This is a genomic window from Asticcacaulis sp. SL142 (assembly GCF_026625745.1).
GTDB lineage: Bacteria > Pseudomonadota > Alphaproteobacteria > Caulobacterales > Caulobacteraceae > Asticcacaulis.
The window spans coordinates 1,705,506-1,763,176 of the sequence record NZ_CP113061.1 but is presented as its reverse complement, the minus strand read 5'-3'; the positions used below and the strand labels follow the sequence as shown (position 1 = coordinate 1,763,176).

Here is a 57,671-nt window from a genome sequence, read left to right as displayed (position 1 = left end):
CGATCGGGTCTTCGCCCAGATAATATTTAATGATCTTAGGCACATAGGCATAGATTGCCTTATCGTCGGCAATGCCGGTGCCGGGCGCATTGGCAAGCGACACATGCCCCATCCGATAGCAACGCATCAGCCCCGGCACACCTAAGAGCGACTCCGGCCGGAAGGTTTCCGGGTCCATGAATTCATCATCGATTCGGCGATAGATGACATCGACTTTTTTCAGGCCGCGCGTGGTGCGCATCCAGACATAATCGTCCTTGACGATCAGGTCGGAGCCCTGCGCCAAAGGCACACCCATTTGTTGGGCAAGATAAGCGTGCTCGAAATAGGCGCTGTTATAAATGCCGGGGGTGAGGACGATGATGTTGGGGTCTTCGACGTCTTCGGGGGCAATGAATTTCAGCGTCCGGTACAGGTGATCGCCGTAATCGGAGACCGGGCGCACCTTCATCGACTGAAATATATGCGGCAGGATGCGCTTCAGCACCGCCCGGTTTTCGAGCACGTAGGAAATCCCCGACGGGCAGCGCAGATTGTCCTCCAGCACATAAAACTCACCATCGCCTGCGCGCACAAAATCGGTGCCGGAAATGTGCGTCCACACGCCCTTGGGTGGCTTTAAGCCCTCACACGGTTTGAGGTAGCAGGATGATGAGAAAATCAGCTCACGCGGGACAATGCCGTCCTTGAGGATCTTCTGGTCGTTATAGATGTCCTGAATAAACAGGTTAAGCGCATAGATGCGCTGCTTGATGCCGCGCTCCAGCCGGTCCCAATCGGAGGCGGCCACCATACGCGGGATGATGTCAAACGGCAGGATCTTTTCCGTGCCCTTCTTGTCGCCATAGACGTTGAAGGTATTGCCGGACTGATAAAGAATATCCTCGGCCCATTTTTGTTTGCGCTTAAGTTCTGCCTTGCTCAAGGCGTCGATCTGCTTGACCAGAGGGGACGCGGCATCATGCGCCACGCCGTCCCCTTTGAACAGTTCGTCATAGAACCCACCGGTCTGATACGCCTCTAAAGCCATGTTAAATCCCCTGCTGGCTTTTGAAAGTTAAGTGTCTTTTAGTCGCGCATCTGATTCCAAAAACCGCGTCACACTTTTTGGAATGCGCTTTTTAGGTCTGAAACACCTCGTTCATCGTCACCTGAACCCGAAGTCTTTCTTTGCCGCCGCCGCGATAGATAGTGCCCGATGTGGGCGTTGCGTCGAGGTAGTTACGGCCGCAGGCGACGCGGATATGATCCTGCGTCACCATGATGCCGTTGGTCGGGTCGAACCCGCGCCAGCCAATGTAGGGAATATAGACTTCGGCCCAGGCGTGGGAGGCATCGGACTGAATCTTATTCTCATAGTTGGCGCCGGTGTAGATATAGCCCATCCGGTAGCGCGCCGGCACGCCCAAAAGCCGCGCCAGACAGATGAACAGATTGGCGAAATCCTGACAGACCCCTTTGCGCGACGCATAGACATCAAACGGCGTCGTCGACAGCGAGGTCGAGCCCGGAATATAGCTGAAATCGCGGTAGATGGTCTGATTGATATCGTTCAGAGTTTCCATCAGGTTACGGCCATTGCGCTCAGAAAAGCTCTGGGCATAGATCATCAGCTCTGAAATCTGGGTTTCAGGCATTTCCAGCAGAAGCAGATAAGGCTCCATCATCTGGTTCTGCCACGGCATCCACGAAATCGGGATGGTCGCCTGACGGCGGGCATGGCGGTAATCATCCGGCGGCGAGGCGTAGATTTTGACCAGAGAGCGCGCGCTGACCGTAAGGGATTTATAGGGCTTGATGATCGAATAGTGGATGTTCTGATTGCCGAACACATCCTCAAAGCGCACGTCCTCGCCTTCGACCGACAGGCTCAAGGTCGAATGGATGACTTCCTGCGTCTGATCTTCGACCGGCAGCAGGCGGAAAATATGGGTCGAATGTTCGACCAGCTTTTCATAAGCATACTCAGTTGAGTGAACCAGATCATAAAGCCGGTACAGCAGCGGGCTGCCGTCCGGCGTCTGAGTGATCGAGCGGGTATTGATAACGTATTTTGAGACATTGCCCATCTGCTGAAGCGACTGGGCGATCGACAATTGTTGTGACTGGGCCTGAGCCTCATTGAAACCGCGGCTACGCAAAGCGGCGGTGGCAGTGGGGGCGACCTGCTGGCTTGCGGGCGGCGTCTTGGGTTTAACCGCGTCCTTATTGGTCCAGACCATAGAGCCGCGCCGGGCGATGATTAACTGGCCGCCCTGCATCTTCGTCCACTCGCCCGTCTGAAACGGGGAGGACGAAAACACCAGAGCGGTACGAAAGGTATCGCGCGGGTTGGAAATAGCAAAGGAGGCGGCATCTGAGGTGAAGGCTTCGTCCTCATGCGGCGGCTTAAGGCGGCTATAGTACAGTTCCGACTGAGAGTTGGAACCATAAAACACGCACAGGGTCACGCCGTCGGATATGGCCATGTCGGCCGAGCCCAGATCGTCAAGCTGCCCGAACCAGCCCGCCAAAACCTTATGATCGACCTCAGCCAGTGTGCGCGCCCCGGCGTCCTGTATCCGGCCGAGCAGAAACACCAGTGCCAGCTCAGAATCGGTGCGGCCCAGCGGCTCAAGGAAAATGGATTTGTTATGATGCAGCTTAGACAAGGCGTTTTTGTCAAGATTGCCATTGTGCATGAACACCCAGTCTTGCCCCGCAAAAGACCGCGTGAATGGCTGGGTCTCAAGGTGGGTATAGCCAGACGCTGCCCCGCGCACCTTGCAGAAGAATATGGTCGAACGGAAGCCTTCCCAGTCGCTCATGGCGTCTTTGAGGGAGGTGGTATCGCGGGCGGCGGGGTCTTTGGCGACCATGGCCGCACGGGTATCGGCCGGATACCAGGCCAGGCCCCAGCCGTGGGTGTGGTCACCTTTTTGCGGGCCGGCGCGAAATTTCAGGTCTATGGTCGGTGACGATAAGCCATCGAAACTAAAGGCCAAAATGTCGGATGAGATGTCACTTAACAATTTTTATCCTCGTGCCGCAATGCAACTAGACTTTTTTGCGATGCGGTTGTCTAGTCCCTGATGAGCGTATGGGTACAATTTTTTTTCGGATTCGTAACGGGCCTGTTACAGATTCGTGACGCGAAAACAGTTTAAAGGTTAAATCTATGGGAATCCTGACGGCTCTGCATCACGTCACCGATTATCGCTATGATCGGCCCATTAGTCTGGGGATGCAAACGATCAGATTGCGACCCGCCCCGCACGCCAAGGCCAATGTCCAGTCCTATGCCTTAAAGATCGAGCCCGCCAATCACTTCATCAACTGGCAGCAGGACCCATTCGGAAATTATCTGGCGCGGATCGTGTTTCCTGAAAAGACCAGCCATTTCCGGGTCGAGGTCGATCTGGTGTCGGAAATCAAGGTCTTCAATCCGTTCGATTTTTTCCTTGAGCCGTCGGCAGAGAAAATCCCGTTCATCTATGATCCGGCCCTGAAAGAAGAACTGGCACCGTACCTTGAGATCAAGGATTCCGATCCGCTGCTAATGAGCTATGTGGACGGCATTTCGGATGATCCCATGCCGACCATCGACTATCTGGTGGCGCTCAATCAAAAACTGAACGGCGATCTGGGCTACACTATCCGCATGGAACCGGGCGTGCAGTCGAGCGCGGAAACCCTGAGCCTCAAAAGCGGGTCGTGCCGCGATATGGCCTGGCTGATGTGCCAGATCCTGCGCCATAAGGGGCTGGCGACACGCTTTGCGTCCGGCTACCTGATCCAGTTGAAAGCTGATGTGAAATCGCTGGACGGGCCATCGGGCACGGATCACGACTTTACCGACCTTCATGCGTGGTGTGAGGTCTATCTGCCGGGGGCGGGCTGGATCGGGCTTGATCCGACGTCTGGCCTGTTTACCGGCGAAGGCCACATTCCCTTGTGCTGCACGCCGAACCCGTCATCGGCGGCCCCCATATCGGGCAGCCTTGAGTTCGCGCAATCGACCCTGCACCATGAGATGACGATTGAGCGCATCTATGAAAGCCGCCGCGTCACCAAGCCCTACAGCGACGGCGAATGGAAGCGCATCGATGCGCTCGGCACCAAGGTCGATGAGGCGCTGAATAAGCAAGACGTGCGCCTGACCATGGGCGGGGAGCCGACCTTTGTCAGCTTAGATGACCGCACCGGCGATGAGTGGCATTTTACGGCCCTGTCGGATGCTAAGAAAAAACTCGGCTATGACCTGTTTCAGCGTCTGGCGGCCAAGTTTGCGGTTGGGGCTCTGGCGCAACATGCGCAGGGCAAGTGGTATCCGGGCGAAATCCTGCCGCGCTGGGCGATGAATATGTTCTGGCGGTTGGACAAGACGCCGATATGGCTGGATCAGTCGCTACTGGCCGATCCTGACAAGGCCGCAAAGCTTAAACCCGACATAGCCGGGGAGTTCCTGAACACCCTGACCCGTGTGCTGGGGGTGCCGCAGAACCGCGTTATTCCGGCCTATGAGGACATTCCCTACCTGTTGTGGAAAGAGCAGCGCATCCCGCTTGAGGGCGAAATGCTCAAGGCCGATGTGTTTGAGGCGACCGAGCGCAAACGGCTTCAGGCGCAACTGGATACCAATGTAGGTTTTCCGACCGGCTATGTCCTGCCGCTTCTGTTTTCGGCCAAGACTGATGGCTGGCTGTCGAACGCATGGAAGTTCCGCACCGATAAGATGATGCTGATCCCCGGTGACTCGCCGGTCGGTTTACGGTTGCCGCTGTCGGCCTTGCCGGTGGTCGAGCCCAAGCTGGTGGCCGAACATGTTTTTCCGCCGCGCTCACCCTATGCCGAAGACGGGGCGCTTATGGATGCGGCAGCGAAGCTGGCCACATATATAAGAAAACTCGACAGCGCCGCCACTCCCACCGCTTCGCGGTCCCCCCTCCCCGTAAACGGGGCGGGAGATTCTGCCAACGGCCTGATCCGCAGCGCCATTTGCGCCGAGGTGCGTCAGGGCAAGCTTTATCTGTTCTTGCCGCCGCTCAGCTATATCGAGCACTATCTCGACCTGATCTCAGCCATCGAAGCGGTCGCCACCCACCTGAAAACGCCGGTCATTATCGAAGGCTACGCCCCGCCGCGCGATCACCGCGTCGAGTCGATGAGCGTCACGCCTGACCCCGGCGTAATCGAGGTCAATATCCAGCCCGCCCGCAACTGGGAGGAACTGAAGTTCATAACGAACACGGTCTATGAAGAGGCGCAATCCGCCCGCCTGATTGCCGATAAGTTCATGATCGACGGCAAGCGCGTTGGCACCGGCGGCGGCAACCACATCGTCATGGGGGCACAAAGGCCCGACGACAGCCCGTTTTTACGCCGCCCCGATGTGCTGCGTTCGATGATCGCCTTCTGGCAGAACCACCCGTCGCTTTCCTACCTGTTTTCGGGCCTATATATCGGCCCAACCTCTCAGGCCCCACGTATCGACGAAGCCCGTCACGATTCGCTCTATGAGCTGGAAATCGCTTTCAACAGCATCCCCGATGGGCCTGATGCGGGCGATGTGCCGCCGTGGCTGGTGGATCGGTTGTTGCGCAATTTACTGGTCGATTTGACCGGCAATACCCACCGCGCCGAGTTCTGCATCGATAAGCTCTATAGCCCCGACAGCGATCGTGGCCGTCTGGGCCTGCTGGAGATGCGCGGCTTTGAAATGTCGCCGCATCCGCAGATGAACCTCATTCAGACGCTGCTGATCCGGGCCTTGGTCGCCCTGTTCTGGAAGAAGCCCTATACCTCTAAGCTGGTGCGCTGGGGGACGATGCTGCATGACAAATATATGATGGAACACTATGTCCGCGAAGACCTGAGTGAGGTATTGGAGCACCTAAACCAAGGCGGGTTTAAGTTCAGCCCTGACTGGTTTGTGCCGTTCTTTGACTTCCGCTTCCCGCAGGTCGGCCATGTGCAGATCGGCGATGTGACACTGGAACTTAGAAACGCGCTGGAGCCGTGGCCGGTGATGGGCGAAGAACCCTCCGGCGGCGGTACCTCACGCGGGGTCGATTCGTCGGTTGAGCGGTTGCAGATCGCTCTCAAAGGGGCGGTGTCGTCTCAGCATGTCGTGACCTGCAATGGCAAAAGGTTGCCGCTTAATCCGACCCGCGACCACCATACGCAGGTCGCCGGGGTGCGCTATAAGGCCTGGGCGCCCTATAGTGCGCTGCATCCCAATCTGCCGATTAATACGCCGCTCAATTTCGATGTCATTGATACGCGGCTGGAGCGCTCCATCGGCGGCTGCCGCTACCATGTCATCCATCCGGGCGGGCGCAATTATGAGACCTTGCCGCTCAATGAAAACGAGGCCGAGGGGCGCAGGTTGTCGCGCTTTGAGGCTCCGACCCACACGCCGGGGCGCCTGCGGCCACCGCCGTTAATCATCAATCCCGACTATCCGGTCACGCTTGATCTACGCTGGCCGTCATAGGTTTTTTGGGGTAAGGCGGAAAAAGCTTCGCGTGTCAGGCGGGATGGGTGGTAATGCCCGTCAGGGACGGTATAATCGCGCGCAATGATACGGCGCTATCAGATTGAGGTATGGGGTGAGAACCAGAAAATCGAGGACATCAAAGGCCATCTGGGGCCGGTTATTACTCGTGCCTTTGGTTCTGATTCTGGCTTTGGCCGTAGTTGGCGGGGTTATGTTCCTGACCGGCAAAACGTCTCCCAGCGGTGAAAACGAGTGGGTGACCTATGCCCGTGCGCAGGTTATGGGCGATCCGCAGGCTCAGTACATCAAAGCTATTGTTGCCGATACCGGCAAAGACCGCAACGAAGCCGAAGCCATAGAGTGGTATTCAAAGGCCGCCGAGCAAGGCCATGTGTCGGCCATGATGGGGCTGGCGGATATCTATGATAAGAAAACTGACACCAGCAGCCGCACCTTAGCGGCGCACTGGTATGCTGAGGCTGCGCGAAACGGCGACGGGCGGGCCCAGTATCAACTGGCGCAATATCATATTAAATCCTGGGGCGGGCTGACACCCGATCCGGCCAAAATCGCGCACCTGCTGCAACAATCGGCTGATGCCGGTTACGGCCCGTCGCTGACCCGGTACGGCGTCGAACTGAGGGCGCAGGGTAAGCTGGATGAGGCCTTGCCGTGGTTTCGCAAAGGTGCGGCGCGCGGGGATCTTGAGGCGCTTTATAATCTGGGTGAAATCTATGCCGATCCGCAAAATGGTGAACTGACCGATGTGATCCGCGCCGTGACCTATTTTGAGGAGGCTGCCAATCTGGGCCATGTTCCGTCACAGTTGAAATACGCCTATCTATGTCTGGCGGGGCAGGGCTTGCCGCGTGATCCGGCGGAGGCTTACAAATGGGCGGAAATCGCCAGCCAGACTGCGAATAGTGCGCAAAAAGAGGCGGCTTTAGAGGTGCGCGAATACCTGCGTACAAAAATCGCTCCGGATGAACAACATAGCGGCGAAATGCGAGCGCAAGACTGGCTCAAAACGCGTAGCTAAGGTCGCCTGATTTACACAAAATTAGAGTTAATCCGCCATCGTGGCGCGCAAGTTTAGCGCTTCAGGGGTATGGACATGGCGGTATTTGGTCTGGCGAAGAAACAACAGGCGCAGGCATCAAGCGAATTTGAGATGTTGTCGGCGACGCTGGAGGCCCTGACATCCCCGATATTTGTCAATGCCCTGACGCCCGGTGAAGAAGGTTTGGTCTATCTCAATACCGCCTTTGCGCACGGCATCCGCGCCCGTCATAAATCCGACTATTTGGGCAAGTCCGTGTCGTCGTTCTTCGCCGCCCAGCAGCCCGAAGGCCGCACCGCCATTGAAATGGCCAAAAATACCGAAGCCACCATTGCCCGCGATGGCAAATGGACCGGGCCAACCAACTATGTGCGCGAAGACGGCACGATTTTTGAGGTCACCGCCACAGTCACCCTGATGACGCTCGGCGGTAAGCCCTATGCGGTGGCCCAGCTTCAGGACATGAACGCCGCCGAACAGATCAGCCGTCATCGGGCCGAATTCCGCGATCTGGCCGATAGCCTGCACGGCGATGTCGGGGCCAGTGTCGAGGCGATTTCGCGCGCCACTGACGATCTGTCCGGCATTGTCGCCACCCTGATGCATTCGGCCGAAGAAACCTCCCGCCAATCGCAAAGCGTGGTCTCGATCAACGGGCAAACGAATAATAATGTGAACACCGTATCGGATGCGACGCAGGATCTGGCGTCCTCAATCGGGGCTATCGGCGAGCAGGTCGGACGCTCCACCGCCATCGCCCGCGATGCCGTCCAACAGGCCGCCAATACGCAGGAAACCGTCAACCGGCTGGTGGCCGCCGCGGAGCGCATCGGCGATGTCATCAAGCTGATCCAGACCATCGCGTCCCAGACCAACCTTCTGGCGCTTAATGCCACGATTGAGGCGGCGCGTGCCGGAGAAGCGGGTCGCGGCTTTGCGGTAGTGGCCTCGGAAGTGAAGTCTCTGGCGCAACAAACCGCCAAGGCGACCGAGGAAATCTCAGCCCAGATCAGCGATATTCAGGCCGCGACCGGCCAGACGGAATCCGCCATCCGCGCCATTGCCGAAACCATTGAGCAGATCAACGAAATCTCTAGTGTGATTGCCGATACGGTCGATATGCAGTCCGGGGCGACCCAGCGTATCTCCCAGAACGTGGCTCTGGCCGCGCAAGGCACCGGTGAAGTCAGCCAGTCCCTGCAAACCGTGGCTGATGTGGCCAAAGAGACGACGATGACCGTGGGGCAGGTGCGCAGCCGTATCGAGACGGTTTCCGATGAGGCGCTGAACCTGCACGATAAGGTGCGCGCCTTTGTGGAGCGTCTGCGCAAAGAGGCGTAATTCTATTCCTTAAATTCGACGCATTCTGTTACAACTCTGCCGATACAATCATCGAGGGAGAGGGACTATGCGTACACTCATCATAACCGCGTCACTGATGGCCCCAGTGCTGCTTTTGGCGGGCACGGTGGTCGCCCAGACGACGCCTGCGGCCAATGCCTATCCGTATGACAAGGCACCGTGGTGGATGAAGGAAAGCGTCATCACCCAGACCGGCTTTGTGCGCACTGAAATCGAGGCCAACCGCGCCAACTTCTCGGCCCAGTTCCAGACGGTCGGCAGGACCGCCGAAGACGCGCAAAATAAAGCCATTGCCCAGACCAAGGCGCTCAATGAAGCGCTCAAAAAACTGGGGGCCGATAAGGTGCAGATTTCGACCTCCTTTGCCATGCGCGCCCTTTATGAGCAGTATAAGGATAAGGACGGCAACCGGATCGAAAACCAGCGCGGCGACAAGATCGACGCCTATCAGGTCAATCTGGGCCTGACCTTGCAGGTGCGCGATATGGCGGTGCTGGAACGGGCCTATGCGCTGGTTTTGGCGGCCAATCCGACCTCGACGGCGCCCATTTATTTTAATCTGGAGCCGTCGAATGAGACCAAGTCATGGCTCTATTCCGAAGCGGTGAAGGACGCGGCCCGCCGGGCTAAGTCTGCGGCGGCGGATGCGGGGGGCATGCTGGGTAAGGTCAAGGTGATTGATCCGACCGGAAGGGCGTGTGAAACGGATATATTGGCGCGGGTGGCACCTAATTACTTTGATGATACTCAGGCGATTACGGTTTCTGGGGCGCTAAAAAGGGATCGGGTTGAGTATAATTCGCCGCCCGCGATAAGGGCCGAACCCGCACCGGTGTCACCTGTAGAAGCCCTGGAAGCCAAGGCCGCGCAAAATCCGTTCCTTCAGGCCCCGCCGCTTAGCGAACTGACGGCCAAGGCCTGCGTGGTTTACGGGTTGAATTAAGAAAGAGCCCCCACCACCCCTTTTCTTATACTCCCCCACTGCACTTTGCCTTAGGTTTAGCGGGACTTTGTCATGTGGGGGAGGTGACGCGCCGTAGGCGTGACGGTGGGGGGCTTAAAAGAGTTTTCGAGTGAAGCAGCCCCCCTCTGCCTCGGACAAGCCTCGGCATCTCCCCCATATGATATATTGCAACAGTAACTGAAACCGGGTGCGATGGGGGAGTATAAGTATAGCGATACAGGTGCAGCCGCGCCAAGTTTCGGGTCAAGGGGGCTTGCCCCCTTGTGATCAACTTTCGGAGAGAATACCGCGCAAGGCGTGACCTTTCGCACTGCAGCAGGTAGTTTGCCGCCAGAGTATAAAGGTGCCCGATATGAAGATGGATAAGGTTGAGAAGCTGTCGGCTCATTATGAGCAGGTGGTGCTGGTGCTGCAAGGCGGGGGGGCGCTGGGGTCGTATCAGGCCGGGGCCTATCAGGTGCTGCACGCCCATGGCATTGAGCCCAACTGGATTGCGGGGGTGTCAATCGGGGCGATCAATGCGGCGATCATTGCCGGCAATGCGCCGGATGAGCGCATGGCAAAGCTGACCTCGTTCTGGGAGCAGATATCGACCGCCTTTCCTACCGATGGCTTAAGCAATCTCAATCCGTGGTTCAACACCCAGTTCCGCCAGATGAGCGGACTGTGGAGCATGTTTCAGGGCGTGCCGGGTTTCTTTCGGCCCAGCGCGCAGACGATGTTTTCGACGCCGTGGTTGTTGCCGTCGGAAACCAGCTTTTATGATGTATCGCCGCTGCGGGATACGTTATTGAGTCATATCGATTTCAAGCGGCTTAATGACGGCGATATCCGACTGAGTTTGGGCGCGGTGCATGTCACCAGCGGTAATTTCGTCTATTTCGATAATCGTGAACGCACCATCACGCCTGAGCATATTATGGCCTCGGGCGCTCTGCCGCCCGGTTTCCCGGCGGTGATGATCGATGGTGAAGCCTACTGGGACGGCGGGGTGGTATCGAACACGCCGCTCAGTTATGTGCTGCACGGCGGGGTCGGCGACATGCACGAAGACACGCTGGTGTTCCAGATCGACCTGTTCAACGCCCAAGGGGCGATGCCGGAAACGCTGGATGAGGTCTATGCCCGCATCAAAGACATCACCTACTCCAGCCGGACACGGTTGAACACCGACGCTTTCCTGCAAAAATATGTGCTGCGCCAGGCGATCCGCACCCTGTATGAGCATATCCCCGATGACCTTAAGGCGTGCGCGGAAGTGCAGGCCCTGAAAGATCTGGCGTCCGAAGACCGGGTAACGATCGTCCACCTGATCCACCGCGGCACCCAGTGCCAGACCCAGTCGAAAGACTATGAGTTTTCGCGCGTGACCATGCTGGAAAACTGGGCGTCCGGCGTGGCCGATGCGCAAACCGCCATGCGGCATGAGGAATGGCGCACCCCGCCGACGGAAAAAGACGGGCTGATGGTCTATGACTTCACGCGCGGGGCCAAGCGCAAAGCCAAGTCGGGTAAGGCCGTCAAGGCTGAGGTGTAACGGCGTTACTCAAGGCTTTATTTTTCTCCCATAGGGTGTATGGTTGTGTGCTGTCATTTTTCGGGAGGGGATTATGAATAAGGCTTTAGCGGAGTTTGTCGGCACATTTGTGCTGGTGGTGTTCGGATGTGGGGCGGTGGTCTTTTCATCAGACGTGGTTGGCGTTCTGGGCATCGCGATCGCCTTTGGTCTGGCGATTGTGGCCATGGCTTACGGCATCGGCAGCGTGTCGGGCTGTCATATCAATCCGGCGGTGTCGCTGGGGGCGCTGATCGCGGGCCGGATGACGCCGCGCGATTTTGGCATCTATGTCATTGCTCAGTGCCTTGGGGCCATAGCCGGGGCGGCGTTTCTGGTGGCGGTGGTCTCGGGTAAGATGGGCGGCTATGATGTCGCGGTTGACGGCCTTGGGCAAAACGGCTGGGGCGAAGGTTACGGCGGCGGTTATGGCATGGCGGCCGCGTTTTTGTTTGAAGTCGTGGCGACCTTTATCTTTCTGGTGGTGATTTTGGGCTCAACGCATGCCTCAAGCCCTGCCGGTTTTGCGGGGTTGGCCATCGGCCTGACCTTGGCGGCCATTCACATAATCGGTATTCCGGTCACCGGCGTTTCGGTCAATCCGGCCCGCAGTTTGGGGCCTGCCCTGTTTGTTGGCGGACAGGCCCTGGCGCAACTGTGGCTGTTTATCGTGGCCCCGCTGATCGGGGCGGCGCTAGCCGGTGGCCTTTACCGCTTCGGATGGTTGCAGCCTAAACTTTGAGGCGCTGGCCAATCAGGTGATCGGCGGACCACTTGCCGCCGCCGTGGATGATCAGGCCGGTCAGGATAATCGCCCAGAACAGGTGCTGATCGTGCGCAAGGTAAGTGAACTGGATCACCGCCGTCATGACCAGAAGCGGGATGGCGGCCAATCGTGTGCCCAGGCCCAGCCACAAAAGCACCGGGCAGATCAGCTCAAATGCGGTGGCGGAAAACGCCGCAAATTCCGGCGGCAGAACCGGCACCTGATACTCATCGGCAAACAATAGGATGGTGGTGTCGAAATCGGCGATCTTGGTCAGGCCGGAGACGAAAAACACCCAGCCGATCCACAGCCGCGCCATCAGCCACCACGGCGCTGATAAAACTTCGGGCAAGGTGTATAGACGGGCCAGTCGATAGACGTCATATCTTACGGCAGATGAGGGATTCGAGCGCGCAGGCGTTTGGGTTAGCATCGGGGCGGTTCCTTTTTGGGTTGCTGCCATACTATTCGCTGCGCAAAGGGATACGGTTACACGGTGTCTGATACGCCCACACGCACTGGTCATGAAGCCCGTCTGCATCCGCTGTTTGTGGCAGCGTGTGGTGGCGACCGCCGGTGCTATGTAGCGTTGCTTTCTGCCATATCCGACATCGCTCAGGGCTATGTCCGGCGCAAGCTGAGCGCCGATGGCGATGACGTGGTGCAGGAAATCCTGATCTCGGTCCATAAGGGGCTGCACACCTATGATGTGAAACGCCCCTGCATGCCGTGGCTGGCGGCGATCATGCACTACCGGCTCAATGACGCTTTGCGTCGGCGGTACCGCGATCAGCGCATGCCCAAGGTGGCTATTGAGGACGTTGAGGCCTATCTCTGTGCGCCTGTAACCGAAAGCATCGACTTAGACGAACACATAGTTGCAGCCATTGCGGAACTTCCCGAAGGCCAGCAAAAGGTGATCACCGGCATGTATATCAAGGACATGTCGGTGGCCGAAGTCAGTAAGGCATTGGGTATGAGTATTTCCGCCGTCAAGGTTACGGCCCATCGGGCCTATAAACGCCTCAGAGATAAGCTAAAGGAGGGCGGATCATGAGCATCGAGACCCTCATTACGCAACTCTCCGGCAAAGACCGGCCCGTTCGTTATGTGCCGTTTCTTCGGGTATGCGCCGAATGGATGGCGGTGACGGCAATCAGCTTTGGCGTGCTGACGCTGATCTATGGGCTGCGGGCGGATCTGGGTGCGCGGATAGGGGAGCCGCTGTTTTTGGCCGAACTTCTCATGAACCTTAGCCTTGTGATTGCCGCCGGTGTGACCGCGACGGCCGCCGCCTATCCGGATCGGGCGGGCATTAAGGGATGGCGCTATCTGTTTATCCTGCCGCTTGGGCTCTATGCGGTGGTGTTTACGGCGGCGGCCTCCGGCACGCCTGATCTGGCGGGGGCTGTGTTCCATAAACACGGCTTTCACTGCCTGTTGTGCATCGTTATTTTTGCGATTATTCCGGCGGCGTGGATGCTGTTTAGGTTGCGCAGGCTTATGGTGGTTAAGCCCATGCAGGCGGCGGGCCTGAGCCTGATTATGGCACTGGCCGCGGGGGGCTTAGGCATCCGGCTGGTCGATGCGGAGCCTCTGTCGGTCGGTCTGCTGATCTGGCATTACCTGCCCATCCTGATGCTGTCGGGCCTTGCATTGTTACTGGGTCGAAAAATATTTCGGTGATAGTGTAACCGCGGGCAAAGGCGGGGCGAATGCAATTGAGACCGGGCATTTCGGAATTATCCGGCCGGTGTTCTCCGACAGAAGGAAACCAACCATGAATAAGCTGCTTATCACTGCCGCCATTGCCTCGGCCCTGGCCGGTGCTGTTGCCACCGCCCCATCCTTTGCGGGCGACGACATGAAGAAAGACAAGGCCGACAAGGAAAAATGCTACGGCGTCGCCAAGGCCGGCAAGAATTCGTGCGCCTCGGCTGACGGTTCGCACTCCTGCGCCGGTCACGCCACCAAGGACAATGACCCGAATGAGTGGGTCTATGTCAAAGCTGGCGAGTGCGTGAAAATGGGCGGCTCCCTGACCCCGCCGAAGAAGATGTAAGAGTGCGGGCCTTCTCCGTGTTCCCTTCGGAGAAGGCCGCTTAATTCATGATGTCATCATCTCATCTCGGTTATGGCTTAGGCCTGCGCAGTCCCCACTATGGACACTTCCTGAACGCGCGGCCAAGGTCGGTCGACTGGATTGAAATCATTTCCGACAACTATATCCGTGCCCACGGCGGTTATAATGACATGCTGTGCGACCTGCGCGCCGATTATCCCATCGTCATGCACGGGGTCGGCCTGTCGATCGGCACAACCGATCCGCTGGATGCAGATTATCTGAGCGCACTGAAAGCTCTAGCCGATAAGCTTGACGCCGCCTGGGTGTCTGACCACCTGTGTTTTACAGGCATTAATGGTGAAAACAGCCACGACCTTTTGCCTATACCCTATACCGAAGAAGCGCTTAAACACCTCATCCCGCGTATCCATCAGGTGCAGGCCGCGCTGGGGCGCGAACTGGTGCTGGAAAATGCGTCAACATATGTCGAGTTTGACGGGGCGACCTTAAGCGAGGCTGAGTTTTTCGCCGAACTTCATGCGCGCACCGGCTGCGGGATTTTGCTCGATATCAACAATGTCCATGTCTCCAGCTTCAACCACGGCTGGGATGCGCGCGCATATATTGATGCGGTGCCATCAACGGCGATCAAGCAATACCATCTGGCCGGGCATGCCGATCACGGCGATTACCTGTTTGACACCCATAATGCGCCGGTCGCGGATCCTGTGTGGGCGCTGTATGACTATGCCCGGTCGGTGCACGGTGAGCGGGCAACCATGATCGAATGGGACGCCGATATTCCGGCGTTTGAGGTGCTGGAGGCCGAACTGGATAAGGTACGCGCCCGATGACCTACCGCCACCAGCTTGAGCAGCTTTATGAGGCGGCGACCGGACGCGGGCCGGCGGATATGTGCCTGTTTAAAGCCTCACGCGGCAATATACTGCCCCCGCAGCGAAGGCTAAACATCTATGCTGACGGCTATATTGAGAGGCTTCGGGCGGCGGTCGCCGCCGATTATCCGGCGCTATCGGCCTTCATGGGGGCGGATGCGTTTGGTGCACTGGTCGCCGCGTATGTCGAGGCCACGCCGTCGCGCCATTGGGATTTGAATCTCTATCCCATAGGCTTGGCCAACATTATGGAACCCGGCCCGGCCAGAGATCTGGCGACACTGGAAGCGGCGATTGTTGCTGTGTTTTGGGCGCCGGACTCTGCGCCCCTAACGGCGGCAGATTTGACCGGTGTGGATGAGGCGGCCTTTGCTCAAATGGGCTTTAAGCTGCGCACAGCCTCGCGTCATTTGCGGTTTGACGCCGCGCCCAACGCCTATCTGACGGCGCATAGGGCGGGCAGTCCGGCCCTGATGGATGAGGGGCCTGAATACCTGCTGATCGTCCGCCATGACCACGAAGTCCACCGCCACGCCCTAGAGCCACTGGAATATGATGTGCTAATGTGCCTGTCGCAAGGGCAAAGCCTGACGGATGCGATTGTCACCGAAGCCGCCGCCGCGCGCTTGCCGCATTGGCTGGGCCGGTGGCTGACGCAAGGGTTTTTCAGTAATTCTTAAAGCTACAGCTCGACCTTGGCGACCTTGTCCTTAAAATCTTCCTTGGGGTCAGATCCAAGTAGAAGTTTCAGACCGGCCATCAGACTTGAGGCATCGACCCAGATTTCGGCTTCACGCGCATCGAAACGCAGCAATTGCAGCTTCGGATCATCCTTACCGGTAAACCAGGCGGCGATGAACGGGTTCCAAAGCCGTTCAATCACGGCACGGTCATTATGCGGGCTCAAGGCGCCATAAACCGTCGCAAAGACATTATGGCCTTTGTCAGCAAAGGTAAAACGCGCGGTCTCATCTGGCGTCAGGGCCTTGGCCAGTTCGGTGTCCTTAGAGGTAAAAATCCAGATCGGCCCGCCTTCATCGCCGTCAACCAAGGCGGTCATCGGGCGTGGGGCCACATTGCGCAGGCCCAGCATGATCGTGCGGTCAGAGCGCAGGGCTTTCCAGAATTTTTCGGTGATATCTTTTTCTGTCATGAGTGTGGCTCCTTAGTTTCGGAGCGACAGTGTGCGCCCATGACCATAAGTGCGCGATATGGATAGTAGGGGTTAAGGCTAAATAAGCGGGCACGCTTACCCTGCTTTGTCAAAGCGTTGACATCTTGGGTGGCGTTTGGTGTGCGCTATGATTTGCGCCGGATTGTGCGCCGCCAGTTGACAGACGGCTTCAAACACAACAAATCAAACGCCCGTGTGCTTACTATTCCCCGAGGGCGTATGCTTCAGGATACCCGCCAATACGCAATTTACAATCTCCTGCAATTGCACCGGAGTTGTACGATCACTGACCTCGCCCAGCGTTTTGATGTGAGCGATGAAACCATTCGTCGCGATATTCGCCAGCTCGAAGAGGAGGGGTTTGCGTTTCGCGTCCGCGGTGGGGTTACCTTAAAGGAAACTGCCACTGAAGCGCCGTACCTGATCCGACGAAACCAGAATGCCGAAAAAAAGCAGGCCATAGCTTTAAAGGCGGCGGCGCTGGTCGAAGATGGAATGACCATACTCATCGATTGCGGCTCCACGTCCTACTGGCTAAGTAAGGCGTTATCGAAACAGCGAAATCTTACTGTGGTCACCAACGCGCTTGAGGTAGCGCGTGAAATGACCGGTAAGAATAACTGCAAAGTGTTTTTTGGCGGCGGGGAAATCGACTACGATTATCAATCGTGTTTTGGTCGTGATACCGAGGCGTTCATGAGCCAGTTCACCCCCGAAATCGCCTTTTTCTCCATCGGTGCCGTTGATTCCCGGCGAGGGCTTTTAGATTTTCACTATCCGGAGGCGACGTTAAAAGCCAAACTTGGGCCTTTGGCCTCGCGGGTTGTGGTCTTGGCCGACTCTACAAAGTTCGAACGGCGGGGCATCGTCAAAGCGCTGGATTTCAAACAGATCGATATATTCATAACCGAAACGTCACCGCCGTCCCAACTGTTTGAAGCCTTGCAGACGAGTGAAGTTCAAATCCTCTGACGGGTCGCACAAAATTTATTTCATTTCTGCATTATCGTCCCAACATGTGGGATGAGGTTGTGGTGAAGTGGCAAATATCACACGTTTTGTAATCTGCGGCGCTTGAATCTCACAAATTCTCACATTTTAGCCCACAAAATACACATTTGTCACAAACTGTCGGTAACGGTCTCTCATGTGGCCGACCGCGGGGGGCATTTTCCGTGCATCGCGATCGCCCCGCCAGGTGTTATCCCACGGAGAGATTCTTATGAAAAAGCTCATGACGAGTGCGGCCGCAGGCGCGCTTTTCTTCATCGCTGCGCCAACCTACGCGCAAACCGACACTACGGCCGCCCCGCAAGCCGGGCAGGGCGACGATCAGACGGTCGAGACCGTCGTGGTTACGGGCTTTCGTGGCTCGCTGACCAAGGCACGCCAGCTTAAGCGGGAATCGGGCATCATCAAGGACGTCATCGTCGCCGAAGACATGGCCAAGTTCCCGGAACTGAACCTGGCGGAATCCTTGCAGCGCTTGCCCGGCGTGCAGATCAACCGTGAAGCCGGCGAAGGTCGCCGCATCAGCTTACGGGGCCTTGGTCCGGATTTCGCCCGTGTGCAGCTCAACGGCATGGAAGTGCTGGGGAATGTCGATTCCGCACAAGACAGTCGTGGCCAACGCTCACGCGACCGCGCCTTCGATTTCAACATCTTCGCCTCGGAGCTGTTCTCGCGCGTTGAGGTCGAAAAGACCTTCCAGGCAGCCCAGAACGAGGGCGGCATGGCCGGTACGGTCGGCTTGTTTACCGGCAAGCCTTTCGACTATGCCCCCGGCTCAAAGGGCGCTGTATCGGTCAAACTCGGTACGAACGAATATACCAAGGACACTCAGCCGCGCATCGCGGGCCTGTTCAGCCGCAACTGGGACAACAAGTTCGGTGTGGCCGTCTCGGTCGCTTATGGTAAGCGCGAAACCACCGAGCAGGGCCGCAATACCTACAACTATTCCCACCCCAGCGCGTCAACGCTTCAGGGCCTGGTCACCAAAGGTTTAGACATCTCCAATCTGAGCGCGGCCCAACAGACCAAGTTCCTGTCCGGGGATCTGTACTTTGCTGATGGTAACCGCACTTCCTCATGGAATGCGGAGCAAGAGCGCCTCGGCATCACCGCCGCGGTTCAGTGGCGTCCGACTGAGAACCTGCTGCTGACGCTGGACGCGCTGCACGGCGAGTTCACCACCAAGCGTAACGAGATGCATTTGGCGACACGCCCTCTGTCGTCGACGGGCTCTGTAGCGTTTGATACGGCCGCGGGCGGCGTCTGGCCTGCTGCCTTCCAGACCAATTCCGTCATCAATGACCTGGCCTGGGATGGCGACAACTACGTCACCATGACCGACGTCACCGGCACCACCTTCGGCAGCGAGCATCGCCGGTCTTTGAACGAAAACAACTTTGACCAACTGGTACTGACCGGTAAGTGGGACGCATCTGACCGCCTCACACTGGATGGCCATATCGGCTATGAGAAATCGACCTACAAGACCCCTTACGATGACAAGCTCTATATGCGCGCCAAGGGCAATCTGATTGCCAACTATGGGACTGACGGCCAGTCGGCGTCGTTCCAGTATCCGGGCTGGGATACCACCAATCCGGCCAACTACGCGATGGACTCTTTCTACTACCGTGGTTTCAACAACGCTTCGGAACTGCGCGAAGGTGTGCTGAACGGGCGGTATTCGTTGTCTGACGTGTGGACGGTGCGCGCCGGTCTTGCCTACCACAAGTTCTCGCAAGAGGGCATTGATCTGTTCTATGACGACAATGTCAATGGCACGCGCGCCAAAATGCGCGGCACCTCTGTGGCCGACGTCACCTCGGTATTCACCAATGATTTTGGTTCGTGGCTGATCGGCGACTACGCCAAGGCCTTTGCGAAATATAACGAATATCACCGCTTCGGGCCAAATACCGATGGCACCGGCGGCGCGCTTCAGGACATTGAAAACGTCTATGAAACTACCGAAGAGACCGTCTCAGCCTATGTTCAGGCGGACTGGGACAGCGAGCTTATGGGTAAGCGCTTCCGCGGGAATATCGGCCTGCGAAGCTACTCAACCGACACTCACTCGACCGGCTGGATACAGGGTGATAGTTACGCCTACCTCGGCACCACCGACGTAGAGGGCAGCTATTCAGGCGTATTGCCGGCTATGAACTCAGTGCTTGAAGTGACACCGGAAGTTCTGGTGCGCTTCTCCGCCACGCAGAACCTGAACCGTCCTGGACTGGGCTCCATGGCCGCTGAGGGCAGTGCGTTTCAGGATTCAGACTCTGGCGAGATCACGGCATCGCGCGGTAACCCCAACCTGAAGCCCTATAAGGACACCACGCTTGATCTGGCGGTGGAGTACTATTTCGGCAAGATGGGCCTGCTGTCGGCAGGTGTTTTCCAGAAGGAAATCAAGAACTACATCGGTTCTGTGACCCTCGAAGATATCCCCTTCAGCGAGACGGGCGTGCCGTTTGCTACCATTCCGGGTGCTACGGCGGATACCATCGTCTCTGAGTTCTCGATGCCGGTTAACATCGCAGGCAAGAATAAGCTGACGGGTATCGAACTTGTGGCCCAGGGTCAGTTCACCTTCCTGCCGGCGCCGTTCGATAATCTGGGCGCGGTCGCCAACTATACGAGTGTCGATGCCGATCAGGCCCTGACCGGCATATCGAAGACCAGCTACAATGCCACCATCTACTATGAAACCAGCCTGTGGGGTGCGCGCGCCTCGATGAGCCACCGCGATCGCTGGTACAGCGGCTATAGCGATGACGTCATGAGCGCCAGCACACGGGGCTTTGAGGGCGGCACCTATGTCGACGCCTCGGCCTTCTGGAACGTCAGCAATGCCCTTCAGATCACCCTGAACGGGGTCAATCTGACCAACGAAAAGGACACGCAGTTCTGGGGACAGAACCGCTACCTATATAACCAGAACCAAAGTGGTGCTACCTACATGCTGGGTCTTAGCTATAAGTTCTAAGCCCGAGGGTCTTTGAAAAACCGGGCGCTTCACCTGTCCAAAGGGTGAAGCGCCTTTTTGAGTATTTCGGTCTATGATTATCTCTCATCGCCATCGTTTCATCTTTGCGGCGGTACCCAAGACCGGTACCCATTCCGTGCGGCAGGCTCTGCGTGAGCACATGGGGGACGGTGACGTCGAGCAGGCAGGGTTGTTCGTCAATAAGCGCTTTCCCTGGCCTGAACTGGCGGCGATTCGTCATGGCCATCTGTCTTTGCTGCAGGTGCGCCCGTACCTTGGTGACGAGGCCTTTGAAAGCTATTTCAAGTTCGCTTTTGTGCGCAATCCCTTTGACCGCTTCGTCTCCTACTGCGCCTTCATGTTGCGTGACGGCGATGTCTTCCAGCAGCGCCCACGCGACGTCATGCGCCACTTTCTGTTTGGTGCGCCGCCGCAGGATCACATCCTGTTCCAGCCGCAGGCGTCGCTGTTGGTGGGGGCGGATGGTCACACCATGCTGGCTGACGCGGTGGGGCGCGTTGAAGATATGCAGGCCGATTATGAGGCGATCTGCGCCCGTATTGGCATTGCCGCCCGCCCGCTGGAACGGGTCAATGGCAGCCGCCACGATGATTATCGCCGTTACTATGATCAGGCCTTGATCGACGGGGTCGCCGCACGCTACACTCAGGATCTGGAATTGTTCGGCTACAGCTTTGAGGGCCTGCGATGAACGCCACCCCTCTGCAACTCAGCGGTAACCCGCGCAAAACCATGACGATACGCCCGCTGGGGGCGGTCGATATAACGGCGCTGCGGGATGCTGTGCTGGCCATTCCTGAGCCCATCTGGGAGGCCGAGAACGCCTCTAAGCCGAACCGGTTTGAGGCGCTGGGGGATACCCGACACATCGTGTTTCGCTTTATCGACAGCCCCCGTGACTGGCGCCGCTCCCATGATCGCCCCGCCTGGTCCGGGTGGCGCGCCGTGCTGGAGCCGGTACTGACGCAGGCGGTGCGTGAATATGGCTATGCGCGCGGGCTCTTTCCGCGGGTAATGCTGGCCAGAATGCCGCCGGGCGGTGTCATCCACCCGCATATCGACGCCAATCCGGCGGCAAAGTGGCCGCATAAGATCCATGTGCCGGTGACGACCAATCCTGACGTGGCGTCCTTCTTCGGTGGGGCCCAGCACTATTTCGCGCCGGGTGAGGCGGTGGAGGTCAATAACCTCGGCCCGCACGGGGTGCGCAACGGCGGTGACACCGATCGCATTCACCTGATCTTTGAGTACTACGACGCTGACCAGCCGGAGCCGGACTGGCTGGAGCCGTTTTTGCTCTCCGGTACGGCGCGATGAATGTCACGGCGACTTTAGATGATCGCGACGCCCTGTTGCAGGCCGCCAGAGACCTGCGCGCCCGCCAACGCCTCGCCGAGGCCCTGGCGACTCTGGAGCAATTACAAGCGCTGTACCCTAGGTTTAGCCGCCTCTATCAGGAGCGCGGCCACTGTTACATAAACGCCGGAGATGCGCGGGCGGCCATCGATGCGCTGCGGCAGGCGGTGCATCTGAACCCGACCCTGCCCGCCAGTTGGGACATGCTGGCGCAGCTTTATCGTATGGGGGGCGACACCGCTCAGGCGGCTCAGGCGGCGCAGCGTCTGGCTGTGTTAAAACAACTGCCGCCCGCGGTGGTGATGGCCAATAGTCTGTTTGCCGACGGCGACCTGGCCCCGGCGGAGGCGGTCATCCGCGACTACCTGCGTCAGGATCGTGACAATGTGGGGGCCTTGCACCTGCTGGCGCGCATCCGCAAAGACAGCAATGCCCTTGGTGACGCCGAGACATTGCTGGTGCCTGTGTTAGCGCGCGCCCCGGATTATCACGCGGCGCGTCTTGACTACGGTATGATCCTGTTGCAACAGCAAAAGCATGTGTTGGCGCGAAAAGAAGCCGAGCACTTGCTCAAGCATGATGGGGATAATCGCGAATACCTTAAGCTATATGGCGCGGCCTGCGTCGGTCTGGGCGACCATGAGCCGGTGATCGATCTCTATGATCGCTTGCTGGCCGACCCTCAGTCACCAACCGAAGTCGCCGAATTGCGCCTATGGCGGGCGAACGCCCTGAAGGTCACGGGCCAGCAGCCACAAGCCATAGCCGACTATCGCGCAGCCCTTGCGGCCCGGCCGGACTATGGTGTGGCCTGGTTCAGTCTGTCTAACCTCAAGACCTATCGCTTCACGGATGACGACCTTGCCGGCATGAAGGCCGCGGAAGCCAGGGCCGACACACAGCCTATGGACCGCATTTATCTATGTTTTGCGCTGGGTAAGGCGCTTGAGGACCGGGGCGATTACGCCTCCTCATGGACCTATTACGAACGCGGAAATGCGTTGAGGCGCACAGCCTCGCGTTACCGCGCGGAGATTGCGGAGTCCTGTGCGGCCCGAATAAAGACGGTGTTCACTTCCGAATTTTTTGCCACGCGGGCTGACTGGGGCGTGGATGATGCTGCGCCTATCTTTATCTTAGGGTTGCCGCGTTCGGGCTCGACCCTGATAGAGCAGATTTTGGCGTCTCATTCCCAAGTTGAGGGCACGCAGGAATTGACCGAAATCGGCAGATATGCCGGGGAATTGTGCGGCCTCGATTCGGCCTGTGGTTTGCCGCTTCATCCGGAAGGCTTAACGCGGCTGACGAAGGATGACGCCCGCAAACTTGGGGCGCGCTTTCTGGCGAAAACCCAAACCTATCGCCGGTTGGGTAAGCCGTTTTTCATCGATAAGATGCCGAACAATTTCTGGCATATCGGCCTGATCCATCTGATATTGCCACAAGCCACGATCATCGATGTGCGGCGCGAACCGATGGCGGGCTGTTTTAGCAACCTTAAGCAGTTGTTCGGCACGACCAATCAGGAATTCAGCTACGGTATCGAGGATATCGCCCGCTATTACCGTACCTACATCGACTTCATGCGTCATTGGGACGATGTCCTGCCCGGTCGGGTTTTGCGGGTAGCGTATGAGGACGTGATCGAAGACCTTGAGGCCAGTGTGCGCCGCATGCTTGATCACTGCGGCCTGTCTTTTGAGGCTGCCTGCCTGACCTTTCACCAGACGAAGCGCAGCATACGCACCCCCAGTTCCGAGCAGGTGCGCCAGCCGATCAGCCGGGAAGGCCTTGATCAATGGCAGCACTATGCGCCCTGGCTAGGTGATCTGAAAAACGCGCTGGGCGATGCCATAACCCACTACAGGGATTGACCGATGAAGCTGTCGCAACCCTTTTTTCAACTGCCGGTGCTTTTTGATGTCGCGCGTCTTCAGGCCGAAGTGGCCGCTCTGCCGGCCCGAGCCTGGGTGCCGCACCCGGATCGCGTACCCGGCAACAGTGCCGCGCGGTTGATCAGCGCGGATGGCCTTGAGACGGATTCCGTCCACGGTCAGATGTTGCCGACCCCCTGGCTTGAGGCCATGCCGTATCTGCGTCAGGTGCTGGCGGGCTTTGGCGTGGTCTGGAGCCGCTCGCGGCTGATGCGGCTGGCACCCGGTACCGGCGTGCCTGAACATGCCGACATTAACTATCACTGGCATAACCGGGTCCGGCTGCATATTCCGGTCTTTACCCGCCCGGAGGTGCGCTTTCATTGCGACGGGCAGTCGGTGCACATGGCCGCCGGTGAGGCGTGGATTTTTGATAACTGGCGACGGCATCATGTCGAGAATAACGCCGACGCCGAGCGCATCCATTTAGTGGCGGACACCACCGGCACGGCGGCCTTCTGGCAGTTCGCTTGCGGTGAGCGACCACCGCGCGCGGCGTGGCGCACGGTCGCGTATAACCCCGCCAGCCGTCCACAACTGCTGACCGAAAACGACCTGCGGTCACCGGTCATGCCCGCCGCCGAAGTGCAGCTTTTGGTTGATGATCTGCGCGCCGAACTGGTGGCGGCCACCGACACGTCTGACACTGAGGCACGCGCCGCGCGGTTCAGCTTTTTACTGGAAAATTTCGTGCACGACTGGCGGCAACTGTGCGCGCTGCACGGCGTCAGCGGGGCGGGACGTGCGGAGTTTGTGCGACTGGCCTCCGCGGTGCATGAGGCCGCCAAACCGCTTGCTAGCGGGCTTGTGATGCGTACCAATAGCGCCGGTGCGCTGCTGGTGCTGGAAAAGCGCGTGCTGCAACATCTGGTCGCCGACGAGGGCGCGCCATCACCCAAAATTGGCGTGCAAACTCGCTCCGATCGCCCCCAGGAACGCCCCCAGGAACGCCCGCTGGAAAAGCCGGTCTTCATCATCGCCGCCCCCCGGTCCGGCAGCACGCTGCTCTATGAAACCCTGGCCTGCTCGCCGGGGTTCAACAGTTTTGGCGGTGAAGCCCACTGGCTGATTGAGGACCATCCGTCGCTCCGCCCCGGTGCGCCAGGATTGGATTCCAACCGGCTTGTCGCGTCAGACGCCACGGCTGAGATCACCGCCGCTATCCGTCAATTGGCGCTGTCGAGACGGATCGGGCCGGACGACGCTGCCCCCGCTGAGGGCGCCCCTCTGCTGGAGAAAACCCCGAAAAACGCCTTGCGCATTCCGTTTTTGAAAAAAATATTCCCCGATGCGCGCTTTATCTTCCTGTGGCGAGACCCGCGCGAGAATGTGAGCAGCATCATGGAGGCTTGGCGCGCCGGTGGTTGGGTGACTTATAGGGCCTTACCCGGCTGGGACGGGCCATGGTCGTTATTGCTGCCGCCGGGCTGGCAGATGATGGCGGGCGCGCCGCTCGAAACCATCGCCGCCTGGCAATGGCGCAGCACCAACCAGACCGCGCTCGACGACCTCCAGCACCTGTCGCCGGAAGACTGGACCAGCGTCAATTATCACGACTTCCTCGCCGACCCGGATGCCGTGACGCGCCGCCTGTGTGACTTTGCCGGTGTGCCGTTCGATGCCGCCCTGCAGGCGCGCACCCAAGGCCAACTGCCGCTGTCACGCCACACCCACACCACACCCACACCAGATAAGTGGCGTCGCAACGAAGCGGCTATCTTAAAGGTGTTGCCGGGCTTGGAGGCCTGCTGGCATCGGCTGCGCAATTTGGTCTAAAGTAAGCTCGCTGTCAGTTGTCTGCGGCTTGAGAGGCTATGATGGCGTCAGGGCGCTTGGCCTTTTTCTGGCCAAAGCGGATCAGGCTGAAATAGGCGAGGGAGGCGGCGGTGGCTAAGGCGACCACGGCGGCCGAGCCGTAGCACAGCAGACTGAAAAACGCCTGCCAACTCAGGTTCAACTGGGTGAAGTTCTTAATCAGCATCAAGGCCACGCTGCCGCCATAGCCGGAGGCATCGGCCACATACATGAAAAAGGCGGCATTGCCGGGCACGCCGATCGCGGCGGTCAGCCGGTCCGCCAGTACGGCATTGTAGGGTACGTAGCCCATATAAACCCCTGCCCCGACCGCAATCATCCACCCGACCGGGCCCAGCCATCCGGCCTGAAAGGCGAAGGTGGCGCCAGCTATGGCCACGGCACCGGCAATGATCATGACGTGATACACCAGCACCGCCTGACGATTGTCACGGATAAGCGCGGTCAGGGCAAACAGGATAAGTACGAGGCCTGCTACCGGTAGCTCGGATAAGGCGAACACCGACGGTACATCGCCGTAGCCCAGAGCCCCCCACAGTTCGACCGCAAAATTGTCACGAAAATCCCTGAGTGCGGTCAGCACGACATAGGCGACCACCAGCATCAGCAGGCCAAATCCGGTGGCGGCAATAAAGGCTTTGCGTTCAGCCTTGAACATCGGGCGGCGCTCGACCCGCTCGGCGATGTCGCGGGCATCCGGTGGTGGCGTCCGTGACAAGGCCCAGACCGATAAGGCCATGATGGGCATGAACAAAGCGCCGGTCAGGGCCGGCATCCATAGCTCCGGCACGCCGTAATCGACAATCATGGCCCGGCCCACAGCCTTAACGGCCCCGGAGGAAACAATAAAGCTGACGCACAGTCCCGCGCCTAAGATTTCGCTCATCCGGCGGCCTTCGAGGTAGGCAAACACCAGGCCCCAGATCATACCCAGCGGCAGGCCATTGAGGAAAATGGCCGCCAGTTTCCACGGCCCCGGCACGACGGCAAACAGGATCAGCCCGACCCACGAAACGGCGATAAACCCAAGGATCATGGCGGCGCGGTTCTTGGCCCCGGCTTCGCTGACGATTTTGATGCCGATCAGTTTTGAGGTCGCATAGCCCAGAACCTGGGCGATGACGGCGGCAATTTTGAAATCTATGCCGGCATCGAAAAAGCCGGGCCACCCGGCCACGTTCTCATAGGTCGCCGCCGAGAACGGCTTGCGGAAAGCATACATGCAGAAATAGGTTATAAAGGCCGCGCTCAGGGCGTAAAGGCCCACCCAGACATGGCTGGCGCGCGGCAGGGTGCGGGAAGACGCAGAGGCCATATCTTCGCTCCTATGGCCGCAGGATGATTTCCGCATAGCCCGGTCAAATGACGAAGGTCTTTACATAATGTAGTTTTATAACCGATCTGTGACGCTTAACTCATAACGGCCTGAGAGCGGGTGCCATTGACGGCGTCACGAAGATATAGCGCCAGATAGGCGTCCAGATCCGGGGTTACCGCCTTGGGGTCTTTGGCCAGATCATCGATACGCCGCAGGGTGATCGCGTCATCGGCGTAGGGGGTGCGCAGGAACACCTGTTGCTCTGCCTCGGTCATGTGTCCGCCCTGGAGGGCAAAAGATATACGCGAGTCTTTGGAAAGCGAGGCTTCGTAGCCGTCCTCTACCGAACATAGATAACGCTTGGCGGCCACATGCAAACGAATGGGTTCACTCACGGCTTCGGGAAAATGCGTGGCCGCCCATACAGCCCCCAAGTCCTCGTGCTTGTCATCAACGCCGTCTTCGGCCGGTGCCTCGCCCAGATCGTGCACCATGTGACCGACATCGTGCAGCAGGCTGGCCATGATCATCGCGGGCGTCAGGCCTTGTAATTCGGCGTGACGGGCCGATTGCAGCGCGTGCTGGAGTTGGTTTAGGTGATACAGGCCGTAGGCCTTGGTCCCGTTACGCAGATAAAGACGGCAAATCTCCTGGGACAGGTCAGTCAGGTTTGTCATAATAATTTCGTATTTAATTTCGATTTATATTTGAAATTATTATATACAGGTCTTAGCCGACTTCGGCAAGACGTGCAAAGGCAGAAACGGCCGGAATTTCGAGACTTTCGCGCAGGGCCACAACATAGACCCCAACCTTGCGCGTCAGGCCGCGGATCGGTAAGGCCTTGAGCCGCACGTCCTCGCCGATCTCACCATCCAGCACGAAGCCTAAGCCCACGCCATTGGCCGCGGCTTCCTTGACGGCTTCACGGCTCTCGACGGTCAGCACCGGCTGAAAAGGCGCCCCGATGCTCTCAAACGCCATTTCACTTAAGGTACGGGTGACTGAGCCTTCTTCACGCGCCACGATACCAAGGCCGGACAGATCGCTGACGGCGATATCGCTGCGGCCGGCAAACGGGTGCGATGACGGAACCAGCAGATTAAGGCCCTGCGGCGCAATCAGGTGACAGGTCAGGGAGGGGTCAGGGTCCATCAGCGACATGATGGCGGTGTCGATCCGGCATTCCATAAGGTCCGCGCGCAGGGATTCGGTATTGCCATGACGCGCCACCATCTCAATCTCCGGATAGGTGCGCATGAAATGGCCGATAAGCGTCATGGCGACCGGTGGAGTCGAATAGCCGACCACGATCCGGCCGCGCTTAAGGCTGCCGAACAGATTAGCCGCGGTCTCAAAGTCCCGCATCCGGCTGATGACCAGGCGCGCCCGGGTATAAAGCTCTCGCCCGGCATCGGTTAGACTCTGGTTTTGGGAGCGCCTGTGCAGCAAACGCACGCCGCAGGCCTGCTCAAGCGCATTGATCTGATTGGAAATATTGGGTTGGGATACACCGATCTCAGCCGCGGCGCGCGAAAATGACCCGAGATCAACGACGGCCACAAAGGCCCGCAAAGCCCCAATCGACAGGCCGGTGGTATCGCGACGACGGTGGATGCGCTCCGGGGTGTCGTCTGCTGCGGCGGTCAGGGGGGCAGGCATGATGAGTCTCTCAAACTATTCGCACTGCCAACCCTAAAACATGGTGTTTAAAAGTGTAAGCCTAAAACGAAAAAACCCTCTTCCGGCCGAAACCGGAAGAGGGCGGGATTAAACCGTCAGGTTTTGGAGCCAGATGAGGTCGAAAGGTGATCTGGCTCAAAGTTTTTATGTTGTCACAATGTAAAGCCAAAAACCGCTTACACTTTTTGGCCATGGCTCCTAGTAGGTATAGGCAAAGCGCAGGATGAAGTTACGGCCCGGCTCCATGTAGTCTTTCTGATAGGTCGGGTTCTTACCCTTGGTGGTGTAATAGCGGTGACCATCCAGAATGTTCTGTATATCGAAATCGACCGACAGGTTCGGGCGAATATTGTAGCGCGTGTGCAGATCGAGCGACTTGTTCGGCTGCACCCACTTATCGACGGCGTTGTCGCGCGTATCTTCGATATAGGCCCCCTGATACTGATAGGACAGCTTGGCTTCGATACCGTATTTCTGGTAGGTCAGCGAGGCGTTATAGATCAGATCCGGTGCCTGAATGAACGAGATCGGACGCCCGCGACGGTAGTCCAGACCGGTTTCCGCCAGTGAGTTCTGCGAGGTGACATTGGCTTCAACGCCGAAGCCATCGAACGGGGCCTGAAGACCTTCGAACGATTTGATCAGGTTCAGTTCAACACCAGTGATGGTGGCATCCTCACCGTTTTGTGGCTGGGTGATGGTGATCGTGCCTTCCTTGGTGTCGGCATCGACCGAGCGACCATTGGTGAAAATGAAGTTTTTGATTCCCTTATGGAAGAAACCAATCGACACCATACTGGAACGGTCAGGGTAGTATTCAGCCGACAGGTCGAAATTGACAGCTTCCGCCGGTTTCAGATCTGGATTGCCGCGTTCAATGGCAACGATCTCATCGGTGATCGGGTCGCGGGTGATGCTTTCGCCGCGCGAAATATTGGCATATTCCGGACGCGAGAAGCTGGTCCAGACCGCACCCCGGTACACCAGATTACTGCCCTGGCGGTAAACGGCGGTGACACTCGGCAGGACGTTGGTGTAGTCGGCTTCGGTCTTACCAAAGCCCGAGCCGTTGTCATCGTCGATCCAGCTTATGTTCTCGACCTTGGTGTGTTCGACACGGGCACCAGCAATGATTTCCCAGTTACCCGTCATCATATGGGCCAGACCGTAACCGGCATAGATGGTCTCGTTACCCTTTTTGTCATCCTCATTGAGGTCTTCATAGGATTGAGTGACCGGATTGGCAGCGCGGGCGGCATCAATGGCGGCAATGACTTTGGCGCGGTTCATGATCGAGCCGTAGTAATAGCGATCCTTAAAGAAACCATCTACCTGACGCTCAACCAGACCGGATTGGGCCAGGGTCTTGCCGTCCAGAGCCGTACCGGACATATCGCCTTCCCAGATCGGGGTGGCGTCATATTCGCGCTCGGACTTCAGATATTTGAAACCGCCCTTCACATAGTCGATCAGGCCGTCCATTTCGTATTTGGCGTCAAGCTTAAGCGCCGTGCGGGCATCGGATTGCTGGCTACGGTTCATATAGGCGCCATCGAACGGCAACAGGTCGTCGCGTTTGTCGACATCGGCGGCATAGGCGGGCAATTGCGGCAGCGGGAAGCGTGGATCGGACGATGACCAAAGGATACCGGTTGAGGTAAACATCGGATCGGTTGAGCATTTGTCGCAGTTATAGGTTATGCCATAGGAGAGTGGCGTGCCCTTTTCGCCGTAGGAATAGCTCAGGTCATAATCCAGGGTCAGGCGCTCATACCGGCTCTGGCCGCCGACATTGAGGGTGTAGAGTGACGATTCCTGATCCTGAGATTCATGGGTGCGGGCAAACTGGAAGGCTTTTGGGTCCCAGACACCGGAGCGGCCGTTCAGCGACCAATAGCCATTCCCGGCGCGATCGGCATCGGTGATGACGCCGTCGTTATCGGTATCGACGATCTGGCTGGTGGTATAACCATAGATATTGCCGCGCGAGTCACTGCCGGTAATCATTTGATCCGGGCTTAACAGGGACGTATCGTCGATATTGACCTGATTAAGACGCGCGGTCGGGCGGCTGCGGAAATCCGTCCAGTCATTGGTGCCGGTACGGTTCAGCTTGGCATACTGGCCGCGGACATAGAGGTCATGCTGATCGGTGCGGTAATCGGCCGAGAAATTGCCGCCGAAGCGTTCCTGCTCGCCGCGCCGATAGTCGAGGTCGATACCCGGCAGGTACATGGAGCGGGCGTCGATATCCTCCTCAGAGTCCTTGCGCCAGCGGTAGGGTTCCCACTCACCATCGTTTTCGGTTTCTTCGTTGGTATAGTGGCTCTTGCCGTAATAGAGCGACCCGAAAATGCCGAAATTGCCTTCGCCCAGTTTACGGGCAAAATCGACCTGAAGCTGGCCGTTGGAGGCGTCTTCGTCCTGTTTTTGGGCGCGGTCGTTAAGGCCGTAGGTGCCAAAGACACGGATGGTCGGTTTTTTGAAATCAAATGCGGTTGGGGTTACGAAGTTAACCGAGCCGCCGATGGCGTCGCCGTCCAGATCCGGCGTCAGAGTCTTATAGACCTGGATCGCTTTCAAACCGTTAGGTGGCAGCACGGTCATCGACATCTTGCGCGAGTCATTATCGGTCAGGGCCACGCGCACGCCGTTGATGGCATAGGCGTTATAGGTGCTGGCCAGACCGCGTACCGAGACATATTCGCCTTCGCCGGTTTCCTGATTGACGACCACATTGACGCCCGGAATGCGCGCCAGAGCGTCCGCGACGTTGGCATCGGGCAATTTGCCCAAATCATCCGCCGAAATGACGTTCATAACGCCGGTGGCTTTTTTCTGCTGCTCGATCGAGTTGGCGTTCGACAAGCGCTGACCCGTAACGACCACTTCGGTGACCGTGTCCTCGGTCACGGTTTGAGCGGCGACCGGCAGGCCCAAAGTCATAGCCAGCAGGCTGACCCCGGTAAGCCGTATAGATTTAAGCGTGTGCATCGGTATCTCCATGCTGTGCGCGGCCGCAATACGGCGCGCGTCTATCCCCTGCCGCGGACGGACGCCCGCAGCTTTTAACAAAGCAGACCCGCGGACCCGGATATGCCGGGCCGCGGGACAAATTGGGAGGCTGTATCTTTTGCGAAACGGCTGACCTATGCCCCCCGGCGGGTCAACCAATATAATAAATGCAAATGATATGTCGTTATCTATATAATTTAGATATGACGGTTTGTTGACGATCTGCGACGAAGTGTCACTTGTTGCCCCGGTGATGCACGCTGAACACATCGCGCAGACGACCCTCAGAATCGACCATGCGCGCCTCGATGGTATCGGGCGTGATGCTCAGGGCAACATAGTGGTGGGCGCGCACGGTTTTCACGGAAAACCATGGCTTGTTGGGGGCGAAGTCTTCCAGGTTTCCGCCTAAGCCCCCGACCTGAACATAGGTGATGCCGTTGACTGTATCGACCTTATTGCCGCGCAGGGGCCAGCTCCGCTCATAGGCATGCAGGTGGCCGAAAAAGACCAGATCTACATTGTGCTTTTCATAAAGCGGCAGGAAATCGGCCTGAACATCCCGGTCGCCGTGGGTCGAGGTTTCGCGGAAGCTGTCGCCGTAATCATCATTGTCGGAAGTGCGCACATCCTGATGGTGCATGGCGATTTTCCAGCGCGATTTTGAGCTCTTGAGCGCCTGATCAAGCCAAGCTTTTTGACGCGCGCGAAAGCCCGGGGCCTCGCGTTCGCGCTGCTCAAGATTGGCATCCAGCACAAAGAATTCGACATCGCCATAAACCATCGAAAAATAGCTTTCGCGCCCAGGCGAGGCCATGTTCTGCCGGTGATAGTGGCGATACCAGTGCAGTTCCTCTTCACCATTACCGACCACGCCCAGCGTCGGTACGCGGCCGAAGAACGGTCCCATGCCGGTGAAATATTCATGGGTCCATTCAAAGCGCTTCTCTTTTGAGCCGCCATCGGTCAGATCGCCCATGATCGCCAGCAGGGCCGGACGTTCTTCCCACATCAGCTCGGACATGCGGTTATTGATGTGCGGGCGGGCTTCGGTATCGCCGGAGATGACCATAACGAAGGGGCGGCCGGGCAGGGGCGCGCTGCGGAACGACAACAGGCCTGAATCCAGTTTCTGGCCTTTGGCGTCCGTGCCGGTAACCCGGTAAAAATAGGGGGTATCGGGCTTCAGGCCGCCTAGTTTCAGGCCATGCAGGCGGCTAGAACCGGGCAGGGCAACGGTTTTAAGCGTGTCTTCGGTTTCGCCGTAAGCGACCTGCGCAGTGGCATCATGATCAAACTCAAACGACAGTTCGATCGAATCGGTTTGCGGTGTGTTGAGGTAGGGCGGTTGGGTGAAGTGAAAGCGGTCGGCATAAAGTCGGCCCTCTTCGACCAGTTGCGATTGGGCGTTAAAGCGCGCGGCAATCTCTGAGGCGCTCAAGGCGCGCCGTTCAAGGGCCGCAGTATGCACCAGATTGGCCGGGATCATATAAGGCTCATGCCCCAGATAGCTGTCGAGACGCACCGGACCGGCCACAGTCGTTCCTGTGGTTTCAGAGAGCTTGACGCCGTTATGATAGAGGCTGAGGCGCTGACCTTCGCGCACCAGTACCAGATGATGCCAGCGCTCTTTAAAGGCTTTATCGTCGAGGCTGGCGCTCCGCATAGCCTCTTCCGGCCCGAACACCGCCGTACCGTTATAATAGCCCAGTCGGCTATTGCCGACGCTCATCACCGCCCCGATTGGCTGATTAACGTGATCCACCAGCCAAAGCTCAGCGGTGTAATCACCCGTCACGGCGTCGGCGGACAGGATCTGCGAATGACTGGCGGCGGTGCCGAACAGCCGGGGGCCAATTGGCAGGGCGGCCTGCAGGATCTGACCCTCATAGGCGTTGGGCGCTTTCACAGCGGCGCGACGCGGCAGGTCGTAGCCGGTCTCCAGGCGCCAGGTTTCCGCAAGCGCGGGCGTGGAAGCAAAGGTCATAAAGCTTGTCCAAAGGGCGAGGGACCGAAGTGTGGTGGGGCGCATGGGATGAATCCAGAGTTAAATCAAAATCAATTTTAATTATGATAATATATTTGTTATGCGACATTGTTATGAATGATCTGTGGATCTTGAGGTGCTTACATGAGTTATGATGTCGCCATTGTGGGCGCAGGTATTGTCGGGTTGGCTCATGCGCTGATCGCCGTCCGGCGTGGGCTGAAAGTGGTTGTTCTGGAACGCGGGGCTGCCCCCACAGGGGCGTCGATCCGCAATTTCGGCTTTATCACGGTGACCGGGCAGGGGGCTGGCGATACCTGGCGGCGGGCGCGGCGCAGCCGCGATATCTGGGCGGAAATTGCCCCAAAGTCTGGCATTGAGGTTCTGCAAAACGGGCTTTTGGTCACCGCGCAACGCCCGGAGGCCCTGTCCGTGCTCGAAGCCTTTGCCGCTCAGGATATGGGGCTTGAGTGTCAGGTGCTAAGCGCCGCCCAGGTTCGCTCGACGTTTGATTTTATCGGTCGTGACCTGTGCGGTGGCCTGTTTAGTCCTCACGAACTCAGGGTTCAGTCCCGCCATGCCATCCCGGCGCTGGTCTCATGGCTCCTCGCGCAGGGCGTTGAGTTTCACTTTGAGACGCCCGTGACTGAGATTGCGGCCCCTGACATTTGCACCCCGCGCGCTAAGGTGAAGGCGGCGGTGATCATTGTGTGCCCCGGCGATGACCTGAACAGCCTCTATCCCCACGTTTTCGATGCGCACAGCGTAACCCGTTGCCAGCTCCATATGCTGCGGCTGGCCTCACCAGGACGCCGCCTGCCGGTGCCGGTGATGTCGGACCTGTCGATGGTGCGCTACAAAGGCTATGCCGAATTGCCGGAAAGTGCCGCCCTGAAACAAAGGCTTATGCAGGAACAGCCGGATCATCTGGCGGCAGGGGTGCATCTGATTGTCACTCAGGACGCCGACGGATCGCTGATTGTGGGCGACAGTCATCACTACGGGCGCGCGCCGGAGCCGTTTTACGACACCCAGGTTGAGGCGCTGATCCTTGATGCATTTTGTGAGGCGCTAAATATCCAGCCGCCGCCGGTAATTGAACGCTGGCTTGGCACCTATGCCAGTGCGCCAAACGACATGTTCATGGCCTCGCCTGAGCCCAATGTGCGTTTGGTGGTGGTCACCAGCGGCACGGGCGCCTCTACCGCCTTTGGCATTGCCGAAGAAACTTTCAATGACGTGCTGGGAACGGATGACTGATATGACGAGACCCCCTGTAAAGCTCAAGGCCGTGATTTTTGACTGGGCCGGCACCATGGTCGACTTCGGGTCTCTGGCCCCTGTCATCGCCATGCGTCAGGCCTTCGAGGCCGTAGGGCTCGACCTTGCCGATGCCGAGATCCGTGGCCCGATGGGGCAGGCAAAGCGCGATCATGTGGCCGCCCTTATGGCCTTGCCGAGGATCGCTACCCTGTGGCAGGCCAAGACCGGACACAGGCCGCAGGAGGCTGATGTTGAGCGCATCTATTCAAGTCTGGATGACCTGATGCGCCGGGCCGGCACAGAACGGGCGATGCTCATTCCCGGGGCACGCGCCACGTTCGACAGTCTGCGCGCGCAGGGTGTGCGTGTTGGGTCATCGACCGGCTACACGCGCGCCATGATGGCCCCGATCCTTAAGGCCGCGGCAGTGCAGGGCTATGAGCCTGAACTGGTGGTCTGCGCCGGAGAAACCGTGGCGGGGCGACCGGCACCGCTGATGATCTGGAAAAACTTAGTCGAACTGGGTGTTTATCCGGCTTCCGATGTCGTGGTCGTCGATGACGCGCCCGCAGGTATTTTGGCCGGTAAGGCGGCGGGATGTTTCACGGTTGGCGTCGCCGCCAGCGGTAACAGCCTGGGGCTAAGTTTTGAGGATTACCAGAAACTGCCCCCGTCGGATCGCGATCATCGTCTGAGGGCGGCCTATGCGGAATTGCAATCTGCGGGCGCGGACCTGGTCATTGACAGCGTTGCTGACCTGCCGGGGCGTCTGTTAAATTAAACACGGTGACCAAAGGTCAAAATACCTGGCAGACGAAAGGAAATACGGCACGTAACCAACATTTGATTGTAAAGATATATGCAACACTCAAAAATTGAGTCATCGTTCGACCGGGATTGTTTGGGGTCGGGATTAAAATGGTAAGTGCGGGTTTTGCCATTTTCAGTCCTTGACACAGTTGGAATGGCTAGGATGACGCAAGATGCTCCGAATATAGAAGGTGTTGGCGACACTTCGATCAGCAGTCGGTGGGCCAGAAGAGCCGGCGCTTTTGTCGCCAGGACCTATGGCGACTCTTTACGTGACAATTTCGACCATCTTGAAGTGCGCGATGGTTTGGACGCTGTGCAGGCGGCGATATTCAAGCAGATTAAGGCCGATTATGAGGCGGAGATGCTAAAGCCCTTGCCGGATTTTCCAACCATGCTGCGCATAGAGGCCGCGTTGGTCGATTTTGCATCGGATGCATATATCCTGCAACGTTACTGGGCGGTTGAAGATCGTTTTGAACGCATATTGCCGGCCGGTACGCGAGCAACATTTAAGGCCAGTCTGCCCCAGCGCGGTGATAAGCAATGGACTGATGCCGCATATGTCCGACGCCAGATACGCTCGCTGCTCGACTCCATTCATGCCAACTATACCGTTAACCTTGCGCGGGAGCGCATTGTCCAGGGCCTGAAGGTCGGTATGTTAGGCGTTATCTCTGTGGCCGCGATCATTGAGAGCATACTGGGTATACTTTACGCCAACGGTTGGGGTATCGCCCCGCTTACCTTCGGCCTTTACACCTTAGTGGTCGTTGGTATTCTCGGCGCAGCGCTGAGCATGTCGCGACGGTTGCAGGTGGCCGTCTCGCATGACGCGATGGCCTCGGACGGAATTTTCGAACTTATCGGCCTACGGTTGGGCTGGGTGGGAATGGTTTTGTCGCTCGTCATGGGCGGTGCGTTTGCACTGGTCGTCTATTTTATTGCGCAGTCCGGTGTTCTGTCGGTCGGTTACCCTTCTACGCTAGACCGACCGGTTGGCGCGGTTGCGGAGGGGGACACGTCGGCATCGACGTCCTCCGAAGCTGCCAGTGCTACGTCTCCTGAGAATTCATCTCAGCGGGAACCACCCAACGCGATGCCTGCTGCGGTTAAAACACCCGCTTGCGTCATCGAACCCTGTCCCTGCGATGCCGACACCGGGTTGATCGCTGGCCTGGCGCCTGACGTACAAAGTAATTTTGCCAGTGCATCTTCTGGTGTCCCTCTCGACACCGGTGGGCACGCCTGCAAGATTCCGCTGACCCAGAAGGAAGCGCAGCTTTTGCAGGCTATGCGGCTTAGGAGCATGACTGACTTTTACAAAATGTTGCTTCTTGCCTTCCTGGCCGGCTTCGCTGAGCAATTTGTTCCGGACATTCTTAATCGGCTGACGAAACGACAAACCTGATGTCAGGTGATGCACCTACGCACAGGTATAGCGTCGGCCCCACACATGTACCTTGCGGGCACTGACAGCTGATGTCTTGGAGACGTCGTTCCAGTCTAGGCTCAGGACTTATCGATTGATCCAGAAGGCGAAGTTTATAGCGATGCAGATGGCATAAAGAATGTCTGAGCGCATCGGTCGTAATGGGTCGTGACGCTTCGCTAGTCCTTAAACTTTCCGAAAATGCTCTCGATTTTATGACACTGTTTTGAGAAACCCAATCGTCCCATCATCTTTGACGGCGGATAGATGACAAGCGCAGTGTGCTCAAACGACTGTTAGATGGAAGGCTGATTTAAACTCAGAATCTGGGTTGTAGAACCGCTTGAAACTCAATCCTAATAAGCATTAGTCAGGAGTTTTTAGTCTTCGGAAGTAAAATGGTGGACCCGACAGGGATTGAACCTGTGACCCCTACGATGTCAACGAAGAAGAAACTTAACAAAATCAAAGGCAAATCTTAGCAAAGCACAGCAATGGTACGCAAGCAAAATAAAGCATTCCGCTTATGCTGCGTGCTACTGGCGTGTCATTTTGCACTAGCCCAATCTCAAGAAAAGTCGGTGGCAAGCCATCCTGTTCTACGACGTCTACAATTGCTGAAGACCAGCCTCAATCATCGGGTTTCCAATCGACCTTATTCGGTTTTATCTACGGAAACCGGATCTATCCATATTTCGAGAAAGGCATTTTCACCGCTTTTGTAGATCGGGCTGAAATCCTTTACCAGAAGTTCCGGAGCGTTCGGATCGCTTTGTCGCAAGATGGCGGTCGCCTTCTTAGCCAAATCTTGCGCTGCAGCCCTTTGACCCTTGTTGAAATAGCGGACTTCACGCAGGCCGCGGGCCTGAAGCAACTGTTGCCCCTTCGTCTTTGGAAATGCTTTACGCAGCTCCGCGACAAGTGCACTGATCTCGCGGCTGTCACCAGGCGGATATTGGACGTAAACGCCCGGGGTCTTTACCGGCGGCAGGTGATCTTCGATCGCCATAGGCACGACTGAAACCTTCAGCCAGTATTGTCGGCCTGACGGTCGGTCATAGGGTACTGGCCCGTCCTTGGCGTAAACGAGGGAGCCCTGGTTTATAAGAGCAATCGGCGTCGCCGACGCATAGTTGGTAGCCGACGCCGGCGACGCCGTGCGAAGCCACACATTGTAATACAGTTTGTAGATCTGGTTCGGCTTTACCGTGGCGGGATCGACGAAGCGTCCGGTTGTCACATCAACCAGTACCGAATTGCCCGTCGCCCCGATCCACATGCTCCCACTGATAGAGTCGGCATCTGCCGCCGTGGCATTTTCGGAGGTTTGCGCGCTTTCGATTTCGGCGACGATCTTCTGTGCGTCGCGCTGCGACAGCTTTCCCTGTTGTAATGTGACTGGCGCACCGACAACCGGGATATCGCCGTCCACAGCCGCAGACGATGCGACTTCGTTATTCGTTTGCGTCACCGCGTCCGAAGCGCTGTTGTCGATGTACCAGCGGCCACCCGCTATCAGTACGGTGAGTGTAGCGAAAATCGAGACGGCGGCTATGTTGCGGGTCTGACTCTTCGAGCGCTGATGTGCAGTCTCTGCGGCATTGCTGGCCTTGACGAATTCCTCAAGGTGAGCGTTTTGAGAATGCCGCGCCAGAACCTCCCTGGCCGTCTCCAGCGCCTTGCCGCTCAGCAAGTAGCCTTTGTCGCGATCCGACTCCAGCCACCGCTTCGCGAGGCCCTCCTGCTGCCCCAGAATATCGGTTTCCGAAGGTGGCCGCTCAAGCCACGTCTTCAATAACGGCCAATACCGCGCCAGCAAGCCGGAGGCCAGTTCGAACCGGTCTTCACCACCTTTTCCCGCTACCGTACGGCGCAGGATGTCGGCGCCAACCAGCGCCTTCATGAGGCCGACGTGGGCGTTTTTGCCCAGCCTGTCGTTGATCTGCTTCAAGGTCAGCGATACGGTGCCGTTCCGGTCTTCTGCCGCCGCTACGACGCAGACGATCGCCCAAGCATCCTCCTGTTTACTCGCGGGCAAGCTATCGAAGGCCGCCTGGGCATGGGAGGCCCAGACATTCCCGGCTTGAGACTCCATATTTTCGTCAAAATCGGTCAGCTCAACAAGGTGCGGATAGGTCTTTTTGTCGGGTATGGTTGCGATCCGCGCCGTCCAATAATCGATCATGCCTTGGACGATGTTCTGTTCGGCCGGACTGCGTATCCAAGCGCCAGCTTTCGCGGCCCGCAACCGGAAAGCGTCGGCGATCACAAGCTGATGATAGGGAGCCAGCTTCTGGCATTTCCGCATCAGCTTGAAATGTTCGGCGCGCAGGTCGCCGGCCACGGGCCAATCGCTGACCTTCGCCGGCTGCCGTGTCTCAGCCACCGTCATTGCCGGTCCTCCAAAAATGTGCCAAGCGGCGTGCTCCACATGGTCATCTCGCCGCAGACGGTTAACAGGCGATCGTCAATGCCCTGAAACTTCATTCGGCAGGCATTTATGTAGAAACTGAGGGCAAAGCGCATGTCCCTCGTAAACGGCGCCGGAGGCGACGGCATGAGCGCCTCGAACTCCTGCTTGCGCGAACCCATCGTCTTCAGCATCAGCTCATCGTCGTCCTCACGAGTCACTGAGACCACCTTTCTGCTGAGATCGGCCCAGTCATGTTCGAAGCCGGCTGTTGTTTCGCCCTGGCGTCCAAGATATTGCGTCGAGATATGCCAGAATTCGTTGTCCACGGCCTGCCAGTCGGCATGTTTTTGCAGCAGATTTCGCCACTGCGTATCCAATCCGTCGAGCGCGATTTCGGCGGCGGCCAGCCGCTCGTGAAGTACATCTCCCGGATTGGTGTCCTGCCGAACCTGCTTCATCAGGTCCCGTATTTCGAGGATCGGCAGGCTGCGCGCTTTATCGCACAGGCTGTTGGCCAGCAATCCCATGTAATATTGCAGCCACGACTCCACTTTTCCTAGCCAGCTCATTAGTTGGCCGTGAAGGGAATCGGAACCCGAGCGCTGGTCAAGTTTGTCAAACCGCTCGATCAGCGCCGTCAAGGCTGGCGAAATCTGGGTCTCGTGCCCCTTAACCCGCAGCGGAGATTTGCGCGCAATCCCGTCCAGCGTTTTCTGGCTGGGTCTCAATCCCTCGACCAGTTCCTTGATCCTGTTGATGTCAAGTACACGCTGGTCCGCTAGCAGTATCTCGTCGCGCAGTTGCCCGAAGATTGTTATCTGGACGATATGAAGGACATTATGGAGGTCTTTATGAAATTCTAGTTCGTCAATTTTCTGCGCCGCGTCCGTCATCCACACAGCTCCTACGACAAGCGCCTTTGCCGCCGGCGTGTTTTTGATCAGATCAAGCGCCAGGGTCGCAGCCGTTGCCTGTTCGAGAAAAGTTCCCTGCTGCAACGCCTTTTCATGTTCAGCTGCAGAAACATGGCAATAGATATCCGGACAGTTGTCGCTCACCCAGGCGCGAAGTTCAGCATTGGCGGGCAGTGCCTTATAGACGGCATCGACGAACGCGTCGAACTTCCCCATGTTGGTGACTTTGGTAATCAGCGCATCCAGTTCGTCTTCCAATGGCCCGTCAGGGACATAATAGTGAAGGCCGAAGCCCATTTCCTTTTGCAGGAGGGTATCCAGCTTCCGACCTCCGTGCCAATCGCCGAAGGCTCTCAGCAGTATGGCGTGGAATATCTTCAGTATTTCCGGTGTCATCAAAGTGAAGTCAGGAGAATGTTGTTGGCCTCGAGCTCGCGTGCGATGCGCCACAACGGAACGGATTGGTTGTATATTGGATCGTTCGCCGGGTCGGCCGCGTGATGCAGTCCGATTAGGTCAAGGTTGGCGGCAAACAGGGGGGCGCCCGAAGAGCCGTGGTCGGTCGTCACGTCATAACGATAACGCAGGCCGTTTCCGGGAAATTCGGTAACGACGCCCCAAGCTAGGCCGAGAAACGCGCCCTTGGCGTGCTGAAGGACGGTAACGACATCCTCGCGCATGACGACCGGCGGTTCCGTCGAGAGCGCTAGTGGGATGCGCGATGCGTTCATCGGACTATCGAGCACAAGCAGCGCGTAGTCGAGTTCCTTGTCCGTCGGCTGCCCCTTTGCGCCGAGGTCGCTATCGGAATAAGGGCTCCAGTCACGCAGCCAATTATCTCGCCTCAGTTTGACGGGCGTTCCCTTCGGGTCTGCGCCGGGCTCGGCATTCCAGTAGTCGAAACGGCAGGTGACAACGTTGCCGGGCGGTAGGTTCGCCTGCAGCTTCTCAACGACGTGGTAATTGGTCATTACCGTGTTTGGGCCTATCAAAAAGCCGGTTCCCTTCGACACGGGAGTCTCGACCCGGCAGATCGCCGAGCCGATGACTTTGAGCTTTTCCAGAAACGCGCCAAAATTTATCAGCTGCGACCGCGGGTTTACCATCGCCTCTAGCGACGCCGGTACACCCTTGGCTGAGGACGCGATCATGTTGCGTGTCGTCTGCGGCTGGTTCAGCGCGGCGGCAGGACTGGGCAGCAGGCGTTGCGCCGCCTCCTTTAGCTTTGGATTGCCCGGGGTCTCCCTCCATAGCATGGCCAGCAGGTCGAGCGCGCGCCCCTTGCTGTGGGCCCATTCGACCAGACCGTCGATGATTTCCAAGTAGGGTGCGGGCAGGGCCACAACGTCCCCAAGTTGCAGCCCCCAGTTCTGCGACAAGGCGACCTGGAGGGATCCTTGCCGGCTATAGGCGCGGTGGATAGCTTCCTTAATATCTGTGAGGTCTTCGGTGCTCAGGTTGGGATCGTCGATCATTGCGTCACCCCGGCACGACGCGCCTCTGCCAGTTGCTTTATGGCGGCAATATCCAGGTCTTCGGCCGCAATCCTAGCGGCATCGGCCTTCAAGCTGGCTGCGTCGAAGGGTTCGGCGGGAAGGGAGACCGTTGCGATATCCACAAAGTTTCCCTCCAGTCCCATCGCTTCCAGCGCGCTCCTGACCGGAGCCTGCGTCCAGCGGGGGCCGAAGCGGTAGACGGCATAGAACATCGTCTTGGCCCGCATCATGCCGACGCCGCTGCACCGCATCCCCCCATAGAACATCTCGTGTGTCGCCTGCCACGTCCGCGTTTTTTCGTCGCAATAATAGTCGTGGATGATGGAGGCGTTGCGGTACTGCCCCTCGAAAGGGCCGCCGGTAACCGACCACAAAAAGTTCGGGATAGAGGCGCCATCGACGATGGTTTCCGCCGGCACTGGCCATTCCAATCCGGCGTCGTCGACAAAAGCATAGGGACTTTTCAGTTGCATATGACGGCCGTCCGAGAGCCACAATGTGACCGGCTGTCCCTCGTAGCGGCCGAAGGCTCCCGCCTCCAACGCCTCCAAGGTCGACCCTGCTGTCCAGGCTAGGGCCTGAGGACGCAGGATAGCAACGCGGTCCCGGCGGCGCGTGACCGGCCGGATGCGGACGCAGGCGCCTTGCTGGCGGGCGATTTCCGGCGTGACGGTCGTCCGTCCGCCCCCGCCAGCCTCCAGCATGTTGCCATCGTCCCAACACAAGGCAACGTGCGTGACCGCCGAAGCGGAACCGAAAAAGACGATGTCGCCAATTGTACTCTCTGCTAGGGTGACGGCTGAAGCCCGGTTCTGCGCCGCGAAGTAGCGGTATAGCCCTTCGGCCGTCTGGTCGCCGGGCGGGTCGAGATTGAGTTTGGACAGCGCCCATTGCACAAAGCCGGAGCAATCGTAGCCGACGGGTCCGCTGCCGCCCCAGATATATGGCTTATCCAATTCGCCTTCGCAGGCGGCCCGAAAAACCGATTTACTGACCATTGCCCGCACCCTCCTTAGCGGGCACCAGCAATGCGTTGGTGATATTCTTGATCAGTGCGTCGCGCTGTGATGTCAGCGCCGCTCGCCCGGCCGTATCCGTCGCCGGCAGGGCATCCAATTTCTTCTGCACATCGTCGGCCTTTTGCCGGTATGCCATTTCCGACGCCAGTTTTAATCCATCGACGACGGCCTCTATCGTTGCCGTTCCGCCCTCCTGCATGTTGAAAAAACGTTTTATGATCGCGGCGCTGGCCACCGTAGGGGCGAAGTTGGCCAGATTCGGACGGGGCTTGCCATCGAGGCTGATCACGGCATAGGGTTCATCGCCATTGTACGGCTTTTTCGACCCGCTTTCCACAATGCCGAGCCGCTCGTCATACTCGAATCCCGCAGAAAGGCTTGGATCACGGCTCAGAATTCGGAATTCTGCGACGGCGGTACTGGTCCCAGGGCGGTCGAAATTGATGGACTCGGTTATTGAGAATTCGGACTTACCGTCGAACAGGGCATCACCCAGCCCGGCGGTTAACTTGATCAGTTCTCCTGCGCCCATTAGCAGGCCGGCATTTGGCAGCATCAGTGGAATTTCACCGACTTTCTGCAACGCCGATCCCAGTTGCGCCAGCAATGCGCCGGGGAAATTATCGACCGCGAACTCGATTCCTAGAACCAGCGAATCGCTCACGACGGCCGGTGAGTATGCGATGACCGGTGTGCCGTCGTTGAACGGACTCGGCATATTTAGGTGGGACCGGGAAGCAATGTTCGGGGCGAGGAAATTCAACGCACGTGAGGTCGCTGCAAATATCGAATAATCCTTAAGCCCCGATACGACGGCAACGTCCTTCGCTTTGTCGAACAAGCCGGCCTTTGGATATTTACCCGTGTAAACGTGGCGGAGTTCAATCGTCAGTGGCAGCCCAAAGCCGATTTGTGTAAATGCGGCAAGTGGCGTCGTATCGAGTGCTTCCAGTGCGCGGAATTGCCCCGCCGTATTGGCGTCGTTGAAAATCTTGTTGTTAACAATCCTAAAGACGGCCATCCAGATTCCCCTAGTCTAAATGTGAGGACGTTCTGCGTGTGAAAACGTCACATGATTGGAAAACGCCGATTTGTAGCTTGAACGCCATCAAGCGTGGGTCTTTGATTTCCTAATTCACTATACAGCCGCCGCTTCCAGCGTCGCCGGTATATGAAAGGGGATCAAAAATTACGCGAAAAAAACTATGGAACAAAGATATTGACACGACCCGGACAATCGAACTTTTTCGGGCTCACAAGAGCAAGGGTACAACACAATCAGGAGGATAGGCACAACACAATCAAGGATAGATTTCCACTCTTTTTCATCCTGATCTTTCTTAGGTGGAAAAGTGTTGTTATTGCGCAACGGCCTTATCACATCTTACCGCTCCGGCCCCATGAGGTTGGGCTGATTGGGGAGGGAGTGCGCCGCTTTACAAGCGGGCCGCCCTTCAGAATGAGGCGGTTCCGATATTTTGGCAATTGGGGAAGCGGAACACAAACGGTGAGCCACGGCCCCCACCGTTTGGTTCGAGTTGGCTTCATACCACGGCCTTGCATCCCGCCAGCAAGCCCGCGACGCGAGGGGTTTGGTCTCCGAGCCGGCGTGCCTTCAAGGCGTAGTCATAACAGCGTTTACGCGCTTCCTCTTTATCTGCTCCCGCCGAGAGTGACCGGGCTTCAGCAAAAGCACGAGCATTTACCGCACTTGCAAGCACATTGGCGGCCGAACACCGAGGGGCTTCGGCCAACGCATCGCTGACAAGTGGAGCTACGGAGTCGGCCGATGCCGAGATAAGCATCTCTTCACCACGGCGGACCTCCTGAAAAACGGTAGTCGTACAGCCGCCGAGCATTGCGGTCACATGATTAGTTGAGGCGGTGAAAGTTGCGCCAAGCAGCACCCCGATGAGGGCAGACACAAGATTTACAATAATCGGCCAGAGAACTTGGCTTTTGACGTTTGTGGGTTGAGACATCGAAACAATCCTTTCTAGGCTGATTTCGATGTCGGATTATTCACACTAACGTTTTGAATACAAAAGAATTTTCCTTACGTTTCCGATAAGTGGCCTTGGTTCGTGTTCGCTTTAACCAAATCCACCAAAAAGCAATGCGGTCTTCTTCGATTCATTCGAATTGACATTTTGCCTAAAAACTGGTGCCGAATCATAGCTTTGCAACATCGTCCCAATGTGGTACGGTTTGCTTTGGATTGATTTTGTTTGATTTGATTTTTATCGATTGCAAGCGAAACGATTGAGATGGCTAGACACCGATTCTCTCTACTTTTTTTAGTGCAGAAAGCTTTATAGAAGGTTAACGTTCGTGACAAAGGGGGAGGGGCTTCGGGAGGATGTGAGCTATCAGGAGGCCGTGCGCCTGCTAAATAGCTTCTTGGCCGCTACGCCAAAGCTCCTTCAAATCGTAGCGAAGCATAACCCGGATCACGCGGAAACCTTCTCGAGCGCAATACAACTCTTGCCGTTTAACCAAAGGTCCGTGAGCGATATCCAAGGGCTGGTCGGCTACGGTCACGTAAAGTCGGAGCCGGCTGTTGTCAATGATCATGACGACTTGCCGCATCGCGAGCCTGTTCCACGCATGGTGTTCGATTTTTGTGCACTGCTTTTTCTTACGCTGCGAAAAGTCCACACGACCAAGAAGCAAATATGGACAGCAATGATAACGGCGGGCTTGGATGTTGGTGAATATGCGACCTGCGCCCAACGTCTGGCGACTAATCTGAAAGAGCAAAAATATATTTATTGGCCGCCAAAGGGACACAACGGCGCCGTCACTATGACGGAATCTGGCAAGAAATACTTGGCCGAACTGACGGCGCCCGGTGAAAGGGGCCTAGGTGAGGAATTGGTGGCGTATTATAAAGAGGTCATCGAGGAACATGTTCAGGCACTGGCGAAAGCGCCAATTCAGCGGGCGCGCCCTGTACGCTGACAGCGTCTGCTAAGTTGCCGGTGTAAAATAAACGCACTTGAAATTAGACCACGGCCCGATTGATCTACGCTTAGATCGCCGGAATGAAATTTGTGCACCAAGCCGCAATAAAGGCGGCTGCCTCGCTCAGTGTTGATTTCAGGAAAAAGTTGTCTACCGGAGGGCTGCCATGAATCATACACCGGCCCTAGGTAGACATTCGCCATCTGCGATGTCACTGGATCGAAGAGTTGAGCGTTTTGTATTTTATGGATTCTAAATCTCGATGCTTGCCTCAATATCGGATCAGTACAAGGGGGGGCACCACGAATTGCCAAAAGAGAAACAGAACCGAGTCAATGAAATAGCGAACGAGTCCGCAATTTAGGCAATTATGGAACTAACTTCGGATAACAGCAGAGGAGAAAGTCCTAGTGAATTCGGCGGCCTAGACCGTAGCCATTGAAGCGCGGCTTGTGCGTCTAGGTCCTTGCGTGCGGACAGATCGTTCAGTTTCATAGCTGTGACTCGTGATAGTCCCAGAGAGATAAAGCTGATCATAGTTCGGTCAGAGGCGCCTACCTCAAGATACAGAGGTAGTGAAGGAATACTTGAGGCTAAAGATACCAAACCTGCTGAATCCAAAGCGTATACTAGTAGGGCGTTGTAACAGCCAAACAATCTTACAGCTTGAAAACGGATTGCTGTTTCAACGAGCGTTAGGCTATCACGTATCACTGTTTGAACAATCTTTTTTGTCTCTCTGGCAATCTGACCGTCAATAATCTGGGGAAGCGGCATGCCGCGCATCCATCTCAGCGCAATTAACGCATGAAACCTGTGCAGATTTTTTGACGTATCTAGCCCAAGGACAATATCGTAGCAAATCGCCAAAATGGCCGCGTAGGAATCATACGCTTCACTTTCTCTGGGATGCCGAGGTATCAGAGTCTTGGCCGCATCTTCGCCAAGTTCGATCTTAGCTCGCAAGTATTCAAACATTCTTTGCTGTTTATGGGCCGAAATATTCGGGGTACGTCTCACAATTTCCGCTGGCAAGGTGACTCGCAAATCCGCATCGCCAAGCGCGCTAGTCAAGGCGATGGCTTCGGCACCACCTTCCAAAATTCCTATGCGATTTAGGGTCGTTTGAAGGTCGCCACGTTTCAAGTCAGAATAGAGCCTTACAAATGCTGTTTCCAAACCGGCCCGGTCTGAGCCGCGCATTTTGACGTCGTCAGATATGACGGTAAAAAGCTGAGCTGAATCGAACTTGATGCTTTTTTCGATTGCCGGCATGATGACGGCGTCTTTAGGTCCGTCCAAAGGCTTTTTCTTCCAGACGTCATAATCAATAAGAAAAATATTGCCTTGAAATTCCCGTCTTAGACGCCCTGCGCGACCGGCTAAGTTCCAGAAATCAGTTGATTCAAGAGGATGTGTCTTGCCCTTCTCCGGGGTACACATAAAAATATTCCTCGCGGGCAGGTTCACGCCCTGTAGAAGTGTGCTCGTGCAGACAAGATAATTTATGTCGCCACTCACGACTGCGGCCTCTACTGCCAAGCGTAATTGCGTTGGCATATTGGCATAGTGGAAAGCGACCCCGTGCTTCACACATTCGGCGAGGACGTAATTAGGATGCACTGCCTCTTTCGCTAAATCTGAAAGATCAATATGTACGGAGTTGCTTTCCACTTCGGAGAAAAGGTCGGCGAGTTGAACCGCGATCTTTTCTGCATCCGCGGCGCCATTCGCGTAGACAATATTTGACTGCCCAGCGCCTAAAATCGCAGAAATATGGACTAACTTGTCAACTCGGCTTGCGAGTGTACGATCAAGCTCAAGGCGCAACACTTCAGCAATTGGCGCCGTGCCGTCGCCAACCGTGTGAACGCTGATTTTTCCTTTAGTCGCAGCTTCTACTTTCACAATCAGGAAATTTTGGGCAACAGTTGGCTCAACTGATCTAAATTCTAAGACGTCAGCAAGGCCAAATAGCCGTCCGAAAAGTTCAAGGTTTTTGATCGCCGGGCTTGCAAATAATATTTGAAGGCTAGGGGATCTGGTGAGCAGGTCGTCTATCACCCATTGTAATAAAACGCCGCGAGAGTCGTCCGCGATAGAATGAGCCTCATCAACGATCACAACGCCGGCGCTGAAATCAGGAAACGTGCTCAATGAAAGTTGAACTCGCTCCTGCGTCATTACGTAGATAGCGCGGAATGGAAGTTTAGTTTCAGGATCGCCTGGCACTGTTACAATTTCTGGCATATCGGACCCAAGCTTTTTTAGGTGTTCGCCAAGGTCGTTAGCGACTTGAGCAATCAATGCGCGCGTCGGGACGATATAAATAACAATCTGAGGGCTGGGATCTGTAAAAAGTGCCGAGATGTACCGCTGAAGTACAAATGATTTACCAGCGGAAGTGGGCGCCGCCAAAGCCACTCTTTTTTTGGCCTTCAGGCTCGTCCACAGCTGGTTCTGAAATTCAGTCAGATGAAATACTTCACCACCTATCACGAGTTTTGATAGATCAGTTTGACGAATTTCTTCCGTGAGCAAACTTAGTGGGAGATGGGCATCCGCGACTTTTACGTCAGTTCTTGTGCCGATCGAAGGGTAATTCCCTAGGCGGGCTAAAACTACGCGAAGAGCTTGGTCCAGAGGGAGGTGGTTCGAGCCAAACAGCTCATATACCCAAGTGGCCGCCCGAAATGCTGCTCTTCTGTGCTGTTGATCTTCAGAGCAGGCCAGTATCGCCGCTGCGCCAATGAGCTTTTGAACGTGCGCCGATTTTTCGTCAATCTCAACTGGCGACCCAAGCTCACGTTTCAGCCAGGTATGTTCGATTTGACGCAAGGCTGAATGGAAGGCCGGATTTTGCCAGACCTTGTTGGAGAGTTCCTGGATCATGGGGGCCACCCAATTTTACTCTGAAAAAAGTCCCGAAACTCAGCGACTGACGGCACCGGAAATAAAAACAATTCTATTGGTTGAGCCGCTAACCCAGCCGTGTTGACTGCGTCAGCAAGTTTTGGCGCCAATTTTGACAATTCGTCTTTTGCCAAGCTTGTAAATTTAGCTTCGGCGTCATTGCCATCAGCGGCCGATATTTTTTTAAAGCCGTCAAAGTCGAACCCAATTAGGCAGGTAATAATATTGTTTCGCTGGTTTGAAGCTTCGTCGAACGGGTCGAGGTAACTTAGGACAGCGGCTCTACCGATGTCATCAAGGCCAGAAAATGAGATGTTGCGTTGTACCAGCTCCAACTCGTATTTTAGTTTTTCTGGCTGCAAGGACTCAGTGATCGAAGTAATAGCAGCCGTTAATGCTGAGCCAACATCTTTATATAGCTTTGACTCGCCCCAATACAGCATAAGCTGTGATGTATCGTGACAGTACTTCACATGGACGCCGTCGGCTCCGTGTACTGGCATCTCTGTATTCGTCTTCAGAGACATTTTTGCAATTAGTTGTGGCGCACCCAATATCCAGTCGGTTAACAGGTGCAGTAAAAGTTCTCCTGCTTCCCCGTTTCGGTTGGTTTTGATATTAGCACGCTTAAATAAATCTCTCGCCGACTCAGATAGTTGTGACCATTTAAGCTCATAGTCTTCTGCACTAATTTTCCCGTATTGTGCTCGAACTTCTTCAAGGGTTGATCTCGGCAGGCAAAACTGGGGCAAGAAGAGGTAAATGGTCTCTACCAGATCATGGATCGTAGCAGCGCCTTGGCGAAAAGACGGGAAATTAAGTCTTAGCGTCACCCCCTTACATTCAGTTGTCACGGAATGGTCCAAACATCGAATCCGGGGCGAAAGCTTAGCGTAGTCCCTACGGGACATGGCTGATATCAATTCATTCAGGTCGAATTTATCAGTCTCTGCATTTGGTTCGTTCGCCAATTTCGCCTGCTTAAACAGTTATTTTTCTGATTGTGTCGATCAACAATGTAAATATAAGTAGAAAATATAAAAAAGGGAAGAGCTATGCGAAGGAAGCGAAATGGGACGGACCAACCCTATTGATTTAGGTGTAATAAGCTTTGAAAAGCAAGGCGACGCGATTGCGCATTTTCGGTCTATGCTCCGGAAATACAAGCCGGGCGATCGCGTAGATGATTCTGATGCCATAGAGCTGGCGGAGCTGCTTAAGCGCCATCCAGAATACAGTTTAAAGCTTGGGGCGGGCATTGAGCACTTTGGTGTTGAGGCTGCGGAATACAACACCCAGTGCTTTAATTTAGTCAGAACAGATGGCTCAAGAGACCGGTTTTCGTTTCAGAGCTGTGTTAGCGGGAGAGCCCGTTAAAGTTCGGCCCCGCTACGGCGGAGTCACGTCTTTACGGTTTCATCACTGAGTCGGCTAATGTTTCTGTCTGCCCAGCTTCGGCAATTAGGTAAGATATTTTCCATCTATCGGCGGTACAAAGTCTTCGGGGCAACGCCACTTCCGCTGCGCTCCCTATTTCTGAAGCACTTTAAATTGCGGAGACGGCGTGAATATTAAATGGGACGATGTTTTCGATAATTGCGCTGTTAAAACAGTTTCACCTACCGACAAAAGTAAAGGAGCCTACCTCCCGAACCTAGGCCAGAAGGCAGCCATCCACGCAGCGGGTCTTTCGCCGTCGGCAGCGCGGCCGAGAGAAGAGTTCTCCATCACCGTGTTGCTTGACGAAGCACGAGACGCAGTTAAGGCGTCATACTATTATTCGGAGCGAACTGGTGCCGGGCGCACCCCGGAACCTCGGATGGGTCATGAAATCATAAGTGCTTGGCTCAACGTTGGGGATGAGGTGGTTATCGGAAATATCGGATCACAGCTATTCGCCGTTAAAGCCTTATCAAAGGCTGCAACCAATGCCGAATTCGTAAAAGCATTGGCTAAGGGGGTAAGCAGAGGTGCTCTTTTCAAACGCGCGCAAGCTGCGATTGGTCCCGCCCCCACTAGAATGACGCAGCGCACTGAGTTCGTTCGCAATCCATTCGTTGTTGCCGCCGCACTTGTTAGATCGGAGAATAAGTGCGAGGCGCCCGGATGTTCACGCGAGCTATTTGTACGCAGTGACGGCAGGCCTTACTTGGAAGTTCATCATGTTACGCCGCTCGGAGAAGGAGGTGATGACACATTAAAGAACGCTGCTGCATTGTGTCCGCACTGTCATCGTGAACTTCACTTTGGCGTAAACAGGCTAGTTCAAAGAGCCGCCCTTGCCAATCGAATTGCAAGTCTGACTGCTGACTCTACCTAGTGTGAATACGGCCCATAATTGCGAACAGCTACACACTGTCTAACTTAGCAAAACCTCTTCATTTTGGTGATAAACGTCAACGATTTGAGCGTGCTTTATGCGAAATTGGCTACGTCGCTTGATTGCTGGGTGCAATGACGATGCGTTTTCTATCTTTACGGCAGGGTCGTAATAGATCTTGCCGGAAGCCAGTGCCTTTATAAACAATATAAAGTCCGTTTGTTCGCAGAGCAACACCTTCGCCCCATAAGCATATTCTGGTGGAGGTTCGTGAAACAGGCAAGGAAGGTAGGCGGCTTGGGCGTGCTTTCGATTCCAGTGTTGCATTATGCCTTTGAAACTCCAGGACGCCGCCATTTCGTCGGTGCGTGACATGAGGTTGATGCTTCCTTCCATGTCTGTAATTTTGCCAGTCTGGACGTCGTAACCGTCGAGGGTCATTTTTAGGCCAGTGTCAGCATGGAAGTCTTTGTCGCAGGTATAAATGCCGCCGAAATTAAACCGGTCAGCCTTGCCGCTCTTGTCGGCATATCCAAACCGGCGCAGAAATTCTGCCACACCTTCGTCTTTGTAGGTTCCCCCATTTGGCTCAGGCGTCATAAGTGTCACGGGGGTCTTGGCGCGATAAGTCTGGAAATCGGTGACACTGTATTGTTTGATTTCCCACCCCATGAAATCAGGTTCCGAGTAACCGTTAGGCGATATGCCAAGTTCAGCTTCGAGGGTATAGCCGCCGGCATTCCTGGCCGCGTAGGGCAGCTTTCTGCCGTCTCTGCTTAATTTCTGCGATGCAATCCATTTGAGCGCGTGTATCCGTCGAAGCTCCGCCAGCAATATCGATTTTGGATTTTGTGTAACGTCCGCGCTTGCTGGCAGTTCCAGAAAGACACCAAGGCTTTCCCACTGGCGGCTGTTGAGTTCCACGGCTACTGGGCTGTCGGCCTTGACGGCAAAGCCAAGAACTTCCCGCCGGGCTGTCACGCCAATGAATAGAACACGGCCAGGGTCGCGGACGCGCATGATTTCACTTGGCGCCTGCTTACAGCGCTTCAATAAGCCCGACATCCGGACTTCCGGATATTTAGGATACAGGATAAGTTGAGCCTCGGGGGCAGGGTGCTTTCCATCCTGATCCACCCAGAAGAAATTCAGGCTCGCTTTGCCGCGGTCGCGGACACTTCCTGCGGCCTCTTCGCTATCGGTGTAGATATCGTTGTGAGGTATAATATTGAGGACTGAAAAGTCGCCGCCAAGGTACACTTGGTTTTTAGAGTTGTCGTTTGGCGACAGTTTCTTTGCATATATCCTCGTCGCTCCGTGATGGAGCATGAGGCTTAAAAGCTGGGAAAGTGAATCAACCAAGATCTGAGCCCCGGATATTTATTGAATCGTTTCCGGACCTTAGCCAATCATCCAGAAGCTGTATAGCTTTCTGGTCGGGAAGTCTTCTGCGGCCTTTAAGCGCACATTCCCATACCGTTGCGACACGCCAGCCAAGTGCGCCAAGTTGTACGAGATTGCGGGCATCATTTTCAGCATTTCGACCGATCTTTGCCTGCCAGAAGTCCTGCCGCGTGCCCGGTCATTTGAACATGTGACAGTCGTGGAGGTGCCAGAAGCAACCATTGATAAAAATGGCGGCCCGGTATTTAGGAAGAACTAAATCCGGTTTCCCCGGCAGGGTTTTATCATGAAGCCTGTATCTGTATCCGAGGCGATGAAGCCCTTTGCGAATCCGGAGTTCGGGTTTGGTGTCATGGCCCTTAATCGCTGCCATGTTCCGGCTGCGTGTTATGGCATCATGAACGTCCGCCAAATCAACCCGCCTCTTTAAACTGCTGTTGCTGCTGGCTTACCAGCATCTGGATATGGGGCTGCATGATACGGGCGACCTCGCAGAAGACGGGAACGGCTACCGAGTTGCCAAACTGCATGTAGGCTTGAGTATCTGACACAGGTATCCGGAAATCATCGCCATACCCCATCAGACGTGCGCATTCACGGGGCGTCAGGCGCCGTGGGTTTTTGCCTTCGCCACGGTTGATCAGTATTTCCGAGCCGTCTTTGTAATAACGGGCTGAAAGCGTGCGGGCGACATCGTCAGGCCCAACCAGCCCGAACCCAAAACCGTTGCCCGCTGCCTTATGTTTGGCGGCATATCCCTGTAGATATTCCCAAAGCTTGTCGGTCAGCGTGTACTTGTCGTTCACCCTGGCCTGCGCACCCACGGTATAAGGCTCTTCGGTATCTTCACTACCGTCTTCAGGATGCAAAATACGGCGCAGTTGCTGCGCGCTCTTTGCCGGCAGTTTCAGATCCTCCCAGTTGAAGGGGACGTTTTCACGGAACCCGACGATAACTATCCGTTCGCGGTGCTGGGGAACAAAATGGTTTGCGTCGATGACCTTGTGCCAGACATGATACCCTAGTTCCTCACGAAGGGTCTTCATGATGACTTCAAAGGTTCGTCCTTTGTCATGGCTTTTGAGATTTTTCACATTCTCCAGCATGAAAGCCGCCGGGCGTTTTTCATTCAGGATACGGGCAACGTCGAAAAACAGCGTGCCCTGAGCCTCATCAAGGAAACCATGGCTGCGGCCGAGTGAGTTTTTCTTCGATACACCGGCAATCGAAAACGGCTGACATGGAAAGCCGGCCACCAGCACGTCATGATCCGGAATGTCTTCGGTGCCAATCCGGGTGATATCGCCATTTATCGGGTGGTTGTCCCGAAAGTTGGTGGCGTAGGTCTGCTGAGCGTACTTGTTCCACTCCGAGGTGAAAACGCAGTGGCCCCCGATCGAATCGAAGCCTCTGCGCAGTCCGCCAATACCGGCAAACAGGTCTATAAACGTAAAGCGGCTGTTCAGCACTGTGACGTTCGTCGAGCCCTGAACCATGGCTCTGAGAAGCGATAGGGCGGCTTCACGGGGCGGCTGCTCGCCTCTTTCCCAACGATATACCTGCCTTGGACTATAACCCAGCTTATCGGCGAGCGCTTCTATGGTAATGCCTGCCTGAATCCTGAGTGAAGAAAAGTCCTGGTTTTGCATTAGGCACCGCTGTCGCTGGGAAGAGTTTTGACAAGGTGTCGTTGTTCGCCCCAGATATCAAGTGTGTTTCCGGTTCTGAACTGAAAAAATGTTTCCCTTATGTTCTTTTTGAGTTTTTTGTTTCCGCGTCGGGTGGATTTGGAACAGGTGGCCCTCAATATTGGGCGGATCTCAACTCGCGGTGAGATCTTCAACTGCGCCGATAACTATCCTTGTTTAAGCACTATGCTATTAAAAATACCAAGTCAGGCCCTGGTTTAGCTGCCGGATCTGTGGTACGTTCAGATGGTAGTTAAACGGGCTGAGTGGCGCCGCCGCCCTATACCTGCAGGGCTGCGATATTATTGTTAGAGGCTTAAATATGGGCGTTTCCGTAGACATTGCTGATCGTCTTTACGACTACACAGACGAAGAAAAGGCTGCTGAAGCGGTATCGGAATTTCAGTTCGAGACCGGACTTAGTGATGCAGAAGTCGTGGCACTTTGGGACATCGACGCTGACCCTCGCCGAAATGAGCTGGAACGCCGTATCTTTGAAGCGGTCGATGCCAACGGTAGTGTGAAGAGAGCGCAGGAGTCTGTTCCTGGCGGCGTGGCACTATTTATTGACGTTAAACACGCCGGTTAGTGCGGCCTTCTGAAGTTCGCGTCGAGTTCATCAATAGGCAACGCCTCAGGTGACCGTTGATACCTACACTTGCTCAGACACGCCGTATCTTCCATTCCTTTTTGCCCCGGAAAATTTAATCAGGCCATAGCTTTGAAGGTGGGAGATATCCCGCCTCGCGGTTCGAATGGTAACATTCCATTCGTGCGCAAGGCTTTGCGCATTGCAGTCAGAACCACGTTTGAGTTCGCTGATAAGCCAGTTCTGGCGCTCATTTAAATCGGTTATTGTGACATTTATTGTGACATCTGTTTCGATGCGTTTGGCAGTGTCGCGGCCGATATCATGTCGTCTGGACACGGTTCGTTTACGGGCGGGATAGAGCTGAAAGGCATCCCAAAGATCTTCCCCACCGATCTGCATCAGGACGAGCCGCAATATACCGGGAGAGGTTCTCGCCAGAACAAGTAAGTGTCTGGAAGATGGGACATTTTTGGCCTGATACCAGTTTGTGACGGTGTTGAGGTTTGCGCTTGTAATCTGACCAATTTGCTTGATTGCGGATGCCATGTCTCCGAAATCTTCGCGAAGGGCTTTTGCTACAATTTTTGCCAGCTCCAGGTCGGAAGAAACGTTTGATTTTGCTCCCAAAACTCGCCTTGTTTTTGCAAGCGACAAGCCGTGCCCTCCCACGCTAAAACTCCCCGCCGCCTCAGAAGTCGCGGTAAGTGGTAACGCCTTCGGGATCGGGATTTATGAACGCAGGAATGACAATCGGGAGCGAAGAAACCTCCAGTCGCAGGCGCGGAGCGATGTACGTCCGCATGTCTACGGATCACCAGAAATACTCTACGGAAAATCAGGCGGATGCCATCCGCGAGTACGCCGAACGGTTCTCTATCGACATTGTCCGGACCTATACCGACTCCGGCAAGAGTGGTCTGAGCATTGATGGACGCGAGGCATTGCAGAGCCTGATTGCCGACGTTCAGTCTGGCGCAGCCGATTTCACAACCATCCTGGTCCTTGATGTTACCAGATGGGGACGGTTTCAGGATGCCGACGAAAGTGCCTATTACGAATACATGTGTCGGCGTGCAGGTATCGATGTGCACTACGTTGCAGAACAATTTGAGAATGATGGCAGTCCGGTTTCAACCATCGTCAAGGGCGTTAAACGCGCGATGGCGGGAGAGTACAGCCGAGAACTTTCCGGCAAGGTGTTCGCCGGCCAATGCCGCCTTATAGAGATGGGCTTTCGTCAGGGCGGTCCGGCAGGATTTGGCCTGCGGCGGGTCCTGCTCGACGAGCAACGGAACCCCAAAGGTGAATTGAAGCGGGGAGAGCACAAATCGCTTCAGACGGACCGGGTCGTTCTGGTGGCCGGACCAGAGGATGAGGTGGTGATCGTAAAGTGGATCTACAAAGCGTTTACTGAGGAGGGGCTGCGTGAGTCAGAGATTGCCGCCCGCCTAAACCTGCGTAGCGTGAAAACTGACCTTGGCCGAAACTGGACCCGTGGTGTTGTGCACGGCATTTTGACCAACGAAAAATATATTGGAAACAATGTTTTCAATCGAAGGTCATTCAAACTGAAAAAGCGGCGGGTCGAGAACGATCCGGATATGTGGGTACGCGCTGACGGTGTTTTTGAGGCGATCATTGAACCGCGCCATTTTTACACGGCTCAGGGCATTATCCGCGAACGAAACCGAAAGTTCACGGATGCGGACATGCTGACAAGGCTGAAAGCCCTGCATGAGCGGCAGGGCTGGCTTTCAGGTATCCTGATCGACGAGACAGACGACATGCCGTCAAGCGCAGTGTACGCCTATCGCTTTGGCGGCCTGACACAGGCTTACAAACTCATAGGATATGATCCAGGCCGTGACCTCACGTTCATCGAGGACAACCGGCATATCAGGCAGATGCACCCTGAGATTATAGCGGACGTCCTGAACCAGATCAGGCAACTTGGCGGCAAAGTTCGGGTGGACGAGCTGACAGATTTCCTTATCGTCAATGAGGAAATCAAAGCCTCACTTGTTATCAGTCGTTGCGGTCAGTCCACATCCGGTAAAAATCGCTGGCAGATACGTTTTGATGCCGGCCTGATGCCTGACATCACGATAGTCGTCCGAATGGCCGCCAATAATCGTGACGTCTTCGATTACTACTTGATCCCGGCGATAGATATTGAAACGCCAAAAATACGGCTCGCCGACAACAACCACCTTGCGCTGGATGCCTACCGCTTCGACGATCTTGAATCATTCTTTCTCATGGCTGAGAGAGCGGACCTGCCGGTGGCGGCATGAGTGGTGCGAAGGGCCTGCGTGTCGGTAAAATCGCAAAGATACCTATTGATCGCATCAACATCCTGAACCCGAGGGCGCGGAATCAGAAGATATTCTTTGATATGGCGACCAATATGACTCAGGTGGGGATGAAGCGGCCCATCATGGTGACGGCATGTCGTTCCGGCACCGCAGATAAGGACTACGACCTCATCTGTGGTCAGGGGCGCCTTGAAGCATTTCTCGCCTGTGGCCAAACCGAGATACCGGCGATGATCATTGATGCCAGTGAGGAGCAGGCTCTGATAATGAGCCTGGTCGAGAATCTTGCACGACGCCAGCATAGGTCTGCTGACATACTACAGGGTGTCGAAATCCTCGCGAAGCAAGGGTATGACGCGGCAACGATCGCCAAGAAGACCGGGATGTCCACTGAGTACGTCGATGGCATTATCAACCTGATGGCAAAAGGGGAACAACGTTTGTTGACGGCGGTGGAGAACGGCCAGATCCCGATGTACCTCGCCATTCGCATAGCGGAGGGCCCGGAAGAGGAGCAGTTGGCTTTACAGGATGCCTACGAATCCAACCAGCTCAGGGGCAACCGTCTGCTGCTGGCAAAGAAACTCATGGATACGCGCCGCCGCCGCGGAAAGGCTTACACCGGCGAAAAGCGTACGGGGCGGGAAAAGAGTCAGCGGGCACTTTCGGTTCAGGACGTGAT

General features: G+C 56.3%; 47 protein-coding genes (2 of these 47 cut by a window edge). 26 read left to right on the top strand and 21 right to left on the bottom strand.

The genetic code is table 11. From position 1 onward, the window contains the following. Both OVA03_RS08070 and OVA03_RS08065 read right to left on the bottom strand, forming a co-directional pair. On the bottom strand, positions 1–1,030 hold the 5' portion of the coding sequence (locus tag OVA03_RS08070; RefSeq protein WP_267527605.1) for a circularly permuted type 2 ATP-grasp protein. The gene continues 440 nt to the left of window position 1, outside the view; only the first 1,030 of its 1,470 coding nucleotides appear in the window; it begins with the start codon at positions 1,028–1,030; the stop codon falls past the left edge of the window. A gap of 91 nt (positions 1,031–1,121) precedes the next feature. Then, positions 1,122–3,011, bottom strand: a complete 1,890-nt coding sequence (locus OVA03_RS08065) for a class II glutamine amidotransferase (RefSeq protein WP_267527604.1) — start codon at positions 3,009–3,011, stop codon at positions 1,122–1,124. A 146-nt stretch (positions 3,012–3,157) separates the two neighbouring features. Here OVA03_RS08065 and OVA03_RS08060 point away from each other — a divergent pair, with 146 nt between their 5' ends. The 6 genes from OVA03_RS08060 (at position 3,158) to OVA03_RS08035 (ending at position 12,161) form a co-directional block, all read left to right on the top strand. Then, entirely contained in the window at positions 3,158–6,475 is a 3,318-nt protein-coding gene (locus OVA03_RS08060) for a DUF2126 domain-containing protein (RefSeq protein ID WP_267527603.1), read from the top strand. A 169-nt stretch (positions 6,476–6,644) separates the two neighbouring features. Next, positions 6,645–7,517: a tetratricopeptide repeat protein gene (locus OVA03_RS08055; RefSeq protein WP_267527602.1), complete on the top strand. Its 873-nt coding sequence runs from the start codon at positions 6,645–6,647 to the stop codon at positions 7,515–7,517. Between the two features lie 75 nt (positions 7,518–7,592). Continuing rightward, positions 7,593–8,879: a methyl-accepting chemotaxis protein gene (locus OVA03_RS08050; protein ID WP_267527601.1), complete on the top strand. Its 1,287-nt coding sequence runs from the start codon at positions 7,593–7,595 to the stop codon at positions 8,877–8,879. Between the two features lie 67 nt (positions 8,880–8,946). Next, positions 8,947–9,843, top strand: a complete 897-nt coding sequence (locus OVA03_RS08045) for an SIMPL domain-containing protein (protein ID WP_267527600.1) — start codon at positions 8,947–8,949, stop codon at positions 9,841–9,843. A gap of 373 nt (positions 9,844–10,216) precedes the next feature. Then, positions 10,217–11,401, top strand: a complete 1,185-nt coding sequence (locus OVA03_RS08040) for a patatin-like phospholipase family protein (RefSeq protein WP_267527599.1) — start codon at positions 10,217–10,219, stop codon at positions 11,399–11,401. 73 nt (positions 11,402–11,474) lie between these two features. Then, positions 11,475–12,161, top strand: coding sequence for an MIP family channel protein (locus OVA03_RS08035; protein WP_324291043.1), 687 nt, complete (start codon positions 11,475–11,477; stop codon positions 12,159–12,161). Here OVA03_RS08035 and OVA03_RS08030 read toward each other — a convergent pair. Further along, positions 12,151–12,618: a DoxX family protein gene (locus OVA03_RS08030; protein ID WP_267527598.1), complete on the bottom strand. Its 468-nt coding sequence runs from the start codon at positions 12,616–12,618 to the stop codon at positions 12,151–12,153. The genes OVA03_RS08035 and OVA03_RS08030 overlap by 11 nt on opposite strands. Positions 12,619–12,681: 63 nt before the next feature. Here OVA03_RS08030 and OVA03_RS08025 point away from each other — a divergent pair, with 63 nt between their 5' ends. The 5 genes from OVA03_RS08025 (at position 12,682) to OVA03_RS08005 (ending at position 15,826) form a co-directional block, all read left to right on the top strand. Next, positions 12,682–13,242 carry an RNA polymerase sigma factor gene (locus OVA03_RS08025; RefSeq protein ID WP_267527597.1) on the top strand — a complete coding sequence of 187 codons (561 nt, stop codon included), beginning with the start codon at positions 12,682–12,684 and terminating at the stop codon, positions 13,240–13,242. After that, entirely contained in the window at positions 13,239–13,871 is a 633-nt protein-coding gene (locus tag OVA03_RS08020; protein WP_267527596.1) for an NrsF family protein, read from the top strand. The genes OVA03_RS08025 and OVA03_RS08020 overlap by 4 nt, the downstream gene beginning before the upstream one ends. 94 nt (positions 13,872–13,965) lie before the next feature. Further along, positions 13,966–14,247 (top strand): DUF2282 domain-containing protein, encoded by a 282-nt coding sequence (locus tag OVA03_RS08015; protein WP_189485542.1) that lies wholly within the window; start codon positions 13,966–13,968, stop codon positions 14,245–14,247. 47 nt (positions 14,248–14,294) lie between these two features. Then, positions 14,295–15,104, top strand: a complete 810-nt coding sequence (locus OVA03_RS08010) for a DUF692 domain-containing protein (protein WP_267527595.1) — start codon at positions 14,295–14,297, stop codon at positions 15,102–15,104. After that, positions 15,101–15,826: a DNA-binding domain-containing protein gene (locus tag OVA03_RS08005; RefSeq protein WP_267527594.1), complete on the top strand. Its 726-nt coding sequence runs from the start codon at positions 15,101–15,103 to the stop codon at positions 15,824–15,826. The genes OVA03_RS08010 and OVA03_RS08005 overlap by 4 nt, the downstream gene beginning before the upstream one ends. A 2-nt stretch (positions 15,827–15,828) precedes the next feature. Here the strand turns inward: OVA03_RS08005 and OVA03_RS08000 are convergent, their stop codons facing one another. After that, positions 15,829–16,299 (bottom strand): pyridoxamine 5'-phosphate oxidase family protein, encoded by a 471-nt coding sequence (locus tag OVA03_RS08000; RefSeq protein WP_267527593.1) that lies wholly within the window; start codon positions 16,297–16,299, stop codon positions 15,829–15,831. A gap of 141 nt (positions 16,300–16,440) precedes the next feature. Here OVA03_RS08000 and OVA03_RS07995 point away from each other — a divergent pair, with 141 nt between their 5' ends. From OVA03_RS07995 to OVA03_RS16975, 6 genes are all read left to right on the top strand, one after another. Continuing rightward, positions 16,441–17,292, top strand: a complete 852-nt coding sequence (locus OVA03_RS07995) for a DeoR/GlpR family DNA-binding transcription regulator (RefSeq protein ID WP_267527592.1) — start codon at positions 16,441–16,443, stop codon at positions 17,290–17,292. A gap of 250 nt (positions 17,293–17,542) precedes the next feature. Further along, a complete protein-coding gene (locus tag OVA03_RS07990) occupies positions 17,543–20,317 on the top strand; it encodes a TonB-dependent receptor (protein ID WP_267527591.1) in 2,775 nt (924 codons plus the stop codon). 73 nt (positions 20,318–20,390) lie between these two features. Then, a complete protein-coding gene (locus OVA03_RS07985; protein WP_267527590.1) occupies positions 20,391–21,029 on the top strand; it encodes a sulfotransferase family 2 domain-containing protein in 639 nt (212 codons plus the stop codon). Next, on the top strand, positions 21,026–21,655 hold the full coding sequence (locus OVA03_RS07980) for an aspartyl/asparaginyl beta-hydroxylase domain-containing protein (RefSeq protein ID WP_267527589.1): 630 nt from the start codon (positions 21,026–21,028) through the stop codon (positions 21,653–21,655). Before OVA03_RS07985 ends, OVA03_RS07980 begins: the two co-directional genes overlap by 4 nt. Further along, positions 21,652–23,568 carry a tetratricopeptide repeat-containing sulfotransferase family protein gene (locus tag OVA03_RS07975; protein WP_267527588.1) on the top strand — a complete coding sequence of 639 codons (1,917 nt, stop codon included), beginning with the start codon at positions 21,652–21,654 and terminating at the stop codon, positions 23,566–23,568. Before OVA03_RS07980 ends, OVA03_RS07975 begins: the two co-directional genes overlap by 4 nt. Positions 23,569–23,571: 3 nt before the next feature. Next, entirely contained in the window at positions 23,572–25,404 is a 1,833-nt protein-coding gene (locus OVA03_RS16975) for a sulfotransferase (protein WP_324291042.1), read from the top strand. Between the two features lie 13 nt (positions 25,405–25,417). Here the strand turns inward: OVA03_RS16975 and OVA03_RS07960 are convergent, their stop codons facing one another. From OVA03_RS07960 to OVA03_RS07940, 5 genes are all read right to left on the bottom strand, one after another. After that, on the bottom strand, positions 25,418–26,758 hold the full coding sequence (locus tag OVA03_RS07960) for a DUF5690 family protein (RefSeq protein ID WP_267527587.1): 1,341 nt from the start codon (positions 26,756–26,758) through the stop codon (positions 25,418–25,420). Positions 26,759–26,853: 95 nt separating this feature from the next. Continuing rightward, positions 26,854–27,438 (bottom strand): metal-dependent phosphohydrolase, encoded by a 585-nt coding sequence (locus OVA03_RS07955; RefSeq protein WP_267527586.1) that lies wholly within the window; start codon positions 27,436–27,438, stop codon positions 26,854–26,856. 52 nt (positions 27,439–27,490) lie between these two features. Continuing rightward, entirely contained in the window at positions 27,491–28,423 is a 933-nt protein-coding gene (locus OVA03_RS07950; protein WP_267527585.1) for a LysR family transcriptional regulator, read from the bottom strand. 219 nt (positions 28,424–28,642) lie between these two features. Continuing rightward, on the bottom strand, positions 28,643–31,438 hold the full coding sequence (locus tag OVA03_RS07945; RefSeq protein WP_267527584.1) for a TonB-dependent receptor: 2,796 nt from the start codon (positions 31,436–31,438) through the stop codon (positions 28,643–28,645). 256 nt (positions 31,439–31,694) lie between these two features. Continuing rightward, positions 31,695–33,446 carry a metallophosphoesterase gene (locus tag OVA03_RS07940; RefSeq protein WP_267527583.1) on the bottom strand — a complete coding sequence of 584 codons (1,752 nt, stop codon included), beginning with the start codon at positions 33,444–33,446 and terminating at the stop codon, positions 31,695–31,697. A gap of 144 nt (positions 33,447–33,590) precedes the next feature. Between OVA03_RS07940 and OVA03_RS07935 the strand changes: the two genes are divergently transcribed. From OVA03_RS07935 to OVA03_RS07925, 3 genes are all read left to right on the top strand, one after another. Further along, positions 33,591–34,706: a TIGR03364 family FAD-dependent oxidoreductase gene (locus OVA03_RS07935; protein WP_267527582.1), complete on the top strand. Its 1,116-nt coding sequence runs from the start codon at positions 33,591–33,593 to the stop codon at positions 34,704–34,706. A gap of 1 nt (position 34,707) precedes the next feature. Continuing rightward, on the top strand, positions 34,708–35,490 hold the full coding sequence (phnX, locus tag OVA03_RS07930) for a phosphonoacetaldehyde hydrolase (protein WP_267527581.1): 783 nt from the start codon (positions 34,708–34,710) through the stop codon (positions 35,488–35,490). 192 nt (positions 35,491–35,682) lie between these two features. After that, positions 35,683–36,930: a hypothetical protein gene (locus tag OVA03_RS07925; protein ID WP_267527580.1), complete on the top strand. Its 1,248-nt coding sequence runs from the start codon at positions 35,683–35,685 to the stop codon at positions 36,928–36,930. 676 nt (positions 36,931–37,606) lie between these two features. Here OVA03_RS07925 and OVA03_RS07920 read toward each other — a convergent pair. From OVA03_RS07920 to OVA03_RS07895, 6 genes are all read right to left on the bottom strand, one after another. Then, a complete protein-coding gene (locus OVA03_RS07920) occupies positions 37,607–39,343 on the bottom strand; it encodes a hypothetical protein (protein WP_267527579.1) in 1,737 nt (578 codons plus the stop codon). Beyond that, on the bottom strand, positions 39,340–40,677 hold the full coding sequence (locus OVA03_RS07915) for a hypothetical protein (RefSeq protein WP_267527578.1): 1,338 nt from the start codon (positions 40,675–40,677) through the stop codon (positions 39,340–39,342). The genes OVA03_RS07920 and OVA03_RS07915 overlap by 4 nt, the downstream gene beginning before the upstream one ends. After that, a complete protein-coding gene (locus tag OVA03_RS07910) occupies positions 40,674–41,753 on the bottom strand; it encodes a trypsin-like peptidase domain-containing protein (RefSeq protein ID WP_267527577.1) in 1,080 nt (359 codons plus the stop codon). The genes OVA03_RS07915 and OVA03_RS07910 overlap by 4 nt, the downstream gene beginning before the upstream one ends. Continuing rightward, complete coding sequence (locus tag OVA03_RS07905; protein WP_267527576.1) at positions 41,750–42,772, bottom strand: DUF1353 domain-containing protein; 1,023 nt, start codon at positions 42,770–42,772, stop codon at positions 41,750–41,752. The genes OVA03_RS07910 and OVA03_RS07905 overlap by 4 nt, the downstream gene beginning before the upstream one ends. After that, complete coding sequence (locus tag OVA03_RS07900) at positions 42,762–43,814, bottom strand: hypothetical protein (protein ID WP_267527575.1); 1,053 nt, start codon at positions 43,812–43,814, stop codon at positions 42,762–42,764. Before OVA03_RS07900 ends, OVA03_RS07905 begins: the two co-directional genes overlap by 11 nt. A gap of 523 nt (positions 43,815–44,337) precedes the next feature. Next, positions 44,338–44,775 carry a hypothetical protein gene (locus tag OVA03_RS07895; protein WP_267527574.1) on the bottom strand — a complete coding sequence of 146 codons (438 nt, stop codon included), beginning with the start codon at positions 44,773–44,775 and terminating at the stop codon, positions 44,338–44,340. 379 nt (positions 44,776–45,154) lie between these two features. Between OVA03_RS07895 and OVA03_RS07890 the strand changes: the two genes are divergently transcribed. After that, the gene (locus tag OVA03_RS07890) at positions 45,155–45,754 is read left to right on the top strand and encodes a hypothetical protein (protein ID WP_267527573.1); all 600 of its coding nucleotides are present in this window, start codon (positions 45,155–45,157) and stop codon (positions 45,752–45,754) included. A gap of 363 nt (positions 45,755–46,117) precedes the next feature. On the opposite strand, the gene OVA03_RS07885 is transcribed toward OVA03_RS07890, so the two are convergent. Next, complete coding sequence (locus tag OVA03_RS07885) at positions 46,118–48,649, bottom strand: DEAD/DEAH box helicase (protein WP_267527572.1); 2,532 nt, start codon at positions 48,647–48,649, stop codon at positions 46,118–46,120. After that, the gene (locus OVA03_RS07880) at positions 48,646–49,524 is read right to left on the bottom strand and encodes a DUF1837 domain-containing protein (protein WP_267527571.1); all 879 of its coding nucleotides are present in this window, start codon (positions 49,522–49,524) and stop codon (positions 48,646–48,648) included. Before OVA03_RS07880 ends, OVA03_RS07885 begins: the two co-directional genes overlap by 4 nt. A gap of 217 nt (positions 49,525–49,741) precedes the next feature. Between OVA03_RS07880 and OVA03_RS07875 the strand changes: the two genes are divergently transcribed. Next, entirely contained in the window at positions 49,742–50,047 is a 306-nt protein-coding gene (locus OVA03_RS07875; RefSeq protein ID WP_267527570.1) for a DCL family protein, read from the top strand. 187 nt (positions 50,048–50,234) lie between these two features. Beyond that, positions 50,235–50,990, top strand: coding sequence for an HNH endonuclease (locus tag OVA03_RS07870; protein WP_267527569.1), 756 nt, complete (start codon positions 50,235–50,237; stop codon positions 50,988–50,990). Positions 50,991–51,029: 39 nt separating this feature from the next. Here OVA03_RS07870 and OVA03_RS07865 read toward each other — a convergent pair whose 3' ends face one another. The 3 genes from OVA03_RS07865 to dcm all read right to left on the bottom strand — a co-directional run bounded on the left by OVA03_RS07865 (position 51,030) and on the right by dcm (position 54,043). Continuing rightward, positions 51,030–52,352: an MvaI/BcnI family restriction endonuclease gene (locus OVA03_RS07865; RefSeq protein ID WP_267527568.1), complete on the bottom strand. Its 1,323-nt coding sequence runs from the start codon at positions 52,350–52,352 to the stop codon at positions 51,030–51,032. 220 nt (positions 52,353–52,572) lie between these two features. Then, entirely contained in the window at positions 52,573–52,767 is a 195-nt protein-coding gene (locus OVA03_RS07860; RefSeq protein WP_420710503.1) for a hypothetical protein, read from the bottom strand. 40 nt (positions 52,768–52,807) lie between these two features. Next, positions 52,808–54,043, bottom strand: coding sequence for a DNA (cytosine-5-)-methyltransferase (gene dcm, locus OVA03_RS07855; protein ID WP_324291041.1), 1,236 nt, complete (start codon positions 54,041–54,043; stop codon positions 52,808–52,810). A gap of 361 nt (positions 54,044–54,404) precedes the next feature. Between dcm and OVA03_RS07845 the strand changes: the two genes are divergently transcribed. Continuing rightward, positions 54,405–54,671 carry a hypothetical protein gene (locus OVA03_RS07845; RefSeq protein ID WP_267527566.1) on the top strand — a complete coding sequence of 89 codons (267 nt, stop codon included), beginning with the start codon at positions 54,405–54,407 and terminating at the stop codon, positions 54,669–54,671. A gap of 63 nt (positions 54,672–54,734) precedes the next feature. Here the strand turns inward: OVA03_RS07845 and OVA03_RS07840 are convergent, their stop codons facing one another. Further along, on the bottom strand, positions 54,735–55,328 hold the full coding sequence (locus OVA03_RS07840) for a DeoR family transcriptional regulator (protein ID WP_267527565.1): 594 nt from the start codon (positions 55,326–55,328) through the stop codon (positions 54,735–54,737). 77 nt (positions 55,329–55,405) lie between these two features. Here OVA03_RS07840 and OVA03_RS07835 point away from each other — a divergent pair, with 77 nt between their 5' ends. Continuing rightward, complete coding sequence (locus OVA03_RS07835; protein ID WP_324291040.1) at positions 55,406–56,968, top strand: recombinase family protein; 1,563 nt, start codon at positions 55,406–55,408, stop codon at positions 56,966–56,968. Next, positions 56,965–57,671, top strand: the 5' portion of a protein-coding gene (locus OVA03_RS07830; protein ID WP_267527564.1) for a ParB/RepB/Spo0J family partition protein. Its footprint extends 211 nt past the window's final position; 707 of the gene's 918 nt are visible here — the first part of the coding sequence; its start codon is at positions 56,965–56,967; its stop codon lies off the right edge, out of view. Before OVA03_RS07835 ends, OVA03_RS07830 begins: the two co-directional genes overlap by 4 nt.

What these genes read in the sequence shown, in the direction of transcription:
- OVA03_RS08060 (WP_267527603.1), top strand. Translation starts at nt 3,158, where the DNA reads ATGGGAATCCTGACGGCTCTGCATCACGTCACCGATTATCGCTATGAT.
- OVA03_RS08050 (WP_267527601.1), top strand. Translation starts at nt 7,593, where the DNA reads ATGGCGGTATTTGGTCTGGCGAAGAAACAACAGGCGCAGGCATCAAGC.
- OVA03_RS08045 (WP_267527600.1), top strand. Translation starts at nt 8,947, where the DNA reads ATGCGTACACTCATCATAACCGCGTCACTGATGGCCCCAGTGCTGCTT.
- OVA03_RS08040 (WP_267527599.1), top strand. Translation starts at nt 10,217, where the DNA reads ATGAAGATGGATAAGGTTGAGAAGCTGTCGGCTCATTATGAGCAGGTG.
- OVA03_RS08035 (WP_324291043.1), top strand. Translation starts at nt 11,475, where the DNA reads ATGAATAAGGCTTTAGCGGAGTTTGTCGGCACATTTGTGCTGGTGGTG.
- OVA03_RS08030 (WP_267527598.1), bottom strand. Translation starts at nt 12,618, where the DNA reads ATGCTAACCCAAACGCCTGCGCGCTCGAATCCCTCATCTGCCGTAAGA.
- OVA03_RS08020 (WP_267527596.1), top strand. Translation starts at nt 13,239, where the DNA reads ATGAGCATCGAGACCCTCATTACGCAACTCTCCGGCAAAGACCGGCCC.
- OVA03_RS08015 (WP_189485542.1), top strand. Translation starts at nt 13,966, where the DNA reads ATGAATAAGCTGCTTATCACTGCCGCCATTGCCTCGGCCCTGGCCGGT.
- OVA03_RS08010 (WP_267527595.1), top strand. Translation starts at nt 14,295, where the DNA reads ATGATGTCATCATCTCATCTCGGTTATGGCTTAGGCCTGCGCAGTCCC.
- OVA03_RS08005 (WP_267527594.1), top strand. Translation starts at nt 15,101, where the DNA reads ATGACCTACCGCCACCAGCTTGAGCAGCTTTATGAGGCGGCGACCGGA.
- OVA03_RS08000 (WP_267527593.1), bottom strand. Translation starts at nt 16,299, where the DNA reads ATGACAGAAAAAGATATCACCGAAAAATTCTGGAAAGCCCTGCGCTCT.
- OVA03_RS07990 (WP_267527591.1), top strand. Translation starts at nt 17,543, where the DNA reads ATGAAAAAGCTCATGACGAGTGCGGCCGCAGGCGCGCTTTTCTTCATC.
- OVA03_RS07985 (WP_267527590.1), top strand. Translation starts at nt 20,391, where the DNA reads ATGATTATCTCTCATCGCCATCGTTTCATCTTTGCGGCGGTACCCAAG.
- OVA03_RS07980 (WP_267527589.1), top strand. Translation starts at nt 21,026, where the DNA reads ATGAACGCCACCCCTCTGCAACTCAGCGGTAACCCGCGCAAAACCATG.
- OVA03_RS07975 (WP_267527588.1), top strand. Translation starts at nt 21,652, where the DNA reads ATGAATGTCACGGCGACTTTAGATGATCGCGACGCCCTGTTGCAGGCC.
- OVA03_RS16975 (WP_324291042.1), top strand. Translation starts at nt 23,572, where the DNA reads ATGAAGCTGTCGCAACCCTTTTTTCAACTGCCGGTGCTTTTTGATGTC.
- OVA03_RS07960 (WP_267527587.1), bottom strand. Translation starts at nt 26,758, where the DNA reads ATGGCCTCTGCGTCTTCCCGCACCCTGCCGCGCGCCAGCCATGTCTGG.
- OVA03_RS07955 (WP_267527586.1), bottom strand. Translation starts at nt 27,438, where the DNA reads ATGACAAACCTGACTGACCTGTCCCAGGAGATTTGCCGTCTTTATCTG.
- OVA03_RS07950 (WP_267527585.1), bottom strand. Translation starts at nt 28,423, where the DNA reads ATGCCTGCCCCCCTGACCGCCGCAGCAGACGACACCCCGGAGCGCATC.
- OVA03_RS07945 (WP_267527584.1), bottom strand. Translation starts at nt 31,438, where the DNA reads ATGCACACGCTTAAATCTATACGGCTTACCGGGGTCAGCCTGCTGGCT.
- OVA03_RS07940 (WP_267527583.1), bottom strand. Translation starts at nt 33,446, where the DNA reads ATGACCTTTGCTTCCACGCCCGCGCTTGCGGAAACCTGGCGCCTGGAG.
- OVA03_RS07935 (WP_267527582.1), top strand. Translation starts at nt 33,591, where the DNA reads ATGAGTTATGATGTCGCCATTGTGGGCGCAGGTATTGTCGGGTTGGCT.
- phnX (WP_267527581.1), top strand. Translation starts at nt 34,708, where the DNA reads ATGACGAGACCCCCTGTAAAGCTCAAGGCCGTGATTTTTGACTGGGCC.
- OVA03_RS07925 (WP_267527580.1), top strand. Translation starts at nt 35,683, where the DNA reads ATGACGCAAGATGCTCCGAATATAGAAGGTGTTGGCGACACTTCGATC.
- OVA03_RS07920 (WP_267527579.1), bottom strand. Translation starts at nt 39,343, where the DNA reads ATGACGGTGGCTGAGACACGGCAGCCGGCGAAGGTCAGCGATTGGCCC.
- OVA03_RS07910 (WP_267527577.1), bottom strand. Translation starts at nt 41,753, where the DNA reads ATGATCGACGATCCCAACCTGAGCACCGAAGACCTCACAGATATTAAG.
- OVA03_RS07905 (WP_267527576.1), bottom strand. Translation starts at nt 42,772, where the DNA reads ATGGTCAGTAAATCGGTTTTTCGGGCCGCCTGCGAAGGCGAATTGGAT.
- OVA03_RS07900 (WP_267527575.1), bottom strand. Translation starts at nt 43,814, where the DNA reads ATGGCCGTCTTTAGGATTGTTAACAACAAGATTTTCAACGACGCCAAT.
- OVA03_RS07895 (WP_267527574.1), bottom strand. Translation starts at nt 44,775, where the DNA reads ATGTCTCAACCCACAAACGTCAAAAGCCAAGTTCTCTGGCCGATTATT.
- OVA03_RS07885 (WP_267527572.1), bottom strand. Translation starts at nt 48,649, where the DNA reads ATGATCCAGGAACTCTCCAACAAGGTCTGGCAAAATCCGGCCTTCCAT.
- OVA03_RS07875 (WP_267527570.1), top strand. Translation starts at nt 49,742, where the DNA reads ATGGGACGGACCAACCCTATTGATTTAGGTGTAATAAGCTTTGAAAAG.
- OVA03_RS07860 (WP_420710503.1), bottom strand. Translation starts at nt 52,767, where the DNA reads ATGGCAGCGATTAAGGGCCATGACACCAAACCCGAACTCCGGATTCGC.
- dcm (WP_324291041.1), bottom strand. Translation starts at nt 54,043, where the DNA reads ATGCAAAACCAGGACTTTTCTTCACTCAGGATTCAGGCAGGCATTACC.
- OVA03_RS07845 (WP_267527566.1), top strand. Translation starts at nt 54,405, where the DNA reads ATGGGCGTTTCCGTAGACATTGCTGATCGTCTTTACGACTACACAGAC.
- OVA03_RS07835 (WP_324291040.1), top strand. Translation starts at nt 55,406, where the DNA reads ATGAACGCAGGAATGACAATCGGGAGCGAAGAAACCTCCAGTCGCAGG.